The 57,671-nt window shown below is 39.6% G+C and carries 45 protein-coding genes and 2 tRNA genes (1 of these 47 running past the window's edge); 28 read left to right on the forward strand and 19 right to left on the reverse strand.

Annotated features, from left to right (window positions below):
- Positions 1-180: 180 nt before the first annotated feature.
- Positions 181-1,794: a tyrosine-type recombinase/integrase gene (locus ACGTJS_RS11145; RefSeq protein ID WP_410472127.1), complete on the reverse strand. Its 1,614-nt coding sequence runs from the start codon at positions 1,792-1,794 to the stop codon at positions 181-183.
- Between the two features lie 218 nt (positions 1,795-2,012).
- On the opposite strand from ACGTJS_RS11145, the gene dusB reads away from it, so the two are divergent.
- Positions 2,013-3,011 carry a tRNA dihydrouridine synthase DusB gene (dusB, locus tag ACGTJS_RS11150; protein ID WP_410472128.1) on the forward strand — a complete coding sequence of 333 codons (999 nt, stop codon included), beginning with the start codon at positions 2,013-2,015 and terminating at the stop codon, positions 3,009-3,011.
- Positions 3,012-3,015: 4 nt separating this feature from the next.
- Here dusB and ACGTJS_RS11155 read toward each other — a convergent pair whose 3' ends face one another.
- Positions 3,016-3,807: a hypothetical protein gene (locus tag ACGTJS_RS11155; protein WP_410472129.1), complete on the reverse strand. Its 792-nt coding sequence runs from the start codon at positions 3,805-3,807 to the stop codon at positions 3,016-3,018.
- A gap of 171 nt (positions 3,808-3,978) precedes the next feature.
- Between ACGTJS_RS11155 and ACGTJS_RS11160 the strand changes: the two genes are divergently transcribed.
- The 4 genes from ACGTJS_RS11160 to ACGTJS_RS11175 all read left to right on the forward strand — a co-directional run bounded on the left by ACGTJS_RS11160 (position 3,979) and on the right by ACGTJS_RS11175 (position 15,149).
- Positions 3,979-8,028: an exodeoxyribonuclease V subunit gamma gene (locus ACGTJS_RS11160; RefSeq protein WP_410472130.1), complete on the forward strand. Its 4,050-nt coding sequence runs from the start codon at positions 3,979-3,981 to the stop codon at positions 8,026-8,028.
- Between the two features lie 45 nt (positions 8,029-8,073).
- The gene (locus ACGTJS_RS11165; protein ID WP_410472131.1) at positions 8,074-12,411 is read left to right on the forward strand and encodes a UvrD-helicase domain-containing protein; all 4,338 of its coding nucleotides are present in this window, start codon (positions 8,074-8,076) and stop codon (positions 12,409-12,411) included.
- Positions 12,411-14,273 carry an exodeoxyribonuclease V subunit alpha gene (recD, locus tag ACGTJS_RS11170; RefSeq protein WP_410472132.1) on the forward strand — a complete coding sequence of 621 codons (1,863 nt, stop codon included), beginning with the start codon at positions 12,411-12,413 and terminating at the stop codon, positions 14,271-14,273. Before ACGTJS_RS11165 ends, recD begins: the two co-directional genes overlap by 1 nt.
- Positions 14,274-14,363: 90 nt before the next feature.
- Positions 14,364-15,149, forward strand: a complete 786-nt coding sequence (locus ACGTJS_RS11175; RefSeq protein WP_410472133.1) for an alpha/beta hydrolase — start codon at positions 14,364-14,366, stop codon at positions 15,147-15,149.
- A gap of 26 nt (positions 15,150-15,175) precedes the next feature.
- On the opposite strand, the gene ACGTJS_RS11180 is transcribed toward ACGTJS_RS11175, so the two are convergent.
- Positions 15,176-16,132, reverse strand: coding sequence for a helix-turn-helix transcriptional regulator (locus tag ACGTJS_RS11180; RefSeq protein WP_410472134.1), 957 nt, complete (start codon positions 16,130-16,132; stop codon positions 15,176-15,178).
- 175 nt (positions 16,133-16,307) lie between these two features.
- Here ACGTJS_RS11180 and ACGTJS_RS11185 point away from each other — a divergent pair, with 175 nt between their 5' ends.
- Positions 16,308-18,491 carry a TonB-dependent siderophore receptor gene (locus ACGTJS_RS11185; RefSeq protein WP_410472135.1) on the forward strand — a complete coding sequence of 728 codons (2,184 nt, stop codon included), beginning with the start codon at positions 16,308-16,310 and terminating at the stop codon, positions 18,489-18,491.
- Between the two features lie 85 nt (positions 18,492-18,576).
- On the opposite strand, the gene ACGTJS_RS11190 is transcribed toward ACGTJS_RS11185, so the two are convergent.
- The gene (locus ACGTJS_RS11190) at positions 18,577-19,131 is read right to left on the reverse strand and encodes a hypoxanthine-guanine phosphoribosyltransferase (RefSeq protein WP_315043632.1); all 555 of its coding nucleotides are present in this window, start codon (positions 19,129-19,131) and stop codon (positions 18,577-18,579) included.
- An 81-nt stretch (positions 19,132-19,212) separates the two neighbouring features.
- Complete coding sequence (locus ACGTJS_RS11195; protein WP_315043630.1) at positions 19,213-19,884, reverse strand: hypothetical protein; 672 nt, start codon at positions 19,882-19,884, stop codon at positions 19,213-19,215.
- 168 nt (positions 19,885-20,052) lie between these two features.
- Between ACGTJS_RS11195 and ACGTJS_RS11200 the strand changes: the two genes are divergently transcribed.
- The 4 genes from ACGTJS_RS11200 to ACGTJS_RS11215 all read left to right on the forward strand — a co-directional run bounded on the left by ACGTJS_RS11200 (position 20,053) and on the right by ACGTJS_RS11215 (position 24,950).
- The gene (locus ACGTJS_RS11200) at positions 20,053-22,113 is read left to right on the forward strand and encodes a hypothetical protein (protein WP_410472136.1); all 2,061 of its coding nucleotides are present in this window, start codon (positions 20,053-20,055) and stop codon (positions 22,111-22,113) included.
- A 121-nt stretch (positions 22,114-22,234) separates the two neighbouring features.
- Positions 22,235-23,815, forward strand: a complete 1,581-nt coding sequence (locus ACGTJS_RS11205; RefSeq protein ID WP_410472137.1) for a hypothetical protein — start codon at positions 22,235-22,237, stop codon at positions 23,813-23,815.
- A gap of 59 nt (positions 23,816-23,874) precedes the next feature.
- Positions 23,875-24,603: a 7-cyano-7-deazaguanine synthase QueC gene (queC, locus tag ACGTJS_RS11210; protein ID WP_410472138.1), complete on the forward strand. Its 729-nt coding sequence runs from the start codon at positions 23,875-23,877 to the stop codon at positions 24,601-24,603.
- 32 nt (positions 24,604-24,635) lie between these two features.
- Complete coding sequence (locus ACGTJS_RS11215) at positions 24,636-24,950, forward strand: hypothetical protein (protein WP_315043663.1); 315 nt, start codon at positions 24,636-24,638, stop codon at positions 24,948-24,950.
- A 204-nt stretch (positions 24,951-25,154) separates the two neighbouring features.
- Here ACGTJS_RS11215 and dnaE read toward each other — a convergent pair whose 3' ends face one another.
- Both dnaE and ACGTJS_RS11225 read right to left on the reverse strand, forming a co-directional pair.
- Positions 25,155-28,691: a DNA polymerase III subunit alpha gene (gene dnaE / locus ACGTJS_RS11220; protein WP_410472139.1), complete on the reverse strand. Its 3,537-nt coding sequence runs from the start codon at positions 28,689-28,691 to the stop codon at positions 25,155-25,157.
- A 247-nt stretch (positions 28,692-28,938) separates the two neighbouring features.
- Positions 28,939-29,727, reverse strand: a complete 789-nt coding sequence (locus tag ACGTJS_RS11225; RefSeq protein ID WP_410472140.1) for a substrate-binding periplasmic protein — start codon at positions 29,725-29,727, stop codon at positions 28,939-28,941.
- Between the two features lie 286 nt (positions 29,728-30,013).
- On the opposite strand from ACGTJS_RS11225, the gene ACGTJS_RS11230 reads away from it, so the two are divergent.
- Complete coding sequence (locus ACGTJS_RS11230; protein WP_315044284.1) at positions 30,014-30,148, forward strand: hypothetical protein; 135 nt, start codon at positions 30,014-30,016, stop codon at positions 30,146-30,148.
- On the opposite strand, the gene ACGTJS_RS11235 is transcribed toward ACGTJS_RS11230, so the two are convergent.
- The 4 genes from ACGTJS_RS11235 to ACGTJS_RS11250 form a co-directional block, all read right to left on the reverse strand.
- A complete protein-coding gene (locus ACGTJS_RS11235; RefSeq protein WP_410472141.1) occupies positions 30,145-31,644 on the reverse strand; it encodes an ATP-binding protein in 1,500 nt (499 codons plus the stop codon). The genes ACGTJS_RS11230 and ACGTJS_RS11235 overlap by 4 nt on opposite strands.
- Before the next feature lie 8 nt (positions 31,645-31,652).
- Positions 31,653-32,318, reverse strand: coding sequence for a response regulator (locus ACGTJS_RS11240; RefSeq protein ID WP_410472142.1), 666 nt, complete (start codon positions 32,316-32,318; stop codon positions 31,653-31,655).
- A 242-nt stretch (positions 32,319-32,560) separates the two neighbouring features.
- On the reverse strand, positions 32,561-33,244 hold the full coding sequence (locus ACGTJS_RS11245; protein WP_410472143.1) for a DUF2059 domain-containing protein: 684 nt from the start codon (positions 33,242-33,244) through the stop codon (positions 32,561-32,563).
- A gap of 72 nt (positions 33,245-33,316) precedes the next feature.
- The gene (locus ACGTJS_RS11250; RefSeq protein ID WP_410472144.1) at positions 33,317-33,592 is read right to left on the reverse strand and encodes an ArsR/SmtB family transcription factor; all 276 of its coding nucleotides are present in this window, start codon (positions 33,590-33,592) and stop codon (positions 33,317-33,319) included.
- A 102-nt stretch (positions 33,593-33,694) separates the two neighbouring features.
- Here ACGTJS_RS11250 and ACGTJS_RS11255 point away from each other — a divergent pair, with 102 nt between their 5' ends.
- From ACGTJS_RS11255 to ACGTJS_RS11280, 6 genes are all read left to right on the forward strand, one after another.
- Positions 33,695-34,987, forward strand: coding sequence for an arsenic transporter (locus ACGTJS_RS11255; RefSeq protein WP_410472145.1), 1,293 nt, complete (start codon positions 33,695-33,697; stop codon positions 34,985-34,987).
- Positions 34,988-35,476: 489 nt separating this feature from the next.
- On the forward strand, positions 35,477-36,175 hold the full coding sequence (locus tag ACGTJS_RS11260) for a VIT family protein (RefSeq protein WP_315042996.1): 699 nt from the start codon (positions 35,477-35,479) through the stop codon (positions 36,173-36,175).
- Positions 36,176-36,350: 175 nt separating this feature from the next.
- Positions 36,351-38,021 carry a phosphoethanolamine transferase gene (locus ACGTJS_RS11265; RefSeq protein WP_410472146.1) on the forward strand — a complete coding sequence of 557 codons (1,671 nt, stop codon included), beginning with the start codon at positions 36,351-36,353 and terminating at the stop codon, positions 38,019-38,021.
- Positions 38,022-38,404: 383 nt separating this feature from the next.
- Positions 38,405-39,379, forward strand: coding sequence for a DUF1852 domain-containing protein (locus ACGTJS_RS11270; RefSeq protein ID WP_315042992.1), 975 nt, complete (start codon positions 38,405-38,407; stop codon positions 39,377-39,379).
- An 81-nt stretch (positions 39,380-39,460) separates the two neighbouring features.
- On the forward strand, positions 39,461-40,489 hold the full coding sequence (locus tag ACGTJS_RS11275; protein ID WP_315042991.1) for a methionine synthase: 1,029 nt from the start codon (positions 39,461-39,463) through the stop codon (positions 40,487-40,489).
- Between the two features lie 3 nt (positions 40,490-40,492).
- The gene (locus tag ACGTJS_RS11280) at positions 40,493-40,981 is read left to right on the forward strand and encodes a flavin reductase (protein WP_315042990.1); all 489 of its coding nucleotides are present in this window, start codon (positions 40,493-40,495) and stop codon (positions 40,979-40,981) included.
- A 206-nt stretch (positions 40,982-41,187) separates the two neighbouring features.
- On the opposite strand, the gene ACGTJS_RS11285 is transcribed toward ACGTJS_RS11280, so the two are convergent.
- The gene (locus ACGTJS_RS11285) at positions 41,188-41,967 is read right to left on the reverse strand and encodes an acetoin reductase (RefSeq protein ID WP_410472147.1); all 780 of its coding nucleotides are present in this window, start codon (positions 41,965-41,967) and stop codon (positions 41,188-41,190) included.
- 392 nt (positions 41,968-42,359) lie between these two features.
- On the opposite strand from ACGTJS_RS11285, the gene ACGTJS_RS11290 reads away from it, so the two are divergent.
- From ACGTJS_RS11290 to ACGTJS_RS11300, 3 genes are all read left to right on the forward strand, one after another.
- Positions 42,360-42,647, forward strand: a complete 288-nt coding sequence (locus ACGTJS_RS11290; protein WP_315042987.1) for a YeaC family protein — start codon at positions 42,360-42,362, stop codon at positions 42,645-42,647.
- 69 nt (positions 42,648-42,716) lie between these two features.
- A tRNA-Met gene (locus ACGTJS_RS11295) sits at positions 42,717-42,793 on the forward strand.
- A 142-nt stretch (positions 42,794-42,935) separates the two neighbouring features.
- Positions 42,936-43,175, forward strand: a complete 240-nt coding sequence (locus ACGTJS_RS11300) for an integrase core domain-containing protein (RefSeq protein ID WP_410472148.1) — start codon at positions 42,936-42,938, stop codon at positions 43,173-43,175.
- A gap of 86 nt (positions 43,176-43,261) precedes the next feature.
- Here ACGTJS_RS11300 and ACGTJS_RS11305 read toward each other — a convergent pair whose 3' ends face one another.
- The gene (locus tag ACGTJS_RS11305; protein ID WP_410472149.1) at positions 43,262-44,065 is read right to left on the reverse strand and encodes an enoyl-ACP reductase; all 804 of its coding nucleotides are present in this window, start codon (positions 44,063-44,065) and stop codon (positions 43,262-43,264) included.
- Between the two features lie 187 nt (positions 44,066-44,252).
- On the opposite strand from ACGTJS_RS11305, the gene folE reads away from it, so the two are divergent.
- Together folE and ACGTJS_RS11315 are read left to right on the forward strand one after the other, a co-directional pair.
- Complete coding sequence (gene folE, locus ACGTJS_RS11310) at positions 44,253-44,804, forward strand: GTP cyclohydrolase I FolE (RefSeq protein ID WP_315042528.1); 552 nt, start codon at positions 44,253-44,255, stop codon at positions 44,802-44,804.
- A gap of 119 nt (positions 44,805-44,923) precedes the next feature.
- The gene (locus ACGTJS_RS11315) at positions 44,924-45,979 is read left to right on the forward strand and encodes an NAD(P)H-dependent flavin oxidoreductase (protein ID WP_410472150.1); all 1,056 of its coding nucleotides are present in this window, start codon (positions 44,924-44,926) and stop codon (positions 45,977-45,979) included.
- A gap of 24 nt (positions 45,980-46,003) precedes the next feature.
- Here ACGTJS_RS11315 and ACGTJS_RS11320 read toward each other — a convergent pair whose 3' ends face one another.
- Positions 46,004-47,077 carry an RluA family pseudouridine synthase gene (locus tag ACGTJS_RS11320; protein ID WP_410472151.1) on the reverse strand — a complete coding sequence of 358 codons (1,074 nt, stop codon included), beginning with the start codon at positions 47,075-47,077 and terminating at the stop codon, positions 46,004-46,006.
- A 140-nt stretch (positions 47,078-47,217) separates the two neighbouring features.
- On the opposite strand from ACGTJS_RS11320, the gene ACGTJS_RS11325 reads away from it, so the two are divergent.
- Positions 47,218-48,273, forward strand: coding sequence for an outer membrane protein assembly factor BamD (locus ACGTJS_RS11325; protein WP_410472152.1), 1,056 nt, complete (start codon positions 47,218-47,220; stop codon positions 48,271-48,273).
- Between the two features lie 160 nt (positions 48,274-48,433).
- Positions 48,434-50,752 carry a DNA primase gene (locus ACGTJS_RS11330; protein ID WP_410473267.1) on the forward strand — a complete coding sequence of 773 codons (2,319 nt, stop codon included), beginning with the start codon at positions 48,434-48,436 and terminating at the stop codon, positions 50,750-50,752.
- A gap of 13 nt (positions 50,753-50,765) precedes the next feature.
- Here ACGTJS_RS11330 and ACGTJS_RS11335 read toward each other — a convergent pair whose 3' ends face one another.
- The 5 genes from ACGTJS_RS11335 to ACGTJS_RS11355 form a co-directional block, all read right to left on the reverse strand.
- The gene (locus ACGTJS_RS11335) at positions 50,766-52,079 is read right to left on the reverse strand and encodes an ABC1 kinase family protein (RefSeq protein ID WP_410472153.1); all 1,314 of its coding nucleotides are present in this window, start codon (positions 52,077-52,079) and stop codon (positions 50,766-50,768) included.
- Between the two features lie 116 nt (positions 52,080-52,195).
- Positions 52,196-52,990, reverse strand: coding sequence for a HesA/MoeB/ThiF family protein (locus ACGTJS_RS11340; protein WP_315042519.1), 795 nt, complete (start codon positions 52,988-52,990; stop codon positions 52,196-52,198).
- 68 nt (positions 52,991-53,058) lie between these two features.
- A complete protein-coding gene (locus tag ACGTJS_RS11345; RefSeq protein WP_315042517.1) occupies positions 53,059-53,382 on the reverse strand; it encodes a hypothetical protein in 324 nt (107 codons plus the stop codon).
- On the reverse strand, positions 53,334-53,507 hold the full coding sequence (locus tag ACGTJS_RS11350) for an integrase arm-type DNA-binding domain-containing protein (protein ID WP_410472154.1): 174 nt from the start codon (positions 53,505-53,507) through the stop codon (positions 53,334-53,336). Before ACGTJS_RS11350 ends, ACGTJS_RS11345 begins: the two co-directional genes overlap by 49 nt.
- Before the next feature lie 130 nt (positions 53,508-53,637).
- Positions 53,638-53,724: transfer RNA gene (locus ACGTJS_RS11355), tRNA-Leu, on the reverse strand.
- Positions 53,725-53,947: 223 nt separating this feature from the next.
- Here ACGTJS_RS11355 and zapE point away from each other — a divergent pair.
- From zapE to ACGTJS_RS11375, 4 genes are all read left to right on the forward strand, one after another.
- Entirely contained in the window at positions 53,948-55,072 is a 1,125-nt protein-coding gene (zapE, locus tag ACGTJS_RS11360) for a cell division protein ZapE (protein ID WP_410472155.1), read from the forward strand.
- Between the two features lie 251 nt (positions 55,073-55,323).
- Positions 55,324-56,493, forward strand: a complete 1,170-nt coding sequence (gene metK / locus ACGTJS_RS11365) for a methionine adenosyltransferase (RefSeq protein WP_410472156.1) — start codon at positions 55,324-55,326, stop codon at positions 56,491-56,493.
- A 15-nt stretch (positions 56,494-56,508) separates the two neighbouring features.
- Positions 56,509-56,844, forward strand: coding sequence for a DUF3144 domain-containing protein (locus tag ACGTJS_RS11370; protein ID WP_410472157.1), 336 nt, complete (start codon positions 56,509-56,511; stop codon positions 56,842-56,844).
- A gap of 49 nt (positions 56,845-56,893) precedes the next feature.
- Positions 56,894-57,671, forward strand: partial view of a class 1 fructose-bisphosphatase gene (locus tag ACGTJS_RS11375; RefSeq protein ID WP_410472158.1) — the 5' portion only. 212 nt of this gene lie beyond the right edge of the window; the window shows 778 of its 990 coding nt (coding positions 1-778); its start codon is at positions 56,894-56,896; the stop codon falls past the right edge of the window.

Here is a 57,671-nt window from a genome sequence, read left to right on the forward strand (position 1 = left end):
GCCAACTCTCGACATAAGAAGTCCAATAGGTGGATTAACTGACTATTATGATGAGAGATTGCCAAATAATAGGCATAAAAAAGCCACTTTTTCGTAAAATGTGGGTAACGCTAGTTGATAGAGTTCTGACGCTCTAAAACATACTATACAACAAAAAACCCACCTTGTAAAGTGGAGTAGTTAAAACAGCTCAATCAATCGCTCTTTGTGCAGGGTGTAATAAGCGGTAATATCCGCCCAAACGCCTTGCACATACTTATAAACATGGTAGTCATCAATTCGCAAAACATCAAGCGTGCGACAGTCAAAATGTGTCGCACCATCTGGCAAATCATCAATCGTAAAATGCTTGAACAAGTATTTTTCCCATGCGTCTTGGGTATAATCAAGGGTAAAGCGTTGCCTTGCATTGTCCCACAAAAACACATTATCCACGCCCAAATGTAGGGTAAAATCATCAACAATACGTTTTGACGGATGAAAATCTTTAACAAAACTATCCAAAAACGGTTGGATAAAATCCCAATTTGCCTGAAGCATGGTTGGATTTTTGGCGATTTCTATCGCTTTCTTGGCATGGGCAATGTCCACACGGTTGATGTGGCGTTTGACCGTTTTGGTGGTGATGTTATGCTCGCTGTGTAGTTTTTTGGCATTGGCAATGGCGTCCACATAGTCCAAGCGGTCGCTACGTTTTTTGAGATTGACATACCGCTGTAGGCTCGCCCACGATGAATGTAGGGTGATTGTCTGTAGCTGTGGAATGCTAAAACCATCTTCTGCGTAACGTGTGGCACATTCATGGCGTAAATCATGAAAGCGTAAGCCGTCAATCTCGCAAATCTTGCACCCTCTAGCAAAATAGGACGAAATGGTCTGTGCATTCATAGGAATAAGCAAATTTTGGTCATAGCCTAAGATAGACATACGGTTGCGTGTTGTTACGTCCAAACACTCGTCAATCAGTAGTAGGGCGTTTGGCTCAAGGTGTGCGTATTTGTGATTGCCAATCGTGCCGTTGGGGTTTTTGACATCTCGGACAAGCCATTGGTTATTAGCTCGGTCAAAATCAGACAGCAAAAGGTGGCATAGTTCATCTTGGCGTCTACCTGTGTAAATGGCAAGCCACATGATAAGGTGCATAGGGATTGAACCACGACCAACAGCCCATTCACGATAAAAAAAGTTGGTCAAAAGCTGTAATTCTTCGCCTGTTGGTAAGCGGTCAAGCTGTTTTGATTTGCCAACGATTCTGGATTTTTTTAAGCCACGCATGGCAAAGTCAAATTCGGATTTGACATGGTTTAAATCCATACCCCAAACAAAAATCGCATGATTGATAACCGTGCTAATCTCACTCAAATCCTTTAAAACAGTGGACGGTGAAACGGCATTTTGCATATTTTCCACATCGCCACGCCTACGCCACATCGCAAATGATGAAAAATCATGACGTGTTAAGGTGAATACATTGGCTTTGCAAATATCATAACGAGCAATGCGTTTTAGGTTGGTTTCGTGCTTTTCGTTGTACTGCCCCTGTGTTTGCACGCTATAATGCTCAATCATCTGGGCAAGGGTGTTGCCATAGACAGATTGTGTGGATTTTTTGAGAATATCAGGGTTAATCTCAATCTGGGCTTCTATCTTTTTTATCCACTCTTTGGCTAAACTTTCTTTACTAAAGGTTTTGGATTTAGTAAAATTTGGCGTATCTTGACGCTGGATTCTGACTGTTGCGGTATAACGAAAAGATTTACCGTCTTTGGTCTTTCTCTTGCTGATTGTACCCATGTTTGCACCCTGTATTTGCAACATTATTGTAAAATTTACAACATCAATAAAAAATGTTGTAAATATGATACAACAAAAACGCAAAAATATGCAAATATATGAAAAAATATGCAAGTTTTTACATAAAATTTAAAGCGTAAAAACAGCCAAAAACGTGGGTAAAACACCAAGAAAAACCATTAATAATTAACATTAAAATCATTTAAAAACAATAACTTATGAAAAACCACCCCTTACTCACCCCCCTACAAATCGGCAATGAAACCATCGCCAATCGGTTGATACTAGCCCCGATGGCAGGCGTAACGGACAATCCGTTTCGCAGACTTTGCCGAGCCTATGGAGCAGGTCATGCCGTGTCTGAGATGATGACATCGGATGCGACATTGTTTGCTCATAACAAAACCTTATACCGTGCCAATTTTGACGGTGAAATTTCGCCCATTTCCGCCCAAATTGTCGGTTCAGAGCCTGACAAACTTGCCGAATCCGCTCGTTACCAAGTCGCCAATGGGGCAAAAATCATTGATATTAACATGGGTTGCCCTGCCAAAAAAGTGTGTAAAAAATTGGCAGGTTCAGCGTTGTTGCAAGACGTTGATTTGGTGAAAAAATTATTAGAAGCGGTGGTGAATGCTGTTGATGTGCCTGTAACCCTAAAAACTCGCTTGGGCTTTGAAAATGGCAAAGAAAATATTTTGACCGTTGCCAAAATTGCCGAAGACGTTGGCATACAAGCTCTAACCATTCACGGACGCACCAGAGAAGACAAATATCTGGGGCAAGCTCGCTATGAGCTGATTGGCGAAGTCAAAAAAATGCTAAACATTCCGATTATCGCCAATGGCGACATTGACAGCCCACAAAAAGCCAAAGCCGTGTATGAGATGACAGGGGCGGATGCGGTGATGATAGGGCGGTCGGCACAGGGTCGTCCGTGGATTTTTAAGGAAATTCATCATTATTTGCAAACAGGTGAGCTACTGCCAAATCCCACGATTGATGAACTGCGTGAAATTGTACTCACCCATTTACAAGGGCTTTATGCCTTTTATGGTGAATATTCTGGCTGTCGTATCGCTCGCAAACACATTGCTTGGTACACCACAGGCATTGCCAATTCCAACGCCTTTCGCCAAGCCATGTATGGCGAAGAAACCACAGCAGGACAATTTGCGGTGGTGGATAAATTTTTGACAACGGCGGTGTATGATTAATCTTTTATAATTGGTGTAACAAGTCATCCATCAAATCATCAAAGGCATCGTGCGGTTGATTGTTAGTATTATTGGTTGCATTACTGGGTGAAGTGTTCGGTTTTGGGCTTGACACAGGGGTGGGCTGTAGGTTAGCCTTTTGCGGTTGCGGTTGCGGTTGCGGTTGCGGTTGCGGTTGCGGTTGCGGTTGCGGTTGCGGTTGCGGTTGCGGTTGCGGTTGCGGTTGCGGTTGCGGTTGCGGTTGCGGTTGCGGTTGCGGTTGCGGTTGCGGTTGCGGTTGCGGTTGCGGTTGCGGTTGCGGTTGCGGTTGCGGTTGCGGTTGCGGTTGCGGTTGACTAACAGATTTGGGCTGTTGGCTGACCGTGTTTTGTACGGGTGGTTTTGAGCTTTGTACCGCAGGATTAGTTGATGTGCCACCGTTTTTACCCAGTTCTAAATGGGCTTGTTCTACCAGTTCTTTGGCGTGTTTTTGCCGTTCTTTTTTGACGCTGATTTCTTCACGAAACGCATACCAGTTTTGTTGCCACCAATGTTCAAACTGATTGACATTTTTACCTACGATAGAATCTGGCAAATGCACGGTTAAAAGTTGGGAAATCAGCACATTATCCATGCCGTCAAGCGTTTGGTCTTTGGCGACAAAGATATGTTCACGACTGCCTTTATATGGTTTTTTGTAAGTCAAAGATTGTCCGTCAAAGTCAAGTTTTGGCAGTTGCCACAGTTTGCCATTTTGGTAAATGACGGTAAATTTTTTGACAGGGTGGCGAAAAATCACATCAATCGGGCGTAGCATTTTTTTCTCGTTTTTTTGTTAAAATTTAATGTTAATTTACCATAATTTTGGCTGAATTTCATCTCAATTCAGCGATTATTTTACATAATTTTCCGTACAAAATTGTATTAAAATGCTATAATTTTGGCAAAGGTGTTTTTTTATTTTGTGCGTATTTTTATGGATATCGATATGTCTGCGGTTAGTCCCAATTTTAAAATCATTCAAAGCAATCAAATTGAAACGTTATTTGAGCATTTATCAATCATGTATCAAGACCGCAAGTCTTGTCGCTCAGTGTTTGAGCCGTTTCACGTCATTGTGCCGTCTATGGTGATGGGCGAATGGCTCAAAAAACAGGTGGCGGACACGTTTGGTATTAGTACGTTGGTCACGACGGAGTTTTGGGGGCGTTATTATTGGTCGTTAGTGCAACGAGTGGCTCGCAGTTATAATGATTTTTATAAAAGCCGTGGCGTGGTAAAAGACGATTTTAATGTGCCAGATGTGGCGATGTTGTCAAAAAATATCATGCAATGGCGGATTTTTGGTTATTTATTACAAAATCAAACGCAGATTTTACAAGATGAAAAGCACGTTTTGTATCCTTTTATTGAGCCGATTGTTAATGATAAACAAAATTTAACAATGGATAGTCCGCAAAACAGCCAGCAAACCAATTCATTTATCAAAGATGGTATTATGGTAGACGATGCCAGTATCCAAAGCCAAGACCAACGCCTTTGGCAGTTTTCGGCGGATATGGCGAGTATGTTTAATCGCTATATGACTTATCGTGAAAATTGGCTAGAAAAATGGGGCAAAAATCAAGCGGTCAATGTGCAAGCCTTGATTGATGAAAAAGACAAATTACAAGCCTTAATCAAACATCAAGAAATAGACATGGTCAAAACGCCTGATTGGTTGGTTGAGCATTATATGCAGTTAGAACAAGCCCAGCGTTTTTTGTGGCGAGCATTGTTTGACAACATTTATCAAGAACGTAAAAATTTACAAGATAAATTTTGGCAAGTTTTTGATGATAAGGATAAACAAATTGCCGATATTTGTAGACAGCAGTTACCGACAAATGTGGTGTTATTTACTGTGCAACAGTTACCACCGAGCGAGCTAAACGATTTAAAACGCTTAAGTGAGCTTGTGCCTGTTACTTTGTTGCATTTTAACCCATCAGAGCAGTTTTGGGCGGATATTGTGGATAAAAATTGGTTGTTAAATCAACAGCTAATTGACCCGACCACCGTTTATTTAAAGGATTATGGACATACGTTGTTATCTCGTTTTGGCAAACAATCTCGTGAAGTGTTTGCCATGCTTGCCGATTTGTCGGGTAATGAGTATGAAAAAGTTGAATGGATTGATGAGTTTGAACCAAATTCTCAGAATAGCTTGTTAAGTCAATTACAAAACGATATTTTAATGCTTGATGAAGGCGAAACACAAACCAAAATTTTGAATATGATAAATTTTGACAAAACCAAACGCCATCAACAAGCCGAACAAGAAAGCCAACGCCAAAACCAAAATTGGCAAATCGGTACAACCGACAAGCCATTTGACAGTAGCCTTGCCATTCACGCCTGCCACAGCATGACACGCCAGTTAGAAGTGTTGCGAACTTTGATAATCAGTTGGCTGAACAACACCGATAGACCTGCTCCCAATGAAGAAAATAACCGCCGTCTGTCTGATATTTTGGTGTTATTGCCAAACATTGAAGCCGAACGCAACGTGATAGAAGCGGTTTTTCCCAAAGGCGTGGGGGCGGACGGTTATCATCTGCCAGCCAAAATCACAGGTGTGGTCGCAAAAGATGTCAATCAGTTTTGGCAAGCGGTGATGGGTTATTATACCTTGTTAAACAAGGCAGGTAGCCGTTTTCACCGTATGGAAGTGTTTGATTGGTTGATGTTGCCACAGTTATACGAAAGTTTTGGGCTAAATTTGACCCAAATGCAACGCACTTGCGAGTTGTTAAGCGATGCAGGGTTTGTGCGGGGTTTTGACGAATTACATTTGAGCCAAACCTTGCACGATATTGATGATGATTATCGTTATACCTTTGCTTATGCCTTGGAACGACTGGTCGCAGGCTTGTTTATGCCAAATGCCAAAGCGGTCAAATTTGGCGAGCGTGTCAATTATCACGGACAAACCGAAACTATAGAGCCATTGCCAACCGTCAAAATATCGGACAAGCCAATGATTGCCATGTTGTGCCAAATTTATCAAACGCTTAACGACAATCGGCATATTGGCAAACAAGCTTATAAAGTGGATAAATGGTTAAGCGAAATTGAAAATTTAATGAAACTTCGCTTTGAAAAATTTAACCAAACTAACGCTTGGAAAGCGATTTTTTCGGCACAAAATGAACTCAAACGCCAAGTCAAAGCCAACAGCCAAGCCCAAGATTTGCCCCTAAAACTCAATTTTATGTTGCAAAGTATCAATGATGAAATCGCAAGCCAACAGGTGAGTGCTGAGCCGTCTAGCGTGATTACCTTTGCTCGTATCGGTGCGGTGCGAAATCTGCCGTACAAACTGGTGGTCATGCTCAATCTGAACCTTGCCGACTTCCCACAGCAAGAACAGAGCAACCGCTATAATCTCATGCAGGCAGGCGTGAACAAGCGTGGCGATAGGTTTCGTGAAGATGACGATTTGGGGGCGTTTTTGGACGCATTGCTGTGTGCCAAAGAAGCCTGTTGGTTGTTTTATAATGCCAAAAATAATACCGATATTTATCAATATTTGCCCGCAAGTCCCGTGCAAGAATTGTTGGACTTTTTATCTCAACATTTGTCCAAAGACCAAATTGGTAATTTTGGCGAAAAAATTCAACAATATTTGGTAACTCATCATGCGTCTTTGCCATTTGACAAACAATATTTTGAAATTAACCAAAATACCAAAAATCCTACTTTTGTTGAACAATTAGACAGCCAAAAAGCCAACTTATATCCGCCATCAAAGGTGTGGTATGGTATGTATGAAAAACTGCATGGTGAGCAAAAAACTCAGCATGATGACAACAAAATCAGACTGTGGCTTAAAAAAGATTTAAATCAATGGTTAAAAAAATGGCAAGCAAGTAAACAATTGTTAAATAATAATAGCCAAACGCCAAAAAAATATATTAGCCTAAGCAAAATTTTCCAACAATTACAAAACCCTGCCAAATCATTTTTAAACGCTCAAAATCTGTCTGTTGAGCGTTTTGACAAAGACTTAAGCATTTTGGAAAATTTGAAATTGGACGGTTTGTCAAAATATCAGCTCAATGCTGATTTATTGCAAAGTATGTTAAACGATGAAATGTTGGACGAAAAAACCGCTTTGGCGTTTAACGATATTTTGCCTGCTGGCGTGAACCGTTATCAAGCATTGGACGAGCAAAAACAACAAATTCAGCAACATTTGCACCAATTTATTGACAAATTAAGCGTGTTTGATGCAAGGTTGGTGAACGAAAGTTTGCAAAAAAACCATTTGCCAAGCCAAGATTTTACCGCTTTATCAAATATGATTGACAAAAATATCAAACCAAATTTACAAAATCAAGATGTTTTAACCCTATTAAGAGGCTTGATAAACCCAACTCATGAACAACATTTGGCAATTTTAATCAATGATTTAAAAGACGATGGCACGATTGATAACAAAGCAAGCGATGTGGTGTTAAAAGTGCATTTGCCAACCGATTTAAACGATAAATATTGGCTAGATTATTTGCCAAATAGCGGTAGAGAAAAGTATCAAATCCGTTTTTGGCTGTCGCATTTGTGTTGGCAAGTCACCCGCAAAACCAGCGATGAGCAACAACAAGCCCAGCATGGCTTTTCATTGTGGCAATATAGCAACAAACAAACGCTCTACCTACCTGCGATACAATGGCAACAGGCGTATGCCATGCTTCAAGACTGGCTGATGCTGTGGCAACTGACCGAACGGCAAGTGATTGTGCTACCACCGCAAAATGCTTTGCAATATCTGCAAAATATTGCCAATGATAGTGATAATCAAAAATCAAAGATGAGCCATGTTAAGGAATGGGTAGCAACGTCTTATAATTTTGAGCCAACTGAAGAGAATTTTGAGTTTAATCAATGGCAATTGTTAATTGGTGATAAAAAAGCCAACGTGATTTTACGCTTTTTGGATACATTGGGCGAGTGGGCGTATCAGCCATTACGCCAACATTTGGTAAAAATTGACTAATTTAACAGATTGATTTTAAACAATAAAAAAGACACGAGTACAATAATGAACACAACGAATATAGACCAAGACAACACAACCCAACAATCCAAACTACAGCCACCTGCGGTAACGCTTGCGTTAAATGGGCGACATCTGATAGAAGCGTCCGCAGGCACAGGCAAAACATGGACTTTGACAGGTGTGGTGTTACGCTTGATAGTAGAAGGCGGTTATCCTTGCGAAAAAATCATCGCAACCACCTTTACCAGAAGTGCGTCCGCCGATATGCGACAACGCATTAACGAACGTTTGCAATCTTTTTATCAACTTTTGTTATTTATTCTTAATCCGCCTAATGATGATAAAAATAATGATGAGAAGAAAGAATTTTTATTTAAAAATAGCCTAAGCAATTTTAATGCTAATGGATTAAATGATGAAGAAAAAAATCAACGTTTTGAGCGTTTTTTTGCTGAATTAAACAGCGAAATTTTAAAACATTCAAAAGCATTGCACGAGCAATATGAAGACAAGGTAAATTATGCTTTGCTTGAACATATTGTCAAACAAATGTTTCAAATTGAGCAAAAAGACCCAAAATTGGATTTTTTGTTGGCAAAACACCGCACCCAAACCGCATTAAACCAACTGGACAAACTGTTTGTCAGTACGCTTGATAGCTTGTGCCAAAAATGGCTTCGTGAGTTTAGTAGCGAAACGGGTTATTCGTCTGATGTGCAGATTAGTAATGATGTGAGCCATGTGGTTGGGGCGATGGTGCATGACCAGTTGCGGGGTTTTATGGCGTTTATTTACAATCGTCATGCTGATGATACGGCGTTGTATCAGTTTATTTCGGCTAAGTTGAAGTTGGCTGATGATTTTGAAAAGGCGGTGGAGCGTGCGTTAAATTTTTATACTGCTCACATTGATATTGTGCCGTTGATGGATTTTGATTTAAAAAAATTGCCAACACTTGCCCAACGTATCGCCGAATTTTATGATGATGAATTTGAAGTTTGGTTTGATGAAAGTTATCGTTTAAATGCTCAGATGAATAAAAGTTTGGTTTTACACAAAACATTTAATCTGATTAAAAATATACGACAAGATTTTAGCCAAACACATTTCCCCAATTGGTTTTTTGAAAAAAACAGCAAAGAAAATAAGTTATTAACCGAAATTGCCGAATTTTTTAGCAAAGGCAAAGGCTTTAAAAAAGACAGTGAAGTTTATCAACAAAGTTTGTCAAATTTTGCGATTATGCAAGATTTGTATCAAGTTTACCAGCTGCAACAACAAATGTTGGTTTATATAGACAATTTAAGCCAACATTTTACCCAGTTTATTGCCAATTATGTGCGTGAAAATTTGCCAAAAGTTTTGGACGCACAGGGTTTGACGACTTTTTCATTGCAACTTGCCAAACTTAACCAAGCCTTACAAGGCAGTCAAGGCGATGCATTGGCAAAATATATCCGCCATGAATATCCGATTGCCCTGATTGACGAATCTCAAGACGTGAATACCGAGCAGGCGTTATTGATTGAGCGATTGTATCTTAACAATGATAAAAACAATGACAAACAATTGGACAAACAATCACAAAAAGGCTTTTTGTTGTTAGTGGGCGACCCAAAACAGGCGATTTATGGTTTTCGTGGTGGTGATGTCAAAAATTATACGATTTTAAAAAAGAAGTTTGGCAAAAACACTTATTATTTGACCGATAATTTTCGCTCATCGCAATCTTTGATTAGCAATCTAAATACTTGGTACGGTGTTGGCGAAAATGCGGTGATGGCAAGCGATACACCAACCAACACAGCCATGCCAAACCAACTGGGCGAAAATATTGAATATCAAAAAATCAATGCCAACCGAGCCGACAGTTATCTGATAGACCCAACTCAAGATGATAAAACCTTGCCAACCGTATATCATTTGCGAGCCGATTATAAACAAGCGTTTATCAATATGGAACAAGATGATGACAGTGATAACAACGATAGTGTCGTGTCCGAAAGCGATATGGTCGTGGCTCAAATTGCTTTATGGTTTGACAAAAATGATGACAATCATCAATCGTTGGTATTTCGCAAAGAAATAGAAACAGATGAACAAAATGCTAAGCCAATATACGAAGATAAACCCTTACAATTATCTGATATTTGTATTTTGGCAACTAAAAATAAATATCTTAATATCATTGAAAAACAGTTGAATAATCATGGCATTACTACTTTGCGGGGCGGTAGCCAAAGCGTGTTTAGCGACAGTATGAGCCGTGATATGTTTGCCTTGATGAATTGTTTGTTAAATCCGTATCATCAGTCAAAATTGCGGACTTTGCTCTTATCCAATTTTTTTCAAATGCGTTTGGAACATATCAATCAATTATTTGCCGAAAATGCACACGACAATGACAATCCACAGTTGTTGGACAGTATTCAACAGGCGATAATTGACGCAGGCGAGATGTGGCAAAAAGACAATCTTTTGGTGGCGGTGCAGTCGTTATTTAACAAAAAATTTGACATTAACGGACAAAATTTGACAATATGGCAACGCCTAGCCCAACACGAAGCAGGCGAGCGTTGGTTGGTTGATATGCGTCATCTATTTGATATTATTCATGATTTTTTAAGTGAAAATCAAAATGGGGCAGGTGAGTACCAACTGTTTGACTGGTTTGCCGAGCAATTACAAACCGAGCCGACAGACGAACAATATCTGCAACACCGTTTGACCAGCGAAAATGGCGTTAAACTGATGACCATTCACCAGTCCAAAGGTTTGGAATTTGAAGTGGTGTTTGTCGTGGGTTTGACGGACAATTTAATGACGTTAAAAGAGCCGTATTTGTACCTGTATAGCCAAAACAACGAGCATTTAAAAAACCGCCATTTGACTGCTTTGGCAAGTGATGGACAGTTTGATTTTAAACAAATGGAAACGGACAATAATTATGAAGAAAGATTGCGATTGTTGTATGTGGCTTTGACACGAGCCAAAGAGCAGGTGTATATCGTAACGGTTGGGCAAAAAGAATTTCGCAATAAAACATCGCCATTAAAACCGTTTGTAAGAATGGTTAAAAAAGACAAGCAATTTGTACAAGATATCAAAGATTTTGTGCTTGATGAACGTTTGGTAAATGCGGTCAAACTGATTGACACGTCCGAACAAAATAGCCTAAGTAAAAAAATGGCTGAACTGCAACAAAACCCAAAATACCAAGTAAACTTTGAACAAACAACCGAAAATAATGATGATTTAAAAAACAAACAAAAATTTATAAATGATTATAATCAACGTATTGCCAAAATTAACCAACTAAGCTATCAAGGGTGGGCGAGTACCAGTTTTACCAATCTATTAAAATTGGCTCAAAATCAGCAAACCCATAACCAAGATGATACCATAGAAATAAAAGATGTTGATAATGTAGAAGAAAATATCATTCCGCCAGTTGCCAATATTGTGAACCCAAGCGATTTGCCAATGCGTTTTCGTTTTGAAAAAGGGACGAGTGCAGGGACGTTTTTGCATGGCGTGTTAGAAGATTTGGTGAATGCCAATTTTAATGAAAAACGTGGGTTTGACGAGCATTTGTCTTTTGATGACCCTGATAATTTTGTGGCAAAACGCTGGGCGACTATCATTGACAAAGCCTTACGCAAAACGCAACTGCCAAAAAGTTATTATTCAACACAATCCGCCAGTGAATTTCAAGGCGAAAAAAATACTAAAAAAGATGAACCGTTTCAAACCGATTATCTTCATCTTGCCAATTGGTTAAAAGATATCATGCTTACGCCATTACAAGCCCCAAGACAGCATGATGGCACGCCTTATGATAAGCCTTTACGCTTGATTGATATTGAGCAAAAACAAGCAGAAATGGGCTTTAATTTAAAGTTTAGTAAAAAAATATCTATCACCGAATTAAACAATCTGTTTGATAAATATGGTATTACTTTAAATCTACAATCCACCCATCAAGAACAGCTTTGGGAGTATCTAAAAGGGGAGATTGACTTGGTTTACCAACATGATAATCGTTTTTATATTGTTGATTATAAAAGTAATTTTTTGGGAAATGACTTTGATGATTATCAGCATGATAACCTACACAAAGCCATGCAACATCATCATTACTTTTTGCAAGCCTGTATTTATCAAGTGGCGTTACACCGATTTTTAAAATTACGTCTGGTGGATTATGACATGGATACGCATTTGGTAGCGGTGGAGTATGCGTTTTTGCGTGGTATGTCGCCTGAAATTGATAGAGTAGGGGTTGGCAGTTATGTTTTTGATATTAACAATGCTTTGGTAACAGAGCTGGACGAATTGTTTGGCAATACTTTTAATCAAGCACATAATAAGGATAAATAATGAACACACAAGCAAATGCAGAACAAACCACAACCGATTTAGAAAATATCAGCCAATTTGTTATGTTACGTCAACAACAAGTTGCAGATATAAAACATTTAAATAAAAATAGCCTAAGCAATCAAATTCAATTTAATAAAATTAATACAAAAAGCAAAAAACCTAATTGTCAAGAAAAAAACGAATTTATCAAAGATTTGTTAAAAAATTTAGAAATTGCCTTAGAAGAAGGGCATACCATTTATAGTCAAAAAAATATTGATAAAAATCAGCTGAATAAACTACAACAATCAAACTGGCTAAGTATACTTGATGATTTGCAAGTAAACAATTTGATAAAAGTGAATAAACCAATTGTGGCGTATCATCATCAAAACGAATGGTTTTTTTGGTTGCAACGACAATGGTTTGCCGAAAAAAAACTGGCTGAACAGATTTTAACACTAGCCAAACAGCCACTTAACAATTTAGCAGACAGTTTAACAATCACATATGAACCAAAAAATGACAAAAAAACCGCCAATACCTTGCAACAACAAGCGATTGAAAAAGCCTGTCAATTTGCGTTTAGCATTATCACAGGCGGACCGGGAACGGGCAAAACTTTTACCGTTGCCAAACTGGTAACGCAACTACAACATGCTCACGACATCAAACGTAAACAACAGCCAAATTTGCCACCGCTTGCCATTGCCTTGACCGCACCGACAGGCAAAGCCGCCCAACGTATGCAAGAGTCGTTAAACCAAAGCTTAGGCGACAACAGCCTTGACAATGCCAAAACTTTGCACCGACTGCTTGGCATAGGGCAGGACAGCACACCACGCTACCATGCGAACAATCCTTTGCCTGATGATTTGGTGATTGTGGACGAAGCGTCTATGCTTGGGCTAGAGCTTGCCAGTCAGTTGGTTGATGCGATAAAACCGAATGGACGACTGGTGCTATTAGGCGATGCCAATCAGCTATCGGCGGTGGACGCTGGTGCGGTGTTGTCCGATTTGTGCCACGTGACAGCGTTACAGCCGTATCATACCGAGTTAAAAGAGTCAAAACGTTTTGACAAAAATTCTGCCGTTGGCAAAATCGCACTTGCCATTCAACAAGCAATCGCCGAGAGAATACCTGCCGAAATTCCAACCGATTTGTTAAAACCGGCTACGCCTGCCAATTTCTTAAAAGCCAACTTACTAACAAACAAAATTCCACTTTTTAAACCAAATAGCAAGGAAGTTTATCAAGTTTTGGCAAAACCTTATTTGCCCTTTTTTCAATTTATCAAAGATTTAAAAAGCATTGAAAAAGTTGAAAAAATGACTATGTCGCTTGATGACAATCGCAAACACTTATTTGAGATTTTTAATCAATATCGGGTTTTGTGTGCAGGTCATCATGGCAAACTGGGAACGACCAGCATTAATCAACAAATTGGCAAACAATTAGCCGACTTTTTGGGTGGTATCAAAAAAGAACAAGGCTTTTTTTATCATGGATTGCCTATAATGATTATTAGCAATGATTATCATTTGGGATTGTTTAACGGTGATATCGGCATTTGTTTATTGATTAACGATAAATTACAAGTTTGTTTTGAAAATAAAATCGTGCCTGTCAGTCGCTTAAGTTTATCCTTGTGTGAGCCAGCGTTTGCCATGACAATTCACAAATCGCAAGGCTCGGAATTTGGCTGTGTGGCGGTGTGTTTGGATAAAACGCATGAAAGATTGCTCAGCCAAGAATTAATTTATACGGCGGTTACTCGTAGTAAACAAGATTTGATGATTGTCAGCGATAATGCGGTTTTAGAAAAAGCATTAAGCCAAAAAACGCTGAGAAATACAGGATTGATGTTGCAGTTTTGATTTTTTGGGATAAAATTTAAAGAGTATTGTATGAAAAGTTTTTTGATTATCATGTCGGTTTTTTTGATAAATTTACAAACAAGTGTTGCGATGAATAATGAAACAACGATGATTGAGCCAATTACGCTCACAAATACAGAACAAAGATTGATTGATTCAAGCAAAGGCGATTATCAACTATTGTCATCAAACGCTATTCAGCAAATACAGCCCAATCAACCGATTATCCTAACGTTGGACGGCAATGCCTTATTTGCAACGGGTTATCGTGAACTTTTGTTAAACCAAGCCCAAAACCAAAATTTAGCCGACAAACCGATACTTTGGGGATTGGGTTATCCAGATACCACGTTATTTAATGCTCGCCGATTGAATGATTATACGCCCACGGGCTCGGCACATTTGCATGAGCTGATTGAGCGACAATTGCCAAAACCGATGGATAAAAAAATCACCTTGGTAGGGCATTCGTTGGGTGGTTTGTTTGCGTTGCAAGCGTTGTCATTGTGTGTCAAAAATAATGATTGCCCTTATGAGCAGATATATATCGCCAGTCCTTCACTGTGGTGGCAAGATGAGCAGATTGTCAAAGAGCTTGATAATTGGTTATCTTTAGCAAAGAAAAACCCCAAAAATTTGCCAAAAATCACCTTAACGATTGGCGGATTAGAGCAAACGCCCAATCCACACGATGATGAAAAAAGACAAAATTTGTTAAAGCAACGCAAAATGTTAGACCATGCCAAATGGTTAAGCCAAAAACTCACGGCTTATCATATTCAACATGATTTTATTATTTTTGACAATTTACGTCATCATGAAACGGCAGATGCGACCTTAAAATTGGCAATTCAGCGTTATTTTGACAAGCCATAAATTTTGACAAACATTTTTAACAAACATTAAAGCCAATCTTTGTGTTTGTGAATATATTTCGCTGGAGTGGTGTGGTAGTAGGCTTTAAATGCTTGGTTAAAATTGGCAACTTGAGAATAACCACAGCGATAAGCTACTTCTTTGATTGGCAAATTGTCAATCAAAAGCCATTGGCTAGCCCGTTGCATATTTTTTTGGGTGAGCCATTGTTTACCTGTCATTTGAAAATGCGTTTTAAAATAACGTTGTAACCAGCGTTCAGAAATGGCAAAATGCTTTGCCAAATCACTCACTTTATGATGACCCAAATCCCAAGCGGTGTTTAACTGTTCTAGAGTGATTTTGGTAAAATTTTGTTGTTTTTTATCGTCATTTTTTTCTAAAACAAGGTTGTTTGCGTTTAAATTATTCAAATAATTTTGACTAAATTTCCCCCAAAGTCTATCCAATAACGCAAAAATTAACGCATCTTTATGAAACAATTGTGTTGATTGTGTGTTATGTTGTTGGCATAAATTGTGATAAATCGCCATCAACTCGTCATCGCCTTGCCATTGATACACATTTGTTTTGTTAAAAAAATCTTGATGGGGTTTGTCCAAATGCGATAACCACGCTCTGATATTGCTGATGGTTATTTTTTGCGTGCTTTGATTGGCAAACAAATAACGACAAAAAATATTTTCTTCTGCCACATTTACCAAACAACACACAGGGCAACTATCGGCTGATAGCTGATAATGGGTATTGCCAATGCTAAAATCCACCTTGCCTGACAGCACCACAACCAAAGACGTATAAGGCTGAACCAAGCGATGACTGGTTAGGTTTTGGCTAGGGGTTATCTCGCCTGCATGAAACATCATGCCCGTTACCGAGCGATAAAAAAATTGGTTTGTGGCGGTGTTTTTGGGTTGTAATTGTTCAATGATGTCATCGCTGGGTAAGTTGGTAAAGGTTTGTAATGTGGCAGTCGTTTTCATATTCACTGTAAATTAAAATTTAAATGATAACTATTATCAATAAATTTTGTCGTTTTTTCAATACTTTTTTGAAAAAATGTAAGGCGAAAAATGTTTACAATAATCTTGCAATTTTTTACAGATGTGTAAGACATTTTTATTTTAAAACCAACCCATCACTTAACAGGAAAATGACATGAATTATTCATCAAAAAACGTGTTAAATCAGACTGTTTTATCAAAAGCCTTATTCAGTATTTTTTTGGGATTTGGCGTAGTGCAAGCGTCCGCCCAAACCAGTCAAAGCAACGATAATGACGTACCATCTACGACATTGGATACTATTTATCTAACTGCCAATCAGTTGTATTATGTAGACCCAAGCGAAGACAATGATTATTATAGTGCCAATGTCGCAACGGTTGGCACAAAAATCCCTGCCAGTTTGGAAAACATTCCGCAGTCGGTCAGTGTGATTACACAAAAGAAAATGGACGATTTAAACGTAGAAACCTTGGATAAACTGGCAAAACGTACCGCAGGATTGCGTGTTTTACAAAATGATGATGGTCGTTCTTCTATTTATGCACGTGGTTATGAGTATGACCAATTTAGTGTGGACGGCTTGCCAGCCCCAATGGCAAGTATCAATGGCACATTGCCAAATTTGGTGGCGTTTGACCGTGTGGAAGTGTTAAAAGGGGCTTCTGGCTTGTTTAATTCTTCCAGCGAAATGGGCGGTGTGGTGAATTTGGTGCGAAAACGTGGCAAGGCGGACGGAAAAAACACACTGCAAGCCAGCGTTTTTGACCCAAAAGGTTTTGACATTACGGCGGATATGCAAGGGGCTTTGTCAAATGATGACAGCGTTACAGGGCGAGCGATTGTTCAGCACAAACAACAAATCAGTGATGTGGTGGACAATGCGGGTGGTGATGAAAACACTAATACGACTTTTTACAGCAGTTTGGATAAAAAATTTGGTGAAAATGATGACCGTATCGGTGTCGGCTATTTGTACCAAAAACGCAATATCACGCCAAATAATGGCTTGCCAACAGCTCAAGGCTTGACATTGTTGGGTCTGCCAAATGATGATTTTTATGGGGCAAAGTGGAATGATTTTAACAACGAAAGTCATGATGTGTTTGTAGATAGTCTGTACCAATTGCCATCAAAAGGTATCGTCAGTGCAGGTATTCGCTACAGCGACCGAAAAACGGATTATAATTATGCGTTTGCAGGTTCAGCATTGGATAACAATCGTCAGTTTACGGCAACAGGGTTGGGGGCGGTTATCAAAGAAGATGCCTTGTCTGCGGATATTAATCTAAGCCAACCTTTTTTAACCAGAGGCGGACAAAGCGAATTTGTCGTTGGTGCGGATTATAAAGATTTTAATCGTCATACCAAACAGGCACGTTTTGCACACCGAGAACGCATGACGGTGCAAGGTTTAAACAACTTAACACACACCGACTATATCAACAGCCCACAATCACGCATAACTGATGAAAACAATACTTTAAAAGAAACCGCCCTGTATGCCAAACTTGGCTATAAAGTAAGCAAACCTTTGACCGTGATTGTCGGTGGACGGTTAAACCATTATGATATAACTTCTAGAACTGTTAAGAATATCACCAGCACTAGCAATGCAACCAAAGACGACAACAAAGCAATCGGCTATGGGGCAGTGGTGTATGAATTTAACCCAAATGTTAACGGTTATTTTAGCTATACCGAAGTATTTAAACCACAATATGCGACCAATCGTCAAAATGAAATCTTAGACCCACGCAAAGGCGAACAATATGAAATGGGTGTCAAAGGTTTTTGGCAAGGTAATCAACATTTATCCGATATTACAGGGCGAGCCAGTATTTATCGTTTAAATGATGAAAACGCCGCCGCAACAACCGTAAACAATGACACAGTGGCATTGGGTGAACGCCAAATGCAAGGCTTTGAGTTAGAAGCCAACGGCACAGTGGGCAAGCATATCCAACTATCGGCAGGTTATGCGTATTTGGATTCAACCATCAAACAAAAAGGAAACGAAGACGGTATCTTTTTATTAATGCCAAAACACACGGCTAATTTGTGGGGAACTTATACCTATCAACTACAAAGACCGCTAACCATCGGATTAGGGGTGAATTATGTGGGTGAATTTGAGTCCAGCCAAGGTGTCAAAGCCGATAACTACAGCACATGGGACGCAATGATTAGCTATCCATTTACGGACAAATTAAAAGGACAGTTAAATCTTTACAATTTATTTGATGAAGATTATTATGCACGAGTTGGCGGTGCCAATACTTTTAATATCCCAGGTGATGGGCGAGAAGTCAAAGTCAGTTTGACTTATGAGTTTTAATAGATTTGGTTTTAAACAGCAAAGTTTTAAAAATAACAAAAAAAGGCTTATTTATTAAGCCTTTTTTTACATTTATCAATCACGATTATTCTTTAATCGCATAAATCCCCGGCATATGACGCAAATAACCATGATAATCCATACCACAGCCATATACATAGCGGTCTGCTACATCAACACCGACAAAATCCACTTTAAAATCAGCGACTTTGCGGTCGTGTAATTTGTTTAACAGTACACAAGTTTTTACTGATTTTGGATTTTCTTTTTGCAGCTCATCAACCACCGCTTTTAGGGTAATGCCTTCATCAAAAATATCATCAATCAACAAAATATCTTCGCCAGCGATGTCAATGTCTGGTTTAAATTTCCATTCCAAATCGTTCGTGCCTTGGTTGTTGCGGTAGCGAGTGGCGTGGATATAGTACATACGGTGATAAAAAGTGAACTGGGTCAAAAGTTGTCCTGCTGGGATTAACCCGCCATTCATCACCACCATGACAATGGGATTTTGCCCTGCATAGTGCAGATTGACGCTGGCGGCTAGGCGTTCATAGGCGGCTGCCACTTCAATGCTACTAATCAGACATTCTGAATTTCGCAAAGCTTCTTCGATTTCTTTGTTGCTTAATTGGCTCATAGGGATACCTTTTTTGATGATTTTTTGTCAAAATTAGATTGATAGAAAATCACGATATTTTAACACAAACAAACCAAAAATTTAAGCCTTAAAAATCTGTGATTGATAATACTTGGTAAAGCGTTCCAACGATTCTTGGGGCATTTGCGGAATTAGACGGTTTAACGCAAGGCTAATGCCTTTTTTTAGTACGCCATCAGCCAAACTGATTGCCCCACGTTTTAGGCGATTTAACGGCAATGTTTTGGTAAAATCTAACAAAAAATGCTGTAAACAGGCATTAGATAATTCGCTAAAAACTTTGGCAAGCCGTGCGTTTTCGTCCTTGCCGTTGCCTTGATGAACATTGGCAAAACAGGCAAAAATCTCGCCTGCCAACTCATCTGACAACGGAAAACCGATTCGCATTTGCCCTGTTTCGTCATGTTTTACCACATTTTTATCAAAAAAGTCAAAACTTACCAACACATCAGCATTGTCAGTCGGTGTCAAAATGGTGTCAATCACTTTGTCAGACGTGGTTTCTATGGTGTGGCTCAGTTTGATTAAATGCGTTTTTCGCTCCGACTCGTTTGGCATGGCTTCAATCAATTTTACCAACATCACATCAAGCAACTCTTTGCTAACCATGTGGGTGATTTTATCACGATAAAGGTCATAACGTTCATCGCTGTTATTTTCAATGAGTGCGTAAGCGTGCTTGATGGTGTCGCTTAGCATTTGTGATGGCACAAAGCCAAAATAATAAGACATTTTTTGCAACTTTTAAAATTTAAAGGGTTTAAATGGCATAAGTTTAAAAATTCTTGGCTAAAATTTCAATGATTTTTTGGTAAAATTGGCAAAAACCCAAAAAGGTGTTTATTCTGCTACAAAATTATGCTAAATTGTTACAAATTATTTGCAAATATGGAAAATACAATGTTTACAAAAAGAACAAAACTAAGTTTGTTAATATCAGCAGTTTTTGTTTTAACTGCTTGTCAAAACAGCCCAAGTCAAAAACAAACGTCCAATCACGCCAGCCCAACTTTTCAAAATCATTTATCAAATAATCAACAATTATCTGCCAAAACGCTAATGCAACAAACCATGCTTCACCGTTTTGACAAAAGTTATGATTATCAAAAAACCACCCAATATCAAACGGCATTGTTATATGATAAAAATGATGTGGAAAATCAAGATGTTAGCTTGTTTTTGACGATGATACAAGCCTTTAACAGCGGTTATGACAAATACAATGACGAAAAGTACGACCCACGCCCAGAGCGTCATGCGTGCGAAAGTAACTTTGGCAAACAGTATAACCAAGCCATCAAAGCCCAAAGCAAAGGCGACAGCACCACCGAACAAACCAATGCCGAACTGGATAAAATTTATCAAGAATATGACGCTTGTTTGCAAGATTTACCGCCATTGCCAAAAGCAGATGTAACAGATGGCAACGACATCAGCGACAATAATGAAAAACAATGCCAAGCCGAATTTGACAAAAATCTTGAAAAAAATTCGGACAAAGCATTTGATTTGTTTTTGGAATGTTTAACCAAAGCCCAAGAAACAGCGAACGAAAAAGCGTCTAAAGAAATTAGTGAAAACAACGATTTAAGCGATAATACAACAGATAAAAATACGTTAGCGACGCAAAAAAGTTTTGACAGTATTGCTGATAATTCAAAAATTGTTTATAAAAAAATGGACGAAAATGGCAATGTCATTGAACCAAATGAAGAAAACAGCGACTACACCACGATTAATAGTATCATTGAAAATACGCCATCGGTATACCAAAGCACGCTAAAAACTGCCACCGAAAAGTTAAAAGAACTTGACAAAAATAACAAAAAAAATCTATCCATAGACAGTTCTGAAACCGACAGCGATGGCAAAGTAAGCAAGTTAAATTTTGCCAAAATATTGGCAAATATGCGACTGACACCGCAACAAATTGAGGTGATAAACCAAGCCTATCTGACCCCAAAAACCATTCAATACATGGGTAGCTATGACAGCAAAACAGGGCAGTTTAGCACGGTGGTAGAAGAAAACAGCGAAACCACCTACACGCAAGCCTACAAGCGTATTCCGATGATTTTGGATATCAATGAGATGAGCGTGGTGTTTGAGCCTGATGTGGCATTGCCCTTTGTCAGTCTGATGTTTGATAAAGAGTTGCCTGATGTGTCTGGCAAATCGGTCAAATTTACCTTGCCTGATGAGTTACGCCAAAATATTCCGCTATCTATGATAAAAGACAGCTTTATCAAGGCGATGGGCTTGGCGTTTGGTGATATTGATAGCGAAAAATTTAATGAATTGGTGCTTGATGATTATGCCAAATCCATTCACGCCAGCCGTGTGGTGAAGGTGAATTTGACCAGTCATGATGTGGGTTTTATGATTGGGCGTGGGCTGAAATATTTTGTCAAAGATTTAAAACAAATGAGCGAGCAACACCCAGAATATATCAAAGATAATGAAAACTTTAAAGTTACGCTTGAATTTTTAGAAAATTTTAATAAAGTGTATCGTGCTGAAGATTTGGCAAAACTGGCTCAACTGGTGGAAACTATTATTCCGCTGTCGTTTAACAGTTTTAATTATTATTATTTTGACCAACACAATCAGCTTATCGGTTATCGCCGTATCAATGATTACCGTTCTGGACTGCTGAACGCCAAAGCCCAATCCATCACGACCAATCAGTTTAGCTATGATACCGACAATCGCAAAACCACGCACCGCTACTATCAGCCAGACCCAAAAGACATCGTGGACGGCAATGCTTTGTTAAAAGATTATTATGATGACAAAAAACGCACCGCTGAAGCCCAAGACGCACGATTTGGTTATTTGTATGACATTGAAGCACCGACTGATGACAGCGTAAACACTGATAAATTAGACACTGACAATGTTGAAGCCGATGTTGAAATTGAAAATGGTGATGTTATTATGCCTGAACAACAAAGATATTGACTATAAAATTTAGAAAATATGAATTTTATCTGTAGGGTAGCTTAGCAAAGCGTAACCCACCAACACTCTCAAAAGAATTATGTTAAAAATTTTTAAAAAATAAACAAAAAAAGAGGACGTTATGTTTTATCAAAATGCGGTACGTATCGGCTTGGCGTGTGGCGTGTTGGCTTTGGCAGGTTGTCAAACTGTGCCAACTGTTTCAAAAAACACTTTGCCAACCGATGTCAATAGCGACAATTTACAACAAAACAAACAATTATTGAGTAATGCGATTAGCAAAACTTTGTATCAAAATCAAACGTGGATTTCGGAACATCAGATTTTTTTGAAAAATCAGCCGTCTGATGAATTAAAAACGGACGATGTTAAAAGCGATATTAAAAGCATAGAAACGTGCCAAAATACGCATGACAAAAAATTTGTCACCCAAATGAAAGCGGACAAATTAACCGCTTATGCCGACATTGCCACACTTGACGAAAGCCAACAACAAATTTATCAAAAAATCAAACAAGATTACTTGGACTGCTATCAAAGCCTTGATGTCAGTGATGACGAGCCAAAAACTGATTATTTGGTAGATACGGTTACAAAACCGAGCAAAACTGACAAAGAAACAGCTATGGACACAAACACAGACAATGACAACCCAGACGACACGCTGACCCAAGATATCAGCGATTTGAACGAGATTATGCAGACGATTGGGTTTAGTAAGGCACAAATTAACAGCTTAAACCAATTTATGCTAAAGTCTGGCAAAATCACCATGACGGGCAGTTATCACCCGTTTGCAGGCTTTGTAGCGACACAGATTGACGAAGGTTTTGAAAACAAAAATTTAAAATATCATTACCGTTTTCCGATGGTTGCTGATTGGAAAAAACAGGCGATTTATGTCAAACCTGACATTTTTATGCCAAGCATTGCCTTGTATTTGGACAATCAAATGGGTATGAGTTGGCAAGATAAATGGTACAAATTTGACACCAAAAACGACCAACATATCCCAACTGACATGACGGTCAAAGCGTGGGCGACTGCGATAAAACAAAGTTTTGATGATTTGCCAAATTCGCAATTTCGCACCATTGACAGCGTTTTGCTTATGCCAAATATCACCTACGCCACCCAAAAAATTGCCAAAAATGGCACGGTGATAAAATGGCAACAAACCGCCAAAGAACAAGACAGACTGTATCAAGATGTGGTGGAACGCTTTATCCAAATGATGGATAAAAATATGCAAAACCCCAAATATCAAGCACATCAAGACCAATGGCAAACGTATAAAATCAAACTAAACGATTATTTGGAAAATCGCTTGGCGATTGAACCTGATGAAAATAACCGTTTGACAGGGCAACAGTTTTATTTTGTGGTGTTAAATAATCAATTAAAACAAATATTTGCACAAAATACCGCCACATCACAAGGACAAGCCTATCAGCTGAACACTTGGATTACCTTTAATCCTGATGAAAGTTTGATAAAACCGATTAATCAGCCAAAAACTTTGGACAAATTGGTAAGTCAAATTGATGAAAAAAGCAACGTCATAGACGGCAAAGCCGAAATTGAGCGGTTGATGAATTTGGATAAATCTCGCAGATTGTTTGGTGAAGAGCCTGAATGGTTAAAATATCTGGGCAAAATAGCCAATATTGAACCCAAAGATGACGATGATGAGCTTTATTAAGTAACGATTGATTAAAATCATGATATAATAGCATTTTTTTAAAGTAAATAAATATAGCAATGACAATTCAATCACAAACAAACAAACAAAAATCTAACAATGCCGTTGTGTTATTATCAGGTGGACTAGATTCAGTAACTTGTCTTTACTGGGCGAAAGCCAATTTTGACAAAGTAACAGCCGTCAGTTTTGACTATGGGCAACGCCACAATAGCGAACTAAAGTCTGCTCAAAATATTGCCAAAATCGCCAATGTCAATCACCGTGTGATTGGCATTGATTTGGAACAGTTGGGCGGTTCGGCATTGACCGACCAAAACATTCATGTACCAAATGCCGATAAAACCACCGATTTTAGCCACAATCAAAACAACGACAGCATTCCTGTCACCTATGTCCCTGCTCGCAATACCATATTTTTGTCCTATGCGTTGGCAGTTGCCGAAGTAACGCACGCCAATACCATCGTGATTGGAGTCAATGCGGTGGATTATTCGGGTTATCCCGATTGCCGTCCTGAGTACATTGACGCATTTGCAAAAATGGCAAACCTTGCGACCAAAGCGGGCGTTACAGGCAGTCATCTCACGATTGCTACGCCTTTGTTGCATTTGAGTAAAGCAGATATCATCAAATTGGGCGTGTCGCTTGGTGTGGATTATTCGCTAACCGTGTCTTGTTATCAAGCTGACAGCGATGGGCGTGCGTGTGGCAAGTGCGATAGTTGCTATTTGCGTCAGCAAGGTTTTTTACAAGCTGAAATAGACGACCCGACCCGTTATCAGTAAAATTGTTTTATTTTAAGCTTTTAGGAAGAAAAATGATGAATACAATCAATAAGTTATTGGCAGTTTGTGCGATGGGTGCGATGTTTGTTCCTAGTTTGGCAATGGCAAATACTACGCCGATTAATGCCTGTGTCGCCCAAATGACGGCAAAACAATTGACCGATAAAAAATCAGCGGAAAAAGTGTGTACTTGTGTGGCAAAAGAGCAAAGCAAAGTTACTCAAGCCCAAACCAAAGAGTTAAATAATTGGGTGCAGTCTGGCAAAGATATCCGCACCAATAAAACTTTTCAAAATCTAAGCAAGCGTATCAAAGCCTGTGGTGATGGGGTTAAATTTAATAAGTAATTGATTTTTTTGAATTTAATATTCCGCCAAAAAATAACCAACATAGATTAAGCCAGTATCAGATGTTTTATGTGAATCAATCACCAAATTCGGTTCTGAATAAAATATAAAGGTATTGGCTTTTTCTATACCAAGACCAAGTTCAAGGCATTTTGGTGGGTTACGCTAACGCTAACCCACCCTACAAATACAATTAATTTCGTTCTAGCTAAAATGCCAATGCAAATTATCGGCTTTGACCCACTGTTTTAACCTTGCCAAGGTATCATCATCAGGCTCAATCTGCCAATTTGGTGGCATATTCAAATTGGCAATCGCACTGTCGGTATAAACGCACAAATTTAACGGCACGCCTGCCTCTTCTTGATTTTCTGCCAAAGCATTCATATCATTCATTTGGTGCGACAAATGATGAATGGTAGAATTATTCGCATGGATTAACAGACTTTGTAGCCGATTAAACAAATCCACATCATCGCCTGCGATTTTGACCGAGATTTTTTTAAGCCAACGTCTGCGAGCATCGCTTAACAACAAAACGTCCTGTAACGTTGGATAAAACACGCCATCACGCTCACGCACGCTAACTTCCAAAATCACAATCGTTTCTACATTAAGTTTTGATTTTAAACGGTTGAATTTTTCAGCAAAACAGCTCACTTCTATACGCCCTGTGCCGTCATCAAGAGTAATGGCGGAGCGGTTGCCAAAGTTTGCCACGTCCATGATAATCCCTGCGATATAGGCGGTTTTGCCAAATTTGGTTTCGCTCAATTTATCAAGACTAAAGGTGGTATAGCGTTTTAACTCTTCACGATAGGTATCCACAGGGTGTCCTGTCAAATACAGCCCTAGCGTGTCTTTTTCGGCTTTTAATCGGTCTTTATCCGTCCATACAGGCTCTTTTGGTAACGGTGGCGGTTCGGCAACTTCTGGCAATTCGGCAAACATATCCATCATGCCTAGATTGTCGTTTTGGCGTTGCTGTTCAGCAGATTGCACCGCTTTTGGCAATTCTTCCATCAACGCCCCACGAATGTCAAACGCTCGTTCGCTGTCAAGTTCTGGGCGTAATTTTTTGGCAAAAATGTCAAAACACCCTGCTCGGATTAACGCTTCTAACGTACGTTTGTTTACTTTTTTGGTGTCCACACGGCGACAAAAATCGTATAAATCGGTAAATGCACCGTCTTTTTTGCGAGCGGTTACGATAGATTCTACCGCACCTTCGCCCACGCCTTTTAATGCCCCCAAGCCATAGACAATCGTTTTTGGGTCTTTTGGCACAAATTCCCAATTAGAATGATTAACACACGGATTTTCTACTTTTAAATCAAAGTTTTCTCGGCAATCGTTAATCAAAAAAACCACGCTGTCGGTGTTGTTCATATCGGACGTGATAACGGCAGACATAAATTCGGCAGGGTAGTAGTGTTTTAAATAAGCGGTCTGATAGGCAAGCACGCCATAGGCAGCCGAGTGCGATTTGTTAAAACCGTAACCTGCAAATTTTTCCATTAGGTCAAACACGCCCCCTGCAAGGGTTTCATCAATGCCTTCGTTTTTTGCACCGTCCACAAAGATTGAGCGTTGTTTTGCCATTTCTTCAGGTTTTTTCTTACCCATCGCACGTCTTAGCATATCCGCACCGCCAAGACTGTAGCCTGCCATCGCTTGCGAAATCTGCATAACCTGCTCTTGATAAACGATAACGCCATAAGTATTTGACAAAATCGGCTCAAGGCGTTCGTGGTCGTAATGCACTTCAGCACGCCCATGTTTGCGGTCAATGTAGTCATCAACCATGCCTGTTTCTAGCGGGCCTGGACGATACAAGGCACACATCGCAATCACGTCTTCAATGTTGGTCGGTTTTAGTTTTGCCAAATATTTTTTCATGCCAGAACTTTCAAGCTGAAATACGGCGGTGGTTTGGGCATCTTGTAAAAGTCTATAAGTCGGCTTGTCATCAAGGGGCAGGCTTTCTAAATCAATCGGTGCAAGGTTTTCTTTTTCACGGCGAGCGTTGATATTTTTAACAGCAGCATTAATCACGGTTAAATTTCGCAGACCCAAAAAGTCAAATTTTACCAAGCCGACCGCTTCCACATCGTCTTTATCAAATTGACTGACACGATGCCCTTCGTCATCACAATAAATCGCACTGTAATCGGTAATTTTGGTTGGTGCAATCAGCACACCCCCTGCGTGTTTACCCACGTTACGAGTAATGCCTTCAAGTTTGACTGCCATTTCCCAAATTTCGTTGGCATCTTCATAATCCATATTATCAGGATTGCTTAACAAATCTTTTAGCTGAGCTTCTTCTTGTACCGCTTCGGCAAGCGAAATGCCGGGAGTTTTTGGAATAAGTTTGGAAATTTTATCCGCCAAACCGTACGATTTGCCTTGCACACGCGCGACATCTCGCACCACCGCTTTTGCCGCCATTGTACCAAAGGTGATAATCTGCGACACCGCTTCACGTCCGTAAGTCTGAGCGACATAGTCAATCACTCTATCACGCCCTTCAATACAAAAATCCACGTCAAAGTCAGGCATAGACACACGTTCTGGGTTCAAAAAGCGTTCAAACAGCAAATCATACTCAAGTGGGTCAAGGTCGGTAATGTTCAGCGAATAGGCGACTAGCGACCCCGCACCTGAGCCACGCCCCGGCCCAACAGGCACGTCATTGGCTTTTGACCAACGGATAAAGTCCATCACGATTAAAAAGTAACCCGGAAATCCCATATTTAAAATCGTAGTAAGTTCAAACTCCAAACGCTCGTCATACGGCTTGCGAATTTCTTCCCAATCTTCGCCACGTTTTGCCACAGGATAGAGTTTTTCAAGACGTTTGTCCAAGCCTTCTTGAGCGGTACGGCGAAAAAACGTTTCCATCGTATCACCTTCAGGAATGGGAAAGGCGGGCAAGTCATGGTGTCCCATTTTGATAATCACGTTACAACGTTTTGCCAAATCAAGCGTGTTTTCAATCACCGCAGGCATATCAGCAAACAGCTCGGTCATCTGGGCTTGCGTTTTTAGATACTGTTCGCTTGAATAATCTCGTGGGCGATTGGGGTCGGCAAGTACTTGCGAATTGGCGATACACACACGAGCTTCGTGGGCTTCAAAGTCGTCTTCGGTCAAAAACCGCACATCATTGTGGGCGATAATCGGCACGTTATAAGCGTTTGACAAGCGAATGGCTTGTTCAATAAAACGGTCTTCGTTGGGGCGTTTGGTGCGTTTAATAGCAAAATATAAACGGTCGCCAAAATGTGTTTGCCACTCTTTTAACAATTCATCGGCACGCTCCACATGACCTGATAGCATGGCTTGCCCCACGTCCGATTTTTCGGTAAACAGCACAATCACGCCTTCGCTACGTTCAAAAATCCAATCACGCTGAATAATCGGTTTCCCCAACACTTGTCCGTCAACATAGCCTTTTGATACGATACTGGTTACGTTTTTGTAGCCTGTTTGGTCGCTTGCTAATAGCGTAACTGTGCTGTTGTCGCTATCAAGGAACACTTCTGAACCGATAATCGGCTTGATACCGCTATCCAAGCAGGCTTTGTAAAATTTGACGGCGGCGTATAGGTTGGATAAATCGGTCAAGGCAAGGGCTATTTGTCCGTCTTTGCTTGCGGATTTGGTTAGTTGTTTGATACGCACGATTGAGTCGGTGATGGAAAATTCGCTGTGAATGCCAAAGTGTACAAATGCCATGAATTGTTCTCATTTGTTTAATTGTTTGTTAATTTGTTTTAAATAAATATTAAGGAAATAAAATTTGAAAAGGGTAGGCTATTATACTATAATTTATTTAAACTTTTAACATTAAAAAAGGTAAAAAACATGACACTAAAATAGTCTGACATACTAGAAATCGCCATTTAAAAAAATTGATGAACAAAAAAAAGGTGAGTTGTTATTACTCACCTTTTTTAGAACCTGTTTACAATTAATTATCAAATTAATTTGGTACTTGTTGTGGCTCACGGTTAAACCATTTAACATACATTTGTTTGTAAGAACCATCTTTTGCAATCGCTGAAATGCCGTTGTTTACTTTATTGATTAACTCAGTATTGCCTTTTTTGGCAACGACAACCATTTCATAAGTTGAAAAACCTGTACCTTCACCCGAAAAACGGAATTTGATTTGTGGTTGTGATTTTGCATAATGGCGTAAAATATTTTCATGAGCGTACACGCCTTCTACTTTATCTTTTACCAAATCAGTAAACGCCAAAAAACTCGTTGGTGCTTGGATCAAGGTTGGAGCATTTTCACCTTTTAATTTAATCAGTTCTGAAGCATAGATGGTATCGACTTGAGCACCGATTGTACGAGCTTTCATGTCTTCAAAGGTGTTAATATCGGTTATGTTTTCTTTGGTAATAATGGCATCTTTACCATATAGATAGGCGTTTGATAAGGTGAATTTTTCATCACCGCCTGTATTTAAACGTTCAAGCATACCTTTCCAAGGGGTTTGTTCTACTTTGATATTCAGCCCTTGTGATTTTGCGATAGCGTTAATCACATCAACGTCAAATCCGATAATATTGCCTTTTTCATTTAAGTATTGATAAGGTGCGTAATCTGGGTACATCATGACACGATAGACTTTACCTGTTGGTGTTTCAGATGTTGTTTCTGTTGGTGTTTTTTCTACAGATGTTTTTTCATTAGTAGGGGTATTTTCTGTTGAACCTGTTTGACTTGGTTGTGAACAGCCAACTAGTGCAAACAAACTCATACTCATTGCTAATAAAATAGGTTTCATAACAACCTCAAATTTACTTGATTTATTGAATAACCTATTTTTGATTTTTGATAAATATTAAAAAATAGGTTGGTGATTTTTTAACACTTAAATAAAACATAGCGATGGTGTTGCCAATAATACTAACATAAAAACAACAAAATCGCCATATTATTTTTCCTAGACTAGCAACACAACCCATGCTAGACTAGAAAAATTCTTTTGCACTGATATAGATGCTACAAAAACAGCGATTTTACTTGAATTAAATCGCAACACCTTGGCAAATGATGCGATTTTGCGATTGGTGCACGAATCTCGCCTGCGTTGGTTAAAAACAGCTGGCTTTAGCGAAATGGATATCTCAGGTTGTGGGTTGATTACTGCTTTTAAAACATTGATTCAGATGGATTAAATGGTTGATAATTGCTTGTTTGCTATGGCATTGTTTAAGTGTAAACTGACACCAAAACCAACGATTTTTCCATTTTCCATACGATTGCCAAATGTTACCGCCAAACCGTGCAACTCGGCAATGCGTTTGACAATGGACAAGCCCAAACCGCTACCCCGCTCGCTTTGCCCAGCAGGGCGGAAAAACCGCTCGGAGAGCCGTGCCAAATTATCATCGCTTACGCCCTTGCCGTTGTCAATCACACTAATTTTGTCTTTATCCAAAACAAGGGTAATGGTAGAATTTTGTGGACAATAGCGAATGGCATTGTCTAATAAATTTCTTAACAAAAGTTGTAAAAGCGTGGCGTTGCCTGTCATTGCTAAAGGATTTTCGTGCAAAATTTCACGTTTTAATTGGCTGTGTTTTTCTCGTGCAAAGCGGTTTGTTTCTTTTAGCACATTATCCGACACTTCAAGCCAATTTATCGGCATAAGTTCGTTTTTATTTAAGCCTTGATCTGGGGCAAGTTTTGCCAATGTTAAAAGCTGTTCCACCAAATGATTGGCTCGCTTAATGCCACCACCAATTTGTTGAGCGTGGTAAAATAAACTTTCTTCGGTTTTTTCGTTTAAATTACTTTGCAAAATTTCTTGTTCCAAAATATCCGCTTGCAGTTTTAATGCGGTTAATGGACTTCTCAGCTCGTGCGATGCGTCTGCGGTAAAACGCTGTTCACGCTCAAGCGTATCGGCAATTTTGACAAACAAAGCATTTAGCGATGAGACAAGCGGAGCAATTTCCTTTGGCACATCGGCATTCAGTAGTGGTGTGTCGTCTTGCGGATTGCGGTTAGCAAGTTGCTTACTCACGCTGTTAAGCGGTTTAAACCCTTGCCGAATCGCCCACATGACAAATAAAATAAAAGCAAAAAGCCCAACAAAACTCGGCAAACTTTGTGCCAAAATCGCTTGGGTCAAAATTTCACCTCGGCTTTCCAGATTTTGTCCAACAGCAATAATGCGTGCGTTGTTTTTGTCTTGAATATACAACAATCTCCAATCTTGGCTAAATGGGTTAAGATATTGTCTTTTGGCGTTGTCATCGTCCAAAAATCCGTGTTGATTTGGCAAAAAAACAAAATTTTGTCCATTTTCGTCCGCCATTAGTAGCTTACCTGTGTTATCCCAAATGGCAAAACCGATATAATCATCATCGGCTTCGCCAAAATCATCGGATAACAATTCATCTACTTGATAAATAGTAGGCTTATCGTCATCTTCATCATCATGATGGTCTGACTTGACATCTGATTTGACAATTGGCGGATAATTGTTTTTATCAGCGGATGTGCTGAGTAGATAGCGTGTGAGCTGGACGATTTGGGTATCGTTGATTCCGTTGAGTTCGTGCCATAGCTTGATGTTAATGGTGGCGGTGCTGACGAGCCATAGTAGGGGCAAGCCGATGAGTAGGGATTTTAAGAGTTTTGATTGAATGCTTGTATTGTTTTTCATAAATAAAATCAAATATTTGGATTTAGATAATACCCAATCCCACGTTTGGTTAAAATAAACTCATTGCCCAATTTTTTTCGCAAATGATGAATATGCACTTCAATGGCATTACTTTCAATATCTTGTTGCCAACCGTACACTTTGTCTTCTAGGCTCGCACGGCTATGCACTTGTTTTTGGTGGGTGAGCATTTGCTCAAGGACGGCAATTTCTTTGACCGTCAAATCCACCAATTGCCCTTTAAAAAACACCTGTTGCGACTCGCTATTAAAGCTCACATCGCCATAACTAATCAGACTTTGACTACGCCCTTGACTACGGCGGATTAAGGCTTGTAGCCGTGCCACCACTTCATCTAGGGCAAATGGTTTTACCAAATAATCGTCCGCCCCTGCATTTAAGCCTGCCACACGATTGGCAATCGCATCTCGTGCGGTAATAATCAGCACAGGCGTGTCAATACCACGTTTTCGCCAATTTGCCAAAACGCTCATGCCATCGCCTTTTGGCAAGGTTAAATCTAGCAAAACCGCATCAAACACGCCTTCGTCAATCGCCATTTCGCCAAGTTTGGCATCGCTAAACCAATCCACCATAAAATGATGTGAGCTTAAGCCTTTGATGATACCGTCTGCGATGTTTTGGTCGTCTTCTATGAGTAAAATGCGGGTCATGGGTTTGCCTTATATTTAATAAAAACCGTTCGTGGTGAGCTTGTCGAACCATAACGGTTTTTCAATGTCATCAATCATTATTCAACCGTCTTTTTCCCTGTAATCATTGATTTAACAAGGTTTTGCCGTTGCAATTTTCCCATTATAATAGCAGAAATCACATGAATTGGCACGAGTAAATACAAACTATTTGCCAAAATCTCATGCGCTTCTTCTCATCAAACAAAGCGTTGAATATCAAATTAATGTGTGGTTGATGCAGGCGTGGGCGTGGGAGCAGAAGATGGCTGAGCGACCGTGTTAAAAAGCTCGGCACTGACTTGGCATTTTCGTAATTGGGCGGTTTCAATCGGTAAAAATGCGTCATGCAGAGCAGTGTTTGCCATGTTTTGGATTTTTTGTCCGACTGGCGTTTGCAAAAAAGCCCCAATTTGCAAACTTTCATCATCGCTAAATTCTACTTTTGTTGGTTCTTTTGTGGATTGGTGCAACATATCAGATTGTGCTTGGTTAAAGTGGATTAATTTTTGTCCAATCGGTAGTTGATAAAATTCGTTGGCTTCTGTCATTTCGTCTTTTGTTAAATGTTGGTTTAACAAAGTGTGGGCGATGATAATGCTTTGTGTTTCGTCAAATTTTACCAAACAGGCTTTTTGTTCATCATTGAGTTGTTGATGATTTTTGATTGCCAATAAAAAGCCATTGTTTAAGGTCATGGCGACAAGTTTGGTTAATGGTGTGTTTTTGTCCACGGCGTTGGCTGTATTGCTCGCATTGGCAGGCGTGGCTGTGCTTGCGGTGGTGCTACTTTGTGCGGTTGGGGTGTCTGTTTTGTCATTGTTTTTGGCAGGTTGGCAAGCGGTCAAAGCGGTGGCTAGGCTTAACATCAGCGAAACATAAAGGTTTTTTTGTAAGATTTTCTTCATAAACTTTCCAATATAGATAATAATGTGTTCAATGTACAAAAAATTAACAAAGATTGCAACGATTTTGATAGATTATTGTTCATTTGTCGTTGGTAAAGTGCGTATAATGGTATGCACCCAATCTGGCAAATCGGCATTGATATGATACCAAATCCAAGTGCCTTTGCGTTCGCTGCTCAATAAATCAATACTTTTTAAATGGTTTAAATGCCGTGAAATAGTCGGTTGCGGTTGATTTAAATGATTGACGATATCGCATACACAGGTTGCACCGTTTTGTTGTAAAAACTGTACAATGCTTAATCGTGTGGGGTCGCTTAAGGCTTTCATTAAACTTGTTACTTTCATATATTTACATATCCGAATATATTAATTATAATAATGGGTATCATAACATTAAATTTAAGTTATACCAAACCCAAAATATATAAATTCATTTAAGGATTTTTGATGATATTGGCAAGTTGTATTTTTATTTTGACATTGATTTTTGTCATTTGGCAACCCAAAGGTTTGGGTATCGGCATTTCGGCGAGCGTTGGAGCGTTGGTTGCTTTGGCGTTTGGTGTGATTAGTGTGCAGGATATTCCTGTGGTGTGGGGCATTGTGTGGAATGCGACTTTTGCTTTTATCGCCATTATTATTATCAGTTTGTTGCTTGATGAAGCGGGTTTTTTTAAATGGATTGCCTTGCACGTGGCACGTTTAGCAGATGGTAATGGTAAAAAATTATTTGCTTTTATCATACTACTTGGTGCGGTGGTGTCGGCTTTTTTTGCCAATGATGGTACGGCATTGATTTTAACCCCGATTGTGATTGCGATTTTGACGGCATTGCGTTTTAATCCTGCAACAACACTTGCGTTTATCATGGCGGCGGGCTTTATCGCTGATACGGCAAGTATTCCGTTAGTGGTGTCAAATCTTGTGAATATTGTGTCGGCGGATTTTTTTGATGTGCCGTTTGACCGTTATGCATTGGTGATGACCCCTGTCAATGTCGTGTCGGTGCTGTCATCGCTTGTGGTTTTGTATCTGTTTTATCAAAAAGACATTCCAAAAATTTATGAGTTTGGCTTGGTGGATACGCCAAATTCGGCGATTATGGATAAGGCGACTTTTATCACAGGTTGGTGGGTACTTGGGGCGTTATTGGTTGGTTTTTTTGTGGTTGAACCGTTTGGCGTGCCGATTAGCGTGATTGCAGGGTTTGGGGCGTTGGTGTTGTTAATCGTGGCAAGTTTTAACAAAAAAATCGCCATTAAGCCTGTGTTCAAAAATGCCCCTTGGCAAATTGTGATTTTTTCGCTAGGTATGTATTTGGTGGTGTATGGGCTAAAAAATGCAGGCTTGACCGATTATTTGTCGGCTATTTTGCATGAATTATCCAAACAAAATCTCGTGGTGGCAACGGTTGGCACAGGGTTTTTATCCGCTGTTTTGTCGTCTATCATGAACAATATGCCAACGACATTGATACAAGCACTGGCGATTGATGGGGCGAATGTGGCAAATCCGATAACCAAAGAAGCGATGGTGTTTGCCAATGTGATTGGCTGTGATTTGGGTCCAAAATTAACGCCGATTGGCTCACTTGCAACCTTGCTGTGGCTGCATGTGCTGGCGAGCAAAAACATTACGGTGAGTTGGTGCTATTATTTTAAAGTGGGCGTGGTTTTAATCTTGCCTGTGCTGTTTGCCACGCTTGTGGCGTTGGCGGTGTGGTTACAAATTTTGGCATAAATTTTAATAACTTTTGAAAAGAAAATACAATGCAAAACATCACCATTTATCATAACCCAAACTGTGGCACATCACGCAATACATTATCAGACTTGGTTTTGCTTGTGATAATGGGCATTAATGAAATAGGGAATATACCATAAGAGTTTTAAAAAAATAATTATGATAAAATCAATCACTTATATTTATTATTTAACATAATATATATTATGCGAAATATATATAAATCAACATTATTTAAACAAATTGATTAATTTATTTAAATAATATTTTGATATTTCTTTGCAATATTTTTTATCAAACTTATGTGAATATTTTTAACGACCAAAAAAATTTTTTCTTTAAACTTTTTCTTTATCAGTTATTTTTTAAACCCACTTAATTTTATATATAAAACGAATTTATAGAATCTGACAAGTCAGAAAACTTAAGTTTATCTTAAGTCAATTTTTTGTATAATAGCTTTAATCATTTTGACTGGAAAAAACCATGTACTCAATCCACCACGAACCACACTTTAGTAACCGCAACAACTGGCTTAGAGCCACCGTGCTTGGGGCAAATGACGGACTAATTTCTACATCCAGCCTGCTCATGGGTATCGCCACCGCCAACGCCAGTACACAAACCCTTGTTTTGACAGGTGTTGCGTCCTTGATTGCAGGGGCGATAAGTATGGCGGCGGGCGAATATGTGTCGGTGTCATCACAGTCGGACACCGAAAAAGCCGACCTTGACAAAGAAGCCTTTGAGCTAGAACACAATGCCGAGCGAGAGCTGACCGAGCTTACGATGATTTATAAAAATCGTGGCTTGGACGATGAACTTGCCGAAAAAGTCGCCATTGCCCTCACCAATCACAATGCCCTAGAGGCTCACGCACGAGATGAAATTGGGCTATCGCACACTGTTACGGCAAATCCGCTTGAGGCGAGTTTTGCCTCCGCTGGGTCGTTTGTTTTGGGGGCGTTGTTGCCTGTTTTGTGCGTGTGGCTATTGCCAAAAGCGTCTTTGGTGGTGGGTTTTTCGGTGGTAACTTTGCTAGGGCTTGGGCTTTTGGGAATGTTATCGGCAAAACTTGGCGGTGCAAAAATCGTCCCTGCGGTGGTGCGTGTCGTGCTGTGGGGTGTGGTCGCACTCGTGGCGACAGGCTTGATTGGACGGATTTTTGGGGTGGAAGTGGGGTAAATTTTACCTAAACCATTTTTTAGCAAAACATTGTAAAAATATTTGTCAAATACAATTTTGTGTTTGACAAATATTTGCAATTTTCATACGATATATCACTTTAAAAAAATTATCACAAAAATTTTGATGTACGGCTTTCACAACAAAGCACCAATTTAACCCAAATGGATTTTAAATGACCACCACAAAACCAAACTTTTTTGCAAAATTTTTCAAAAAATTCAAATTTTCCACCAATCAACAACTCCTAAACGCCCTTGTCGCCTTGTATTTTACCTTGCTCAATTACACGGTTTATGTCAAGGTTTTGCAATTTTATGCCAACAGCAACACAAGCCTTGATGCCTTTGTGTTTAGCGTGCCGTTTTTTATTTTCTTTGCCTGTTATTTGATTTTTACCGTGCTTGCCTTGCCGTTTGTGCATAAAGTTATTGTGCCACTGTTGATGGTGATTAGTTCAGCAGTGAGTTATAACAGCATATTTTTTGATGTATATTTTAACCGTGATATGCTTACCAACATTATGCAGACGAGCGTGGGCGAGAGTTCTCGGCTTTTGACCTTGCCATTTGTGGCGTGGATTGTGTTTTTGGGGATTATTCCTGCACTTTTGTACATCAATACACAGATAAAATACCGTGTGTGGTGGCGTGAGATTTTGTGGCGATTGGGAGCGGGTGCGTTGTCAGTAGCAGGGATTGGCGTGATTGCCATGCTGTTTTATCAGGATTATGCGTCTTTTGGACGAAATAATTTGGCAATCAAACATCAAATTGTTCCGACCAATTTTGTCGCTGCCAGTTTAAGCAAATACCGCCGTTATAAGCAAGGCAAAATTCCACATCAAGTCATCTCACCCAATGCAACCCAAGTCAAAACCAACAATAATCGCAAAGTAACTGTGATGATAGTGGGCGAAACGACAAGGGCGATGAATTGGGGCTTAAACGGCTACACACACCAGACGACTCCCCTACTTGCCAAGCGTGGCGATGAGATTGTTAATTTTAACAAGGTAACGAGTTGTAACACTTTTACTGCAGGGTCTGTGCCGTGTATGTTTTCGCATTTGCCACGCACCGAATTTGATGCAGACAAAGCCGAAAAACAGGACAATTTGCTGGATATTATTCAGCGTGCAGGCGTGAATGTACTATGGATTGACAATGACGCAGGCTGTAAAGGCGTGTGTAATCGTGTGCCGACCATTGATATTACCCAACTTAATCCGCCAGAGTTTTGCCATAATGGCGAATGTAAGGACAATGCGATTTTGCCAGAACTTGATAAAGCCCTTGCCAAAGTGGACAGTTTAAACAAAGACACGCTGATTATTTTGCATACCATTGGCAGTCATGGGCCAACTTATTTTGAACGTTATTCGCCAGAATTTCGCAAATTTACGCCAACGTGCGACACCAACGAAATCCAAAAATGTAGCAACGAACAACTTGTAAATACTTATGACAATACGATTTTGTACGTTGACCAGTTTATCAATGAAGTGATTCATCGTGTGGAAAAACACGAAAACTGGGAAAGTTCGGTCATCTATACATCCGACCACGGCGAAAGCCTTGGCGAAAATGGCGTGTATCTGCACAGTACGCCTTATGACATCGCCCCAGCTACGCAAACACACGTGCCAATGGTGATGTGGTTTAGCAAGGCTTGGCGAGCCAATGAAGGCATTGACCATGCCTGCCTATTGAACAATGCCAAAACCAAAGAATTTTCGCACGACAATATTTTTAGCACCATTTTTGGGGCGATGGATATGAAGGTTGATGAGACTTACCAAGCGGATTTAGATATTTTGAGTGGGTGTAAAAAGCCCAAAACTTAATTTATTATTAATTTATTTTTTATATAAATTAAAATACTGAAAAATATTCAGTATTTTATTAAAATATATCGTTTTTATTCATGTTAAAAATTTGGTTTAATATGTCTAAGTAACAAGACAATTTTAAATAACTATATATCAATTCCCCCACCCCAGCCCTCCCTCTTAGGGGGAGGGCTGGGGTGGGGGAATGGTAGTGTGATTTATTTTTCTCCAGTTACTTATCTAAAATCTTAACTTTAATCAATCTTAAAATTAAAGTTGTTTTTGTAAGTTGGGTAGAGCTTGCAATACCCAACAATGACAAGGCGTTGGGTGTCATTCTTCAACCCAACCTACAACAATAATTTTAGGATTTGATAATTTTAAAAAGGCTTATTAACATGACTAAATTCAACTGCAACGTTCATACTCTTACGTTTGATGAAAACTACGAACCTGCCCAAAGCACTCGATTAACCACCAATTTTGCAAACCTTGCTCGTGGCGAATTCCGCAAGCAAAATCTGCAAAATACCATTCGCATGATTAACAACCGTTTTAATGATTTGGCACATTGGGACAATCCGACAAATGACCGTTATTCGGTACTCATTGACATTGTGTCTATTGATGTTGATGTGGCAGGTAAGGGCGAATTTTTCTCAGGATTAGAATGGCTAAAAACATCTGTGGTTGACCACAAAACAGGCAAAACCATTGATGGCATCATTGGCAACAGCTTTTCATCATTTGTTCGTGATTATGATTTTAGCGTATTGCTTCGTGAATATAACAAGGATAAGGCTGAATTTAGTGTACCAGAGGGTTATGGCGATTTGCATGGCAAATTGTTCAAATTCATGGTAGCATCCGAAGAATACAAAGCCCAATCCAAAAAACCACCCGTGCTGTGCCTAAGCGTGGCGACCACTCGCACCTATCACAGAACCACCAACACGCATCCGATTTTGGGCGTGGAATATGTGCAAAATGACTATTCATTGACCGATGAATATTTTGCCAAGATGGGCTTAAAAGTGCGTTATTTTATGCCCCCAAAATCGGTTGCTCCTTATGCGTTTTATTTTGATGAAAATGCTGATTTGTTGAACGATTATACCAATCTGGAACTCATCAGCACCATCGCCACGATGGAAACGTTCCAAAAAATCTATCGCCCAGAGATTTACAATGCCAACAGCGTGGCAGGGCAAGTGTATCAGCCAAGTTTGACTTATGAAGATTATTCTTTGACCAAAATTGAATATGACAGAGAAGAACGCACCCAATTGGCAATCAAGCAAGGCAAATACACCGAAGAGCATTTTATTAAGCCGTATCAAGATGTGTTAAATGCTTGGTTGAATGACGCATAATATCAAACCCAAAACACAAATTATTTTTGTAGGTTGGGTAGAGCAAAGCGATACCCAATTTAAAATTTTAGAGAATTGAATATGACAAAATTATTACTCCCAACTTCAACCGCAGGCAGTTTGCCAAAACCGTCTTGGATTGCCGAACCAGAAAAATTATGGTCGGAATGGAAACTCACAGGCGATGACTTGCTACAAGCCAAACGTGATGCCTTGCTTGTGTCATTGCAAGAGCAAATTCATGCAGGCATTGATATTGTTAGCGATGGTGAGCAAACTCGTCAGCATTTTGTAACTACGTTCATTGAGCATTTGGACGGTGTGGATTTTAACAAACGTGAAACCGTGCGTATTCGTAACCGTTATGATGCCAGCGTGCCAAGCGTGGTGGGGGCGGTTTCTCGTCCAAAATCGGTGTTTGTGGAAGACGCTAAATTTTTGCGTTCACATACCGACAAGCCAATTAAATGGGCGTTGCCTGGCCCGATGACGATGATTGACACGCTGTATGACGCTCATTACAAAAGCCGTGAAAAATTGGCGTGGGAATTTGCCAAAATCTTAAATGAAGAAGCCAAAGAATTGGAAGCGGCAGGCGTGGACATCATTCAATTTGACGAACCTGCGTTTAACGTGTTTTTTGACGAAGTGAATGATTGGGGCGTGGCAACGCTTGAGCGTGCGATTGAAGGCTTAAAATGTGAAACGGCAGTGCATATTTGCTACGGCTACGGCATTAAGGCAAACACCGATTGGAAACAAACGCTTGGCGGTGAATGGCGACAATATGAAGAGAGTTTCCCAAAATTGCAACAATCAAAAATTGACATCATCTCGCTTGAGTGCCAAAACTCGCACGTGCCGATGGATTTGATTGAGCTGATTCGTGGCAAAAAAGTGATGGTTGGGGCGATTGACGTGGCGACCAATACCATTGAAACGCCTGAACAAGTGGCGGATACGTTGCATAAAGCCTTGCAATTTGTCGATGCCGATAAACTCTACCCTTGCACCAACTGCGGTATGACCCCATTATCTCGCACGGTGGCTCGTGGTAAGTTAGAGGCGTTAAGTGCAGGGGCGAAAATTGTGCGTCAAGAGTTGGGTTGATTTATGGTTGATATTACCGATTTTAGAAACGCCATGTCAAAACTCACTAGTGCCGTCCACGTGGTAACCACAGATGGCACAGCAGGGCGACACGGCTTTACCGCATCGGCAGTGTGTAGCGTTACCGATTCACCGCCCACGCTACTTGTGTGCATGAACAGCAATTCTCGTTCTTATGAAAATTTTATGCAAAATCAAAAACTTGTGGTAAATACGCTCACAGGTCATCAAGAGAATTTATCTGGCGTGTTTTCATCAAAATTAAGCTCAGAAGAACGCTTTACGCATGGCGAATGGACAACCCTAATCACAGGTTCGCCTGTGCTTGAGTCGGCTTTGTTAAATTTTGATTGTGAAATTGAACAAATCCAAACTGTTGGCACGCATGGCATTTTTATTTGTAAAATTGTCGCCATTCGGGAAAATGATAAAGATTATCATGGACTTGTGTATTTTGACAGAACGTATTTTAAAATTGGCGAGGCGATGTAATTGATATAATTACAATTTTCGCTAATTTTAAAATTTAGACAAAAAAATAGGCTAATCATTCCGACTGGCCCATTTTTTTATGTTTGACTGTTAATCAAAACAAGCCTTTGGCAAACATATCACGCATTACCTTTTTACCCAGTTTGACAACGCTGGTTTTTGGTAAAATTGCCAAAATTTTTAAAGTGCTTTGTAAACGTTAAAAATTAACGAAATACCATACCACCATCGGTCAAAATCGTCTGCCCTGTGATATAATTTGCATCATCTGATGCCAAGAATGATACCAAATTGGCAACATCATTTGGCTCTTGTGGACGACCGACCAAAATCCCTTGCGTAAACTCTTTCCACGCCTGCTTTGGCTCATAGCCTTTATGCTCAACAAACGCCGCATCAATACGCTCCCACATAGGCGTATCCGCTACCCCTGGGCAATACGCATTGACACGAATGTTATACTGTGCCAACTCTTTGGCGGTAGAATGGGTGAACGAACGGACGGCGTGCTTGGTTGCACTATACAGGCTTAGCATTTCGTAAGACTCATGCCCTGCAATACTACAGGCATTGATAATTTTGCCAACGCTGTCTTGTGTTTTCATTTGCTCTGCAGCAACTTGCGTCCCAAAAATAACACCTTTTATGTTAATATTAAAGACACGGTCAATTTCTTTTTCTTCAATTTCTAAAAACGGCTCAACCGATTCCACGCCCGCATTATTGACAAAAACGTCCACTTTGCCAAAGGCTTTTACCGCCTCTTTAACCACGTTAAATTGGTCGTCACGCTTTGACACATCGCCGACCACAGCGATAGATTCAAATCCTTGATTATCAAATTCTTTTTTGGCTTTGTCCAAATTTTCTTGGCTAATGTCTTGTAACACCACACGAAAACCATCTTTTGCCAAACGGGTGGCAATCGCATTGCCCAAACTGACCGCAGAACCTGTTACAATTGCTACTTTTTTATCCTGACTCATATTTCACCTCATTAAATTAACTGGATTAAAATTTCTACAATAATATTGCTAACTAAGATACCACGTTTTTCATTATAAATACCACGTTTTTCATTATAAAATGCTTTGGATAAAATAACAGGCGATTTGAGTTAAAAAATGATTAACAAATGTAATATTATGCAAAAGTTTGTAAAGATAAAAAAAGATAAAAATCGTAATTACCATTTATCTGATTTTAAGTGCATTTGGGATATTTGTTAAAAAAATTGCTTGAAAGTTATGGCAAATGTGGTATAGTTTTTAACGTTGAAGAAACAAAAAAATAGCTTTTGTTGCTGTTAAAAAAAGGGGCTGAACTAGATTAGAGTTAAATTTCACACCATTTTCTCAATATTTTAAGTTGATTAGATATGGATAAACAACAAATTTTACAAGCCTTAACACCCGAAATCGTCGCCAAATTTCGCACAGCGATTGAACTGGACAAATGGGACAATGGCGTGCGCTTAACCGATGAACAACGCCACACCTGTATGCAAGCGGTTATGGTTTGGGAACACGAATATCTTCCACAAGAAGAACGCACGGGCTACATTCACCGACCAAAAAAAGAATCGGAAAATTGCGATATCGGGCACGACCACCATTATCCGCACGTTTTACCAGATAGCGAACAGCCTGTACAATTTCGCCATTAATTTTTTCAAAAAAAATTTAAAAAGTGCTTGACGATTAAAAATTTATCCGTATAATATGCAACTTCAAAAGGCGATGTAGCTCAGCTGGTTAGAGCGCACGACTCATAATCGTGAGGTCAAGAGTTCAAGTCTCTTCATCGCCACCATATTTTTACTTTAAAGTCAATAACTTAGGTTGTTGGCTTTTTTGTTTTTGTTACCTTTTTTGGTAACAGTTATAAATTGAGTTTTTCTATTTCTTTTTTGTCCTTATCACTGTTAATGTTACACCTTTCATCAGTAGTATAGGTGTGTAATGTTAAAGCAGAACAAGTAATACGTACGCTCATGGAGATGTGGCATGAACAATGTGAATTTACAAGTAGTGAACATGGAAAGCAAGAATTAACAAGATTTCTTAATTTCTATAATACCGTTAAACCCCATTCATCTTTAACTAAAAAAGATGATATTACTGGCAAAACTCAAACCTTTACTCCTTATGAGTGGTTGGAGTTTTATTTTAAACAAAATGTAAATAACGCTTGAGGTTCTTACAAATTAACAATAAAAAAAGAGCGTTCACCACGCCCTTTTTGCCCTTTTTGTCAAATATTAACAAACATTCACAGCGGTTATTCTTCGTTATCCATTAACATTTGTTCGCTCATGCCAACGGTGTTAAAACCACAATCCACAAACAAAATCTCTCCTGTAATGCCACTCGCCCAAGGCGATAACAAAAACAAACTCGCATTGCCGACTTCTTCTTGAGTAACATTGCGGTGTAACGGTGCGATTTTTTCGTTCATGTCTAACATTTTGCGAAAGGACTTGATGCCACTTGCCGCAAGCGTTCGGATTGGGCCTGCCGAAATCGCATTGACACGAATGCCGTCCGCACCCAATGAACTTGCCAAATAACGCACGCTTGCCTCTAGGCTTGCTTTTGCCAAGCCCATGACGTTGTAATTTGGCAATACCGAAATACTGCCCTCATAAGTTAAAGTCAAAAGCGAACCTTGACGTTTTTTTAACAATTCACGACTTGCCTTTGCCAATGCCACAAAGCTGTAACTGCTAATATCATGGGCAATAGCAAAGCCTTCACGCGTGGTAACTTCGGTAAAATCACCGTCCAACTGCTCGGCTGGGGCAAAACCAATGGCATGAACCACGCCATCAATGCCATCGCCCCAAATTTCGACAATTTTATCAAAACACGCCACAATATCACTATCGCTTGCGACATCGCATGGCAATACGGCAACGGCATTAAACGCCTCGCCTGCCATGTCCACACGTTTTTTGATTTTGTCATTTGGGTAGGTCAAAATCAGCTCTGCCCCCTCTCGGTGCAGACTTTCGGCGATTGCCCATGCGATAGACAATTTACTGGCAATCCCTGTAACGACAAAGCGTTTTCCTTTTAGCAACATAATGTTTCCTTATGGTTGTGATAACGGTGATAACAAATTATTTGACAAAAAATTTGCCAAAAAAATAGACATAAGTTTAATATTTTGTGTTTTAAAATAATTTTAACGTTATCTTTAACAAAAATCACTTTACAAATTGTTTTAAAACGTTAAGCTATGCCTAATTTTCTGAAAGGTTATATTGTACATGAATAATGCAGAAGTTTACAGTCATTTAATCGCTTCAACGGGCGAAGATTTGAACCGTGCGGGTTTGTTAGATACGCCAGAGCGTGCGGCAAAGGCGTTTTCATTTTTGACACAAGGCTATCATCAAAGCCTTGAAGAGATTACCAATGGGGCGATTTTTCCGACTGATAATAATGAACTCATTTTGGTAAAAAATATTGAGTTTTACTCGATGTGCGAGCATCACATGTTACCGTTTTATGGGGTGGCTCATGTGGCGTATTTGCCAAATGATAAGGTGATTGGCTTGTCAAAAATGGCTCGGATTGTGGATATGTACGCTCGCCGTTTGCAAATTCAAGAAAATCTGACCAAGCAAGTCGCTCAAGCGGTGATGGATATGACAGAGGCAAGGGGCTGTGCGGTGGTGATGGATGCGGCACATATGTGCATGATGATGCGTGGGGTGATGAAACAGCAGTCTAGTACTCGTAGTATTTCGTTGTTGGGTGAGTTTAAGGACAATGCTCAAGCTCGGCAAGAGTTTTTGATGGCGATTCCAAATCCTTAAATGCCAAATTAAATTGATTTTGATTATCAAATAGCTAAATAGTCACGATTTAGCTATTTTTTATTGCCAAAAAATCGGTTATAGTGCTATTCACACATTCACCAGAAAAGGAAAATATCATGTCAAAAAACTTATTAAACCTACTACACCATCACAACGCCAAACCCATTATCCAAGCTCCGATGGCAGGCGTGCAAGACAGCAAACTTGCCATCGCCGTCTGTCAATCTGGCGGTGTTGGTTCGCTACCGTGTGCGTTGATATCACTTGAAAAAGTAGAACAAGAAATCAACGCCATTCGCATCGCTACCGATATGCCGTTTAACGTCAATTTTTTTGTTCACAAAAACCCAGAATATACCGACAGCGTTCACCAAAATTGGCTAAAAACCTTACAACCGTATTATGACAAATTACAAGTTGATAACCAAAATATCCCTTTAACAGGCGGTCGCAAACCGTTTGACAAAGCCCAAGCCGAACTGATTGCCGAGTTAAAAGTTCCGATTGTCAGTTTTCATTTTGGCTTGCCTGATGATAATTTGTTAAATATCGTTAAACAATCAGGTGCAAAAATCTTATCAACCGCCACCACGATTAACGAAGCCAAATTTTTAATCAGTAAAGGCGTGGACGGCATTATTGCTCAAGGGCTAGAATCTGGCGGACATCGTGGCATTTTCTTGGATAAGGATTTAACCACGCAAACAGGCACATTTAGCCTGTTGCCAAACATTGCCAAATTGTTAAAATCTAGCAACAGCGATGTTACGCTGATTGGTGCAGGCGGAATTAGCGACTCGGCGACAGTAGCATCGGCATTTGAGTTGGGGGCGGCTTTGGTGCAAGTTGGCACAGCGTTTTTGCTTGCTGACGAGTGCAACACCACGCTAGCCCACAGAGCCATGCTCCAAAGTGAACAAGCACAGCACACCGCTTTAACCAATATTTTTAGCGGTGGTATTGCTCGTGGGATTATCACGCCGTTAATGGCGGAGTTGGGTTTTATCAATAATACGGCTCCCGATTTTCCCAATGCGTCTTTTGTGTTAAATCCGCTAAAAAATGCGGATAATCAGACGTTTTCATCATTTTGGGCAGGGCAAAATGCACCACTTGCCAAAACAGGCTCGGCAAAACAGATTATTGAGAATTTATTCACAAAGAATAACTAAATGTTTAACAAATTAAGTTTTTTGTTAAATTTGCTCAAACATTTCAATCAACGCCAACATATCATCTGGCATAGATGCTTGAAAAATCATTTCTTCGCCTGTTTTTGGGTGAACAAAACCCAACTCAAAAGCGTGCAACGCCTGTCTGCCAAAGTTTTGTACTTGCGATTTTTCATCGTCATTTAAATATTTTAACAGCATGGCGGTACGTCTCGCCGAACCATAAACAGGGTCGCCAATCAACGAAAAGCCAAGATTTGACAAATGTACACGAATTTGGTGCGTTCGCCCTGTTTCAAGGCGTACGCTTACCAAACTGACCCCTTCAAAAATTTCATCAATATTATCAAGATGAGTAACGGCAGGCTTGCCTGTCGCCACGACTGCCATTTTGGTGCGTTGCGTTGGGTGGCGACCGATTGAGCCTGTGATAGTTTTATGCTTTATCAATTCACTTTTGCTCGCCAACACCAACGCTTGATAATGGCGGAATACCGATTTATCTTTTAATTGATTGGTTAAATGAAGTTGACTTTGGCTGTCTTTGGCAACGACCATTAAGCCTGTGGTTTCCTTGTCAATACGATGAACAAGCCCTGCTCTCGGCAATAGTCGGCTATTTGGATAATGATAAAGCAAGGCATTGACCAACGTCCCCGAATAATTGCCCGCCCCTGCGTGAACCACCATGCCCGCAGGCTTGTTAATTACCAATACTTGTTCATCTTCATAGACAATATCAAGCGGAATGTTCTCTGGTAAATCGGCTTGTTGTTCGGCAGGCGTGGCATTTAATTGTAAAATATCGTTTGGTTTTAGACGGTATTTTGGTTTTTCGGTTTTGCTGTTTACCGTTAATTCACCTGTGGCAAGCCATTCTTTGATTTGTTCTCGTGAAAACTCGTCAAAAGCTGATGTGGCGATTTTATCAATGCGTTCGCCCACGTCTGTGTCGGTTACGTGGTAATTTTTTTGGATTGCTTGGGCTTGATGGTTATCAATGTCATTATTTTCATCATTTTCATCATCATTGTCAAAAAAATTGTCAAAATCATTTGTGTTATTGTTAAAATTTTGTTGAAAATTGTCGTTTTGCATGGTTTTTTCCAAAAGGTTTTTAAAAATAGATTTAAAAGTATAACGTATCATGATAAACTTAGCGAAATTTTTTTACGATATTTTTTACAACGCTTAATTTTTTAAGATGTTAGGGTAATTTTTTACCAATGAGGTTATTTATGCGTGCAATGATAAAAGTAACAAGTTTGTCGTTATTAACAGTGACAATGATTGGCTTAAACGGTTGTCAATCGTTAAAATCCAAATCATTATTTGGCAAAAAAGACGAAGTAAAAGCCGTCAAAGCCGAAAACAGCGAACAAGGCTACTATAACGAAGCCCAAAATAATCTAAGCAAAGGCAACTATGCCAAAGCGACCGCCAATCTAAACGATTTACGCACCTTTTACCCTGTTGGCGAATACAGTGAGCAAGCCCTGCTTGACTTGATGTATTCACAATACCAACATGGCGACTATTTGGACGCTGTTGCCAGTAGCGAAAAATTTATTCAGCTATATCCGACCAATCCACAAGTTAGCTATGCTTACTATGTGCGTGGCGTTGCCAATATGCAAACGGCATCTTCAGGCGTGTTAAAATATGCCAAATTAAACCCTGCACACCGTGATACAGGCTATTACAAATTGGCATTTAGCAACTTTCAAGAACTGATTGCCAAATACCCAAGTAGCCAATACGCCCCCGATGCCGCCCAACGTATGCGTTATATTTATAACCAATTTGCCGAAAGTGAAATGCAAGTGGCTCGTTGGTATATCAAACGAAAAGCCTACCTTGCATCGGCAAATCGTGCCAAATGGGTATTCCAACACTATCCACAAACCCCAGTCGTGCCAGAGGCGATTGCCACCATGGCATATAGCTATGACAAACTTGGCATGACCGATACCGCCAATCAGTACAAACAATTGTTAAAAATCAACTATCCAGACTTGTTATCAAATGATGGCAACGTTTTGCTGGAAAATACTCGCAGTGCAGGTGATTGGCTCAACAAATTAAGTTTTGGTGTATTGGGCAAAAGCGAAAAAACCCAAGTAAACGACAGCAATGCAACAGGCAATACCGCAACCAAACCGCAAGTCATTCAATCAGTGCAACAAGCCATGCAACTACAATTAGCCACCACGCAAGCAGAAAATGAACAATTGCCAGAAATGGCCCAGCCTAGAAAAGTCAATCTTGGTTTAGGCTTGCCAGAAGAGCAATAATTTTAACGGATTGTTCTAAATAATCTTTTAAGTATTGGGACAAAATAAAACCGTTCGTGGTGAGCTTGTCAAATCATACATGTTACTTAAAAAAATAAAAGGTGTGAACAATTCACGCCTTTATTTGTCTTTGTTTAATCTGAATAACCAAATTATCACTATGAGCAATAACCACATCATTGAACAAATCATCAAACAAGCGGATATTGTCAAAATCATCGGTAAACACGTTGAACTCAAAAAGTCTGGCAATGAGTTTAAAGGATGCTGTCCGTTTCATGGCGAAAAAACACCGTCTTTTTTTGTCAATCCAGAGAAAGGTTTTTATAACTGTTTTGGCTGTGGGGTCAAAGGCAACGCTTTAACTTTTTTAAAAGAATACGAAAACATGACCGCAGGCGAGGCGTTAAAAGAACTCTCTCGTCAAACAGGCATTGAGCTTCCCAAAGAAAAAATTGATAAAAATCTGACCTATCAACGAAAACCAAAACAAACAAATAATCAATTTGGTAATGGTTGGGGTAATAACTCAAACAACTCAAATAACTTAAATAATAATCAACAAAATTTTATACAAAATTTCAATGATGAATATTATCAAAATTTTCCACCCAATGTAGATAATGATAATTTATCATCACAAGATATTCACGAAAATTTTCACCATCATTTTGACAATCCATCTGTTGATAACGATGTTAATGGGCATTTTGCTGATAACTTTTCTGATAACACTGCCAATTTTTTGATTGAAGAGCAATCGGACGGTTCAAGCAGTTTGTACGATTTATTGACACAAGTTGCGATTTTTTATCAACAACAGTTGATAAAGAACAACTTGGCAATGAATTATTTTAAAACTCGTGGTTTGACAGATAACACAATTGCGGATTTTGCGTTAGGCTATGCCCCAAGCGGTTGGCAACATTTGGAACAAGCATTTCCACGAGATATTGACGGTTTAAAAATTTTGGGTTTAATTCGCACATCAGAAAAAGGCAGGGATTATGATTTGTTACGCAATCGGGTGATTTTTCCGATTCGTGATAATCAAGGGCAAGTTATCGGCTTTGCAGGGCGTGCAATGAATGATGACGATATGCCAAAATACGTGAATTCTAGCGATTCGCCTGTATTTCACAAACAGCAGATTTTGTACGGATTGTATGAAGGTCGCCAAGCTCGTGCCAAAAATTGGCTCGTGGTGGAGGGCTACATGGACGTGATTAGCCTACATCAAGCAGGCGTGTATGGGGCTGTTGCATCTATGGGAACGGCGATTGCCACCAATCAAATTGACAAATTATTGCAATTAAATCCAGTTTTGACCTTGAGTTTTGATGGCGACAGTGCAGGTCAAAAAGCGGCTTGGCGTGCGATGGAAATGGGTTTGCCTGTGTTAAACGATGGCAAAGAGTTGCGGTTTTTGACTTTGCCAAACAATCACGACCCAGACAGCTTTGTCAAAGCCCACGGCGCGACCGCTATGCAACAACAAATTCACAATGCCATTTCGTTGTCGCAATATTTATTTTCGGTATTAAGCCAAAAATATGACGTAAAAAGTGCCGAAGATAGAAGCAAATTTTTAAGAGATATCTATGATTTAACCAAAAAATTACCCAAAGGTACTTATGGTTGGTTGTTGCGTGAAGACATGAAAAACCGCTTGGGACTTGGGTTTAACAAAACCCAAAAAAATAACTTTTCCCAAGACGCTCTGTTAAATTTTCACAATGAATTAACACCGTTGTTGTTGTTACAGATGTGCTTTTTGTATCAACCCGAATTGTTAATCAACAGCGATTCACAAAGCCAATCACAAAGCCAAGCTACACCTTTTTTATTGGAATATATTTTACTCGCATCAGGTGCAAATAAAGTTCCACTTTTTCATTCAAACATCAAAAAATCCGATTTACAGCCGATTTATGATGTGAATGATGAAAATTATCAACCCACCGATGACGAAAAAAAATCGGAATATGCCAGAGTTGAACGTTTATTAAAAGCCGAGAGTGAATTAGAAATTCGCACGCAACAATATTTTCAACAAAATCCTTTGCCAAATTTGACATGGCAAAGCGTGGTTGATGAGCAAACTTTGTCGCTCATTCAATGGATTGAAAAAGTGCAAAAAAATATTGATGATTTGCAAACATCACTGACAAAAAGCAATGCCAATGCTTTTGAAATCATCAATGCCAAAGCTCATTTTATCATGGCAGGCGTGTCAGCGGAACATCAGCAGTTGCTAATATCGCATTGGGTGAAATTTTTTGATGAACTAAGTCGGCGTGAAGTGACTGATGTGTCAAGTTTGGTAACAGAAATTTTAGCCAAACAATTGTTGGACTGGGCGGATAATCAAATGGCGATTTATAGCAAGGTGAATGTACTGTATGTCAATTTGTTTAACAAACGCCACCAAGCCATTTATGAATGGTTTCAAAAATGGTTGCAACAAAAAGTTAATTGAGCATTTTAAAAATTTAGACTATCGTAATTTGTTTGTCTTGAAACATATTTAATTCAGGGGCAAGCACCTTCATAAAACGGTCAAAATATAACACTTGTTTGGTTAAAAGGGTAAAATCTCGGGGAAAATGAATGCCGTGGCGTTTTCCCACTTCAAAAATTTCCAACATCATTTGATTAATTTCATCGGAATGGTCTTTTAACTTGGTCGTATCCAATTTATCAATGGTTTTGCCAATAAATAAACTGTCTTTGGCAAGTATTTTTTTCATTACTCGTTGTAAATCTGCGGACAAAACCGCTTTATTCACCAAATTTTGTTTATCTGTCATGCCCATTTCAATCATATAATGAGCCATGCTATCGTAATCTTCTCGGCTAAAACTGTCCATCATCATCACGCACGCTTGCCACGCCTTTGGCTCAAGTTTGCCGACAATACCAAAATCAATAAAGCCAATGCGACCATCGGTCAATAACATCAAATTGCCCGCGTGCAAATCTGCATGAAAACTTTCACACATCGTAAGGCTGGCAAACCAAGTATTTAACGTATCCACCATGACTTCACTTGGACTTTTACAATACTGTCGCATGGCAACATCATCAATCATGGATACGCCAAATAATCGCTCCATCACCAGCACTTTTTGTGTGCTTAAATCATGATAAACTTTTGGGGCAACGACTTTTTGATTGTTCGTTTTTTGCAGAAAATCTTGAAAATCATCAATGTTTTTGGCTTCTTGTAAAAAGTCAGTTTCTGCCGACATTCGCAGACGGATTTCATCAATAATCGGCGAAATACTGGCAAATTTTAAACTCGGTGCTAATGTATCCATGATTTTTGTCGCACCATACAACAAACCCAAATCCGTTTCTATAATGGTATCAACATTGGGTTTTTGCACCTTTAATACCACATGGTCGCCATTTTTTAACACCGCAGAATGGACTTGGGCGATAGATGCTGATGCCAAAGGCGTTTTGTCAATACTGATAAAAATATCCTCTAGCGTTTTGCCTTTTTTTGCCAATTCATTATTTAGTATATCTTCAATATAACTGTATGGCAAAGGCGTGGTTTGGTCAAGGCAGGCTTGAAATACTTCCACATATTCTCGTGGAAAAAGTGATGGCGTACTTGCGATAAATTGTCCGATTTTGATATAGGTCGTGCCAAGTTGCTCAAATGTATCTTTTAACAAATAAGCGTCCATTTTTTCGCCTTTGGCAACTTTTAAGCCTGTTAAACCTGCAACAGTGGCGGTCTTGCCTACTCGTTGAATGACATTGAATGATTTTTTTAATAAAGTGGGTTTTAACATTTTTTACTCTTTAATTTTAAATAATTAGGCGGTTAAAAACTTGCCAATACGCTTGATAATACATTGGTCTAATTCTTGTTCGATTTTTTCAAGCTCATCATTCGGGTTGATTTGTATCATAGTTCACCTCCACAAATTGAACAATTAAGGTCTTTTTTAAACTTTAACTTGCGTAACGACAGCGTTTCCCCTTGCCAAAGCAACAAGGTTTGAGCAATCGGATTTTTGTTTAACCCCAAAAATGTCAAAGCTACTTGTGCCTGTAAATTTCCCATAATCTGCGTGGTACTCGCAAGTACACCACTAGTCGCACACGTTCGGCTATCATCGCCTTCGCCATGAAACAGACAATGATAACAACCTGAATTTTTATAAGGTTCAAATAATGCCAACTGTCCTACTTGTGCAATGCCTGAAGCGGATAAAAGTGGTAAATTTTGCTTGACAGCGATTTGGTTAATGTGGTCTCGTGTTTTGAAATTGTCTGTACAATCACAAATTAAGTTAAAATTGCTTAGGCTATTTTTATTAAATTGTTTTACAATCTCTTGGTAATTGTCTAATGTTAATCGCTCTTGAAAAGCAAATACTTCACAAAAATCATTGATTTTATTTAATTTTTCTTTAGCAATTAACGCTTTTGATTTACCAATATCATTTGGGGTAAATAGTGATTGGCGTTGCAAATTACTTTCATCAATCACATCATCATCAACGATAACCAACTGCCCTACTCCTGCTCGGCATAAGGTTTCAGCCAATGGACAACCCAGTCCACCCATACCGATAATTAACACGTTACTGTTTTTTAAGTTAGTTTGAGCGTCAATATCCCAGCCATCAAGCAAAATTTGGCGGGCGTAACGAAGCATTTCTTGATCGTTTAAGGTGTTAAATGGTTGATTTAACATTTGTTTTGCCTGTATAAAAAAGCTAATTATATCACAAAAAATGCACTATAAAAAATGGGATAGATTGCCTACCCCATTCTTATTTTTAAGTGCTTCTGCACCGATTGGCATTGCCCCTTGCGTTGGTGCGTTTGGTAAGATGATTTTGGCTTTTTGCATAAAGTAGCCGTCTGCCTTTGGCAGATATTGCTTGGGTTTAAAAACATGATATAAAGGTTCATGCCAAAACGAGTGAACATCATGGTTTCTTCAAACAATATTGCCAAATCTTCTCGTGCATTATAAAAACTGTACAAATCCACGCCTTTGTCATTAAAGAACCATTGCCCCACTTGGCTTGATGTCAGACTTTTTTGGTAGCTGTTTGCGGTGCTACCTGCATAAGATACCAAGTTTTTGTGCCACTTGTTGCAACATTTAAAATTAAACCGCCACCGTCATACAGGCGGTATGGCTTTTCTTTTGGTTTAGCCTTATCAACTTCTGTGGCTGTGAGTGGGCGAGTTGTGATAGACATGACAGTAAAAATCCTGTGGATTGACAGTAAAAATTAAAATTACTGTAGACAAATTAAGATAATAAAAAACCCCAAAACCTTATAGGTTTTGGGGTTTTTAGACTATCCAATACAAGTTAAGATAGATTAGTGGTACCAGTGGTCGGACTCGAACCGACACGCTTTTAAAGGCATCGGATTTTGAATCCGACGTGTCTACCAATTTCACCACACTGGCATAAGTGGTTAAGCTTGTTTGCTTATGGGTGCGTATTATAGCAGGTAAAATAAACTTTGCAAGCATTATTTTTTAAAAAAGTGATTTTTTTTATATTTTTTTGAATATTTTAATTTTTTCATGCCGATTCGTGCATTTGTATGGTATTTATTTTTGCCAAATTTTGCTATGATAGGGCGTTTCACAAACAAATGACAAAATATTTTAAAAAATAGGATTTTACATGACCTTAAGCCCATTACAACATTATGAACAAGCCTTGCAATCAGGCAATTTTAGCGAAGACAGTCAGCAACGCCAAGCGATGACTTATCTTGACAATGTCTATCACCAAATTGTCCAAGGGCGTGAGAGCCAAAAAGGATTTTTTAGTTTTTTAAAACGTTATGAAGCCCCCAAAGGCTTGTATATGTGGGGCGGTGTCGGTCGTGGCAAGACGTGGATGATGGATATGTTTTTTGACAGTTTGCCAAATGACCGCAAAATGCGACAACATTTTCACCATTTTATGAAACGTGTTCATCATGAATTAAATCAGCTAAAAGGACAAGCCGACCCGCTACAAAAAGTTGCCGAAATTATTCATAACGAAGCGGACGTGATTTGTTTTGATGAATTTTTTGTGTCCAATGTGTCTGATGCCATGATTTTGGGCGATTTGTTTACCATGCTGTTTAACAAAGGCATTACGCTGGTCGCCACCTCCAACATCGTCCCTGATGGCTTGTACAAAAATGGGATTCATCGAGATAGATTTTTGCCTGCGATTGAAGAAGTCAAAAAAAATACCACCGTGATGAATATTGATGCTGGCATTGATTATCGTCTGCGTGTGTTGCAACAAGCTGAACTGTATCTGTCGCCTTTGACCGCTGATAATCAAAATTGGCTTAAAGAGCGATTTGAAGCGTTAAGCCAAAATCAAACCGCTCAACATACGCCGATTGTCATTAATGGGCGTGAAATTCCTGTGACTGCCAAAACCGAAACGATTTTGCATTGTGATTTTAAAGCCTTGTGCATGACCCCACGTTCTGCAAGCGACTTTATTGAAATTGCCAATCAATTTTCTACCGTGTTGGTGGACAATATTCCAGCTTTGACCGATGTGATGGCAGACCCGACACGGCGTTTGATTTATTTGGTTGATGAATTTTATGACAGACGTGTTAAGCTACTCATGCGTGCCGAACAGCCGATTTTAGAGCTGTATCAAGGGCAAAAATTGGCGTTTGAAATTGAGCGAACTCGCTCTCGTTTGTTAGAAATGCAGTCACAAGATTATTTGGTAGAACCGCACCGTCTTGATGAAAATTCTCATAATGACAAAGCCAACGATGAAATTTGATAAAATTTGACAAATTTATAAAATTTAACAAACAAATAAAATCTTTGTAGAGAAAGTTTGCAAAATAAGCTAAAATAAACGGTTGTATTTTAACCTATTAATCATTTTGCAAACTTGCTCTTTTTTTGTTGATTTAAAACAAAAAAAGTGACTTTCTGATAATATTTTTAACTTATATATTTAAAAATTGTTAAGAGATAGGTTTGCAAAGCGATTAATTCTTTTTTTAATTTTTTTAAAGGAAAATTAATATGCGTGAATATTCACTCTTTACTTCTGAATCAGTGAGCGAAGGACACCCAGACAAACTGGCTGACCAAATTTCTGATGCGATTTTAGATGCGATTTTAGCCGAAGATTTGCATGCTCGTGTAGCGTGTGAAACTTTGACAAAAACAGGTGCGGTGGTGTTGGCAGGTGAAATTAGCACCACGGCAAATGTAGATTTTGAAAAAATCGTGCGTGATACGGTCAATCAAGTGGGCTATAACCACAGTGATTTGGGCTTTGATGGTTCAACTTGTGCGGTGATTAATATGATTGGCAAACAATCACCAGAAATCGCCCAAGGCGTTGATAGAACTAAACCAGAAGAGCAAGGGGCTGGCGACCAAGGTTTGATGTTTGGTTATGCCAGTCACGAAACGGACGTGTTAATGCCTGCCCCTGTGCAATTTGCCCATCGTTTGATGGAAAGACAAGCCGAATTGCGTAAAAATGGCAAATTAGCGTGGCTTCGTCCAGATGCCAAAGCCCAAGTGACTGTGCGTTATGATGGGGTAAAACCTGCTTTTATTGACGCATTGGTACTATCAACTCAGCACAATTCTGACATTTCCCAAAAAGATTTGCACGAAGCGGTGATGGAAGAAATCGTCAAAGCCGTCATTCCTAGTGAAATGCTTCACAAAGACACCCAATATCATATTAACCCAACAGGTTTATTCGTCATTGGGGGGCCTGTGGGCGATGCGGGTTTGACAGGACGTAAAATTATCGTAGATACTTATGGCGGTATGGCTCGTCATGGTGGCGGTGCATTCTCTGGCAAAGACCCATCAAAAGTTGACCGTTCAGCGGCTTATGCAGGGCGTTACGTTGCCAAAAATATCGTGGCGGCAGGGCTTGCCGACCGCTGTGAAATCCAAGTCAGCTATGCGATTGGCGTTGCCGAGCCGACTTCCATTTCGTTAAACACCTTTGGCACAGGCAAAATCGCTGATGACAAAATTATTGAACTGGTGCGTGCACACTTTGACTTGCGTCCATATGGCATTACCCGTATGCTAAATTTATTGCAACCGATGTATCAACAAACCGCCAGTTATGGGCATTTTGGACGTATTGGTTCAGAAACTGCCTTTACATGGGAAAAAACTGACAAAGCCGAAATCTTGCGAGCAGAAGCAGGTTTATTATAATTTTTAGGAAAAAACATGACTGACAAAACCAATCCCCAAGCCCAACACGACAACGAATTAACAGACGAAATGCACACTTTTTATGAACGTGCAGACGCATTTATCAACCTTGCCAATCAATTGCGTGATGACAAAAACCATGCAGGCAAGGTCAATGCGTCCATGCTTTACGCAGTCGCTCGCTTTAGTGCGTGGGTGGCGGCGACTGGTTTTGTCAAGGGCAGTGATTATGCCAAAGAAAAAGACGATATTATTGCACATTTCACCAAAAATTTTGAACGAATGTTGTCTGATAATATTGATGATTATGCTGAAAATTTTCAAACCTATATGCAAATTGGTAAAAAATAATACCTGTTTTGGTTAAACAAATCTTGGGTAAAAACAAAAGGAAAAGCCAATGTTTATTCATGTTACCACACTCACCGACTACCTAGCCGAACACCACACCACTCCTGCCGTCAAAAGTGTGATTGCCACCATCACCCACGCCTGTGAAGAGATTAGCGAGCTGTTAAAACGTGGGGCATTAGCAGACATTTTGGGCGAAGTCGGCAACCAAAATGTACAAGGCGAAGAGCAAAAAAAATTGGACGTGATTGCCAATGATTTGCTGTTAAACGCTTTGACAACCAACAAATATTGTGCAGGTGTGGCATCTGAAGAGCTTGATAACTCAACCCCTGCCAATCCAAATGGTGAAGTATTGGTATTGTTTGACCCACTAGACGGATCAAGCAACATTGACATTAACATGGCGGTGGGGACGATTTTTTCTATTTTACCTTATAAAAATCAAGGTGTTACCGCTACCGACAACGACTTTTTGCAAAAAGGCACGGAGCAATTGGCATCAGGCTATGTGCTGTATGGCACGTCCACAATTTTGACTTTGACGACTGGCGAAGGCGTGGTGATGTTCACTTACGACCCAAATTTGCACCAATTTATCCTAATCCAAGAGGACGTAAAAATTAGCCCAGACACCAAAGAATATGCGATTAATGCGTCAAATTATCGTTATTGGTTGCCACCGATGCAACGTTATATTGATGAGTGTAACGCAGGTGAAACAGGCGTGCGTGGCAAGGATTTTAATATGCGGTGGATTGCGGCGATGGTGGGCGATGTACATCGTATTTTGATTCGTGGTGGGATTTTTACTTATCCGTTTGACA

Source organism: Faucicola mancuniensis (assembly GCF_046523945.1).
Classification (GTDB): Bacteria; Pseudomonadota; Gammaproteobacteria; order Pseudomonadales; family Moraxellaceae; genus Faucicola; species Faucicola mancuniensis.

Excerpts from the sequence above, each read along its gene's own strand:
- ACGTJS_RS11145 (WP_410472127.1), bottom strand. The coding sequence starts at position 1,794 with ATGGGTACAATCAGCAAGAGAAAGACCAAAGACGGTAAATCTTTTCGT.
- dusB (WP_410472128.1), top strand. The coding sequence starts at position 2,013 with ATGAAAAACCACCCCTTACTCACCCCCCTACAAATCGGCAATGAAACC.
- ACGTJS_RS11155 (WP_410472129.1), bottom strand. The coding sequence starts at position 3,807 with ATGCTACGCCCGATTGATGTGATTTTTCGCCACCCTGTCAAAAAATTT.
- ACGTJS_RS11160 (WP_410472130.1), top strand. The coding sequence starts at position 3,979 with ATGTCTGCGGTTAGTCCCAATTTTAAAATCATTCAAAGCAATCAAATT.
- ACGTJS_RS11165 (WP_410472131.1), top strand. The coding sequence starts at position 8,074 with ATGAACACAACGAATATAGACCAAGACAACACAACCCAACAATCCAAA.
- recD (WP_410472132.1), top strand. The coding sequence starts at position 12,411 with ATGAACACACAAGCAAATGCAGAACAAACCACAACCGATTTAGAAAAT.
- ACGTJS_RS11175 (WP_410472133.1), top strand. The coding sequence starts at position 14,364 with ATGAATAATGAAACAACGATGATTGAGCCAATTACGCTCACAAATACA.
- ACGTJS_RS11180 (WP_410472134.1), bottom strand. The coding sequence starts at position 16,132 with ATGAAAACGACTGCCACATTACAAACCTTTACCAACTTACCCAGCGAT.
- ACGTJS_RS11185 (WP_410472135.1), top strand. The coding sequence starts at position 16,308 with ATGAATTATTCATCAAAAAACGTGTTAAATCAGACTGTTTTATCAAAA.
- ACGTJS_RS11190 (WP_315043632.1), bottom strand. The coding sequence starts at position 19,131 with ATGAGCCAATTAAGCAACAAAGAAATCGAAGAAGCTTTGCGAAATTCA.
- ACGTJS_RS11195 (WP_315043630.1), bottom strand. The coding sequence starts at position 19,884 with ATGTCTTATTATTTTGGCTTTGTGCCATCACAAATGCTAAGCGACACC.
- ACGTJS_RS11200 (WP_410472136.1), top strand. The coding sequence starts at position 20,053 with ATGTTTACAAAAAGAACAAAACTAAGTTTGTTAATATCAGCAGTTTTT.
- ACGTJS_RS11205 (WP_410472137.1), top strand. The coding sequence starts at position 22,235 with ATGTTTTATCAAAATGCGGTACGTATCGGCTTGGCGTGTGGCGTGTTG.
- queC (WP_410472138.1), top strand. The coding sequence starts at position 23,875 with ATGACAATTCAATCACAAACAAACAAACAAAAATCTAACAATGCCGTT.
- ACGTJS_RS11215 (WP_315043663.1), top strand. The coding sequence starts at position 24,636 with ATGATGAATACAATCAATAAGTTATTGGCAGTTTGTGCGATGGGTGCG.
- dnaE (WP_410472139.1), bottom strand. The coding sequence starts at position 28,691 with ATGGCATTTGTACACTTTGGCATTCACAGCGAATTTTCCATCACCGAC.
- ACGTJS_RS11225 (WP_410472140.1), bottom strand. The coding sequence starts at position 29,727 with ATGAGTTTGTTTGCACTAGTTGGCTGTTCACAACCAAGTCAAACAGGT.
- ACGTJS_RS11235 (WP_410472141.1), bottom strand. The coding sequence starts at position 31,644 with ATGAAAAACAATACAAGCATTCAATCAAAACTCTTAAAATCCCTACTC.
- ACGTJS_RS11240 (WP_410472142.1), bottom strand. The coding sequence starts at position 32,318 with ATGACCCGCATTTTACTCATAGAAGACGACCAAAACATCGCAGACGGT.
- ACGTJS_RS11245 (WP_410472143.1), bottom strand. The coding sequence starts at position 33,244 with ATGAAGAAAATCTTACAAAAAAACCTTTATGTTTCGCTGATGTTAAGC.
- ACGTJS_RS11250 (WP_410472144.1), bottom strand. The coding sequence starts at position 33,592 with ATGAAAGTAACAAGTTTAATGAAAGCCTTAAGCGACCCCACACGATTA.
- ACGTJS_RS11255 (WP_410472145.1), top strand. The coding sequence starts at position 33,695 with ATGATATTGGCAAGTTGTATTTTTATTTTGACATTGATTTTTGTCATT.
- ACGTJS_RS11260 (WP_315042996.1), top strand. The coding sequence starts at position 35,477 with ATGTACTCAATCCACCACGAACCACACTTTAGTAACCGCAACAACTGG.
- ACGTJS_RS11265 (WP_410472146.1), top strand. The coding sequence starts at position 36,351 with ATGACCACCACAAAACCAAACTTTTTTGCAAAATTTTTCAAAAAATTC.
- ACGTJS_RS11270 (WP_315042992.1), top strand. The coding sequence starts at position 38,405 with ATGACTAAATTCAACTGCAACGTTCATACTCTTACGTTTGATGAAAAC.
- ACGTJS_RS11275 (WP_315042991.1), top strand. The coding sequence starts at position 39,461 with ATGACAAAATTATTACTCCCAACTTCAACCGCAGGCAGTTTGCCAAAA.
- ACGTJS_RS11280 (WP_315042990.1), top strand. The coding sequence starts at position 40,493 with ATGGTTGATATTACCGATTTTAGAAACGCCATGTCAAAACTCACTAGT.
- ACGTJS_RS11285 (WP_410472147.1), bottom strand. The coding sequence starts at position 41,967 with ATGAGTCAGGATAAAAAAGTAGCAATTGTAACAGGTTCTGCGGTCAGT.
- ACGTJS_RS11290 (WP_315042987.1), top strand. The coding sequence starts at position 42,360 with ATGGATAAACAACAAATTTTACAAGCCTTAACACCCGAAATCGTCGCC.
- ACGTJS_RS11305 (WP_410472149.1), bottom strand. The coding sequence starts at position 44,065 with ATGTTGCTAAAAGGAAAACGCTTTGTCGTTACAGGGATTGCCAGTAAA.
- folE (WP_315042528.1), top strand. The coding sequence starts at position 44,253 with ATGAATAATGCAGAAGTTTACAGTCATTTAATCGCTTCAACGGGCGAA.
- ACGTJS_RS11315 (WP_410472150.1), top strand. The coding sequence starts at position 44,924 with ATGTCAAAAAACTTATTAAACCTACTACACCATCACAACGCCAAACCC.
- ACGTJS_RS11320 (WP_410472151.1), bottom strand. The coding sequence starts at position 47,077 with ATGCAAAACGACAATTTTCAACAAAATTTTAACAATAACACAAATGAT.
- ACGTJS_RS11325 (WP_410472152.1), top strand. The coding sequence starts at position 47,218 with ATGCGTGCAATGATAAAAGTAACAAGTTTGTCGTTATTAACAGTGACA.
- ACGTJS_RS11330 (WP_410473267.1), top strand. The coding sequence starts at position 48,434 with ATGAGCAATAACCACATCATTGAACAAATCATCAAACAAGCGGATATT.
- ACGTJS_RS11335 (WP_410472153.1), bottom strand. The coding sequence starts at position 52,079 with ATGTTAAAACCCACTTTATTAAAAAAATCATTCAATGTCATTCAACGA.
- ACGTJS_RS11340 (WP_315042519.1), bottom strand. The coding sequence starts at position 52,990 with ATGTTAAATCAACCATTTAACACCTTAAACGATCAAGAAATGCTTCGT.
- ACGTJS_RS11350 (WP_410472154.1), bottom strand. The coding sequence starts at position 53,507 with ATGTCTATCACAACTCGCCCACTCACAGCCACAGAAGTTGATAAGGCT.
- zapE (WP_410472155.1), top strand. The coding sequence starts at position 53,948 with ATGACCTTAAGCCCATTACAACATTATGAACAAGCCTTGCAATCAGGC.
- metK (WP_410472156.1), top strand. The coding sequence starts at position 55,324 with ATGCGTGAATATTCACTCTTTACTTCTGAATCAGTGAGCGAAGGACAC.
- ACGTJS_RS11370 (WP_410472157.1), top strand. The coding sequence starts at position 56,509 with ATGACTGACAAAACCAATCCCCAAGCCCAACACGACAACGAATTAACA.